Below are 51,874 nucleotides of genomic sequence, written 5' to 3'. Positions count from 1 at the left end.
GCCGACAAGCTCCTCGTTTACCGCAAGGACGGCGTGAATTACATTCCTGCGCTCCTGCTGGCGGACGGCGAAATGTCAAAGTTCATCAGCGGTGCAATCACCGTGCTTGCGGACGGCGGCTTTTCCCCCGAAGAGTCGCTCCAGTACCTATTCACCCCCGATGAATCACTGAGCGGCCGTCCAATCGACGCGCTGCACGGCCATGGTGCCCGCGAAGTTATTCGCCGAGCACAGGCGATGGCGTTTTAGCCTGCTTAAACGGCCACACCGCAAGCACTGCAGCAAAGGCCACGAACGGTGCCGCGACGAGGAACCAGGCATCGTAAAAGCGGTGGTTACCGCCGCCTGTAAACGCCAGCACGATGATCACGCTCGCACCCACGGCGACCTGTTGCACCCACCGCGGTGCCCGGAAAGTTCCCACGAGTGCCAAAATCGACGCGTAGTACCAGGGGAGCGTGACCGCATTCGTGATGAACGCGGCGACGTACGCGGCGGTCGTGCCCTGGACAGCGCGCACGTCGTTCGCTGCACCCGGTTTCGGGCGGAACCACCACCACACAACGGCTAACGCCACCAACATCAGGATGGAAGCGGCCGCGCGCACGACAACGAGCAGGCTGTTGTAGTAGAAGTGGTCGTCGAAAAGCTGGAACCCGGGAGTGAGTATCTCGGTGACCAGCGTGGGCCCTGCCAACGGGTTGATCACCTTCGAGTTGCCGGAGATCTCGGCCAGCCAGCCCCACGACGCGCCAGACGCCGCGGTGACAACATAAAGCACCCCGCCTGTCAGCGCGATAGACCAAGCCGTGGCAAGGATGAACACGCCGCACTTCTTAAGCACAGATGCTGATGCACCCGCGAAATGGGCAACCATCAGCCACACGATGAAAGGCATCGCCACGGCAGCCGTGGCCTTGAGCGAGACCGCAACAGCCACCACAGCGATGGCGCCACTAAAAGTGGCGAAGGTTGCTGGGCGGCGCAGTGCCCACACGATGCCAACGCTGACGAGCCCCACCATCACGGCCTCGTTGTGCATGCCGCCAACCATATGCAGCAGCATCAAGGGGTTCGTCGCGCCAATCCAGAGCGCAAATGCACTGTCGCCGCCGAGCTGCTGCGCAATCTTCGGGACCGTGATGATAATCAGCGCGAAACCCGCCAGCGCCAGGAGCCGATATGCAACAATGCCGGCGCCTACACTATCGCCAGTTACCAGTGTGATCAGCTTGCCTAACCCCAGGTGCAGCGGACCGTACGGGGTGGTGGTGTTGCGCCAGTCGTGCGAGACTTCCCACAGCAGCGGGCCGGGGTTGACGGCCGCACCTTCTGAGTATGGGTCGAAGCCGTCGCGAAGCATGGCGCCTTGCATCAGATAGGAGTACACGTCGCGCGAGAGCATCGGTGCGCTCAGCGCGAGTGGTGCGGTCCACAGCCAGGTGGTGCGCCGTACCGTATCGAAGGTGGGACGCGTACGCCACAGCCACAGCCAGGCAAGCAACAACAAAACGATGCCGACGCTCATCGTGATGTCCATGAGCGCACGCCCGTGCCCGTACGTCAAATTGTCGACGCCCAACATACGCATCACGCCGCCACGGTTGCGGGTGGCGCCGGCCCCAAAGGAGCCAAGGGCCACCAAGATACTTGCCAGCAGCCCTAGTCGTGTCGGCGAAAGGGACTTCATTGCTACATACGCCTAGCCGTGGCTTTGATAGCTAAGTCACGCATGAACTGCGCAACTGCATCATCAATCCCTGCGTCCGAAAGGTGCTGCAGGCCTGATTCAGTGAGGCGACCGATGCGCGCCTCTACTGCCTCGACGGCGCCACTTTCTTGAATAAGCTCTGCGAGTTCGGAAAGCTCCTCTGGCGATGCTGCGACACCAATCCCGTCGCGAAGGCGTTGCGCTGCGGCAGGATCGGACGCGTCCAAGTTTGCCAGCGCAGTGGCGAACAAGACGGTACGCTTGCCCTCACGGATATCGTCGCCAGCCGGCTTGCCGGTCACCTCAGGTTCACCGAAGACCCCAAGGATGTCATCGCGGAGCTGGTACGCAATGCCAATATCACGTCCGTAACCACGGAACGCGGCGATCGTTGCATCCGGCGCGCCGGCAATCGCGGCGCCAAGGTGGAGCGGCCGTTCAATCGTGTACGCAGCGGTCTTGTACCGATTCACCTTGTCTGCGAGCTCAACAGATTCGCTGCCCTTAGCCTCTAACATGATGTCCAGCAGCTGGCCGCCGATCACCTCAGTGCGCATCCCCACCCACGGCTTCGCCGCGCGGTCGAGGGCATCATTCGTGAGCCCCGAGTATCGCCACATGTCTTCTGCCCACACCAGCGCAAGATCGCCAATCAAAATGGCCGAGTGCTCGCCGAACGAAGCGGCGTCACCACGGTAGCCTTCGTTGCGGTGCGTAGCCTCAACCGCGCGGTGCACTGTTGGGTTGCCGCGCCGGGTGTCGGAGGCGTCGATAATGTCGTCGTGGATGAGCGCACATGCCTGAATGAACTCGAGCGAGCTCACTGCGCGCAGCACTGCGTCGGGGTTCTCCTGGCTGTGGTCGAGCCCTCCTGCGCCGATGAAGCCAGCCCAGCCGTAGAGTGGCCGTATCCGCTTGCCTCCACCGAGGACAAACTTGCGCAGGTAAGACACTGCGTCCTCCACCGGGGCACCAATTTCCGCGACTACCGATTCCTGGCCGTCGAAGAACACGCGAAGCTGTTCCTCAACAAGTGCGGGGATGGCCTCGAGCGTTGGCCCTTGTGAGGATACTTCAGACACGTTGTGCTCCATTCCAGAATCTGTCGTAGACGTATGCACCTAGAGACTACCGAGTTACCACGACAAACCTACAACATTGGTGAGGTGCTGAGTGGCAGCGATCGCCCGAGAATCGCAAATGGCCGCGGATCAGCGGGGTAGAGGTAGTTACGTGCGACGTCGGAGAACCCAAATTTGCGGTAGAGCTTGAACGCGCCGTTGTCCTCGTGCTCGACCTCAGGGGTAGACAGTAGGGCAAATTTTGCCGGCGCAAGGCGCAGGAGCTCCCGGAGCAACCTCGCGCCGATACCTATCCCTTGATAGCTAGGGAGCACATGGATTTCAGCGACCTCAAAGTAGCTTTGGAGTAACTCCTTTTCGCTTTTCGACGGCCCCCCTTGCATGGCAAGCGCCCGCCTGAGCTGCTGATCCCACCATCGTTCACGCTGTCCCAACATTCCGTATGCAATGCCGATGATCGTGTCGTCAGCAACTGCCGCGATTGCAGTGAAGCCTGGGGAGAGAGCCTCTTGGCGCCAGGAGGAGATGCGTTGCGCCCGAACATTGACCGGGTAGTCCATGGCCTCTATATAGAGGTCGACGAGTGCAGGCGTTGCAAGAAGGTACTCGGCCGATGTGAGTCGGCGGATTTCGGTCTTCATGCCTTTATCGAACCATGAGTCCGGGAAGTTTCGCCATATTCGAACAAATGAGCGAAGTTCTGGGGGATTTGTCGGACCCATTTTCTATATTCATCTCAAATGCGAAAGGGAAATGAAGGAGAAATCAACATGAACAGCGTTATCTCTGCGACAACGAACGAAGTTTACGGTGCTCGCGTCCGTCAATCGAAGCGTGACCAGTTTCTTGAAACCGCCGATGGTTGCCTCACGTATGCCTATGAGCGATTTGAGGAGGGGGCGTGCGACGAGGCTATGGAATATGCCTACCGTGCAGCGCTGCGGACTGCGGGTGCGGTGTGTTCTGATAGTCCGGTAATTCAGAAGCGAAAGCGGCTGCCAAGTAGTGCGTGGAAGAAGCTTGCGCTCACGGGGAAGGGTGGTGAGCGGTGGGCGAATGTGTTTGAGTCGTTCTCGCGGGAACGCGGCCGCGTTGCCTCGGGGATTGAGCATATGCCGCCAGCTGACCGGGTTGCGCAGTTGCTTGAGCAGGCGGAACAGTTCTACCTCGAGGCACTTCCTGCCGGAAATGGTGTTGCGGCTTAGCCCGGGCAATCTTGCCCTCGTCTCCCGGGGAACAAAGGCGCTAGGATGGCCGTTGTATGGATAGCAACGTCCGCTTTGGAGCTTGGGAGTAGAGCAGTGTCACTTTCTGAACAGGAGCAGCAAGCACTCCGCGCAATTGAGCAGTCACTCATGGCAGATGACCCTTCATTTGTGCAAAGCGTCGGCCGAAACGCCGACTATGCGGCTCCATCGTCCACAGGCCGGATTACGATGCGCAGCGTTGCGTTAATGGTGCTTGGAGTGGTGTTGTTGCTCGGCGGTGTTGCGCTTGCCTCGCTTTCCATTTGGACAGTAATCATTAGCGTTATCGGGTTCGGTGTCATGATGGCTGGTGGAATCATGGCGTTGCGCACCCCAGCGCATGGCCCATCTGTATCGCAGTTGCGGAATGTTTCCCGGAACCAGCAGAAGTCTCCTCGAGTGAGCTCGATGGAGCAGAACTTTAAGCGCCGGTTCGAGGATCGGCCTTAATCCTAAAAAGGACCACGCCCCCTTTACTGGGGGCGTTTTTTATTGTGTGGGCGAAGCGCCCCACTTTCACCCACAGTCTCCACTTTTGCCCACACGTGTATGCGGAGATGGACTTTTGTGGGTATTTCTTTGTGTATCTAGTCGACTAGTGGGGTGATTGTGGCTATTGTGAAGCGCGAAGGGGGGAGGGAGCCCCACCGTTTTCTTACTCGTTGACCTGCGGTTATGTTGAATTCGGTGATCTTTTTTGTGTGTGGTGTGGCATTTGTGGGGCACAGTGGGTTAAAGTGGGGCGTAGCGGAAGGCGCGGTGGTGTGCTGACTACACACCTTTGTCGCACGAAGCAGAGAAAACTACATACATCACGTGTCTGACGGCGTAGAGGAAGGTGGGTCGCCCGATGTTTCTGGGAACCTACACTCCCAAGCTTGATGACAAAGGGCGCTTGACGCTGCCTGCGAAGTTCCGAGAGGACCTCGCGGACGGGCTGATGGTGACCAAGGGGCAAGATCACTCTTTGGCGGTCTACCCCCGTGCGGAGTTCGCAGCGCGAGCCAAAAAGGCTGCTGCAGCATCCCGCACGAACCCGAAGGCTCGTGCGTTCATTCGTAATCTGGCTGCCAGTGCGGATGAGCAAACGCTTGACGGTTCTGGTCGTATCACGTTGTCGGCGTCGCACCGGGAATACGCAAACCTTTCAAAGGAGTGCGTGGTTATCGGTTCTGTAGATTTTCTCGAGATCTGGGATGCACAATCCTGGGCTCAATATCAAGAAGAGACTGAAGCTGCCTTCTCGGCGGCGGATGACGACGACATACTCTCCGGTCTGCTGTAAGGCTGACTACCTGACAGCGGACATCGACTACTGACGGAGAGCGTGTACGGACTCTATCCCGGGCGTGAAGCGTTCTGGTGTACTTCCCCGACATCAGAGCAGCCGCCCGGGGTAGGGCTCTATACGCTCCCCAAACATGGGTGTAGGTAATTTTCAGAACAACGCAGTGAAGGGAGTGTGCCCGACAATGGTAGAAGCCGCGATGGACTTTGATCCGGTGGCAAACCGTGGCCACGTTCCCGTGATGCGTAACCGGATGGCGGAATTGCTCGCACCAGCAGTTGAGCAATTCGGCGATCGCGCAGTGATTGTCGACGGCACCCTCGGGGCAGGCGGCCACACTGAGTACTTTCTTTCTACATTTCCAAACGCGTACGTTATTGGAATCGACCGCGACCCAAACGCGTTAGCTGCGGCAACGGAGCGTCTGGCTCCATTCGGCGACCGTTTTGTTCCGGTGCAAGCCCGTTTTGACGCAATTGGCGAAGTTGCGGCTTCTGACGAGCGGGTGCCTTTCGGCATCGTCCGCGAAAATGGAGTTGCCGGGGCGCTGTTTGACCTTGGCGTTTCTTCGATGCAGCTCGATCAGGAAGAACGCGGTTTCGCGTACAAGGTCGATGCCCCGCTAGATATGCGGATGGATACGACGCAATCGCTCACTGCAGCTGACGTGCTGAATACCTACTCGCACGGTGACTTGGCACGCATTTTGAAGACGTACGGAGACGAGCGTTTTGCGGGAAAGATTGCTCGGGCGATTGTTCAGCAGCGTGAACAGGAGCCATTCACAACGAGTGCGCGTCTGGTGGAGCTGCTGTACGACACGATTCCGGCAGCCACACGTAGGTCGGGCGGGCACCCGGCAAAGCGAACGTTTCAGGCGCTGCGGGTCGAAGTGAACCGCGAGCTCGAAGCGGTCGAGCAAGTCCTCCCCGTCATTACTGACCTCCTCGGAGTTGGTGGACGTGCGGTCTTCATGAGCTATCAATCGCTGGAAGACAAAATCGTCAAGGCGGCGTTTCGGGAACTCACGGAGTCGAAAACCCCACCGGGGCTCCCGATGGACTTACCCGGTACGCAGCCGCTGTTTCGATCCATCACAAATGGGTCGGAGAAGGCGTCGAAAACTGAAATTGAACATAACCCTAGAGCGGCGTCCGTACGGGTACGTGGTGTCGAGAAACTAGCACAAGGCAACTAAGGAACTGATCAATCATGGCAGCACGAGAGCACAGCGGATCGAACATGACGCTGACGCGCGGTGATCAGGCGCGCCCGCAGACGCGGCGCTCCGGCCAGCAGCGTAGCGCGAACACTCGGCTGCTCAACCCGGGAATTCGGCCACACGTCCCACACCCGCGTACTCACGGGCGGTTGGGGTCGAAGCAGATTGTGTCCTACCGCGGCAGGAGGATTGCGCAGCCGGCTGTCGCTAAGAAACAGTTGTCGCTGACGTTCACAGTGACGGTGGTACTGCTGGTATTCGGGGTTGTTGCTGCGATGGGGCTCAGCGCTTTGTCGACGACGCAAACGTTTACCATTCAGCGCCTTCAGGCGCAGGAACGAGAGCTGACCAACCGTGTCGAATCGCTGACCCGCGACCTTGAGGACCGCAAATCATCCGCAGAGATTGCACAACGTGCAGGTGACGCAGGCCTGTTGGTTCCATCGGCTCCAGGGATCGTTGCGGTGCATGAAGATGGCAGTGTGCATGAGCAGCGTCCGTTCGACCCGAACGCAACTGTCGGTGTGGTGGACGTGAATGAGTCTCACGCACGATCTGGGCGCGCGTCGAGTGACCAGCAAGCAACTCGCGAAATCGGTGATTCTTTGACGCAGCTTCCTGGCAATAACGTGCTTGGCAGCACTTCTCGTTTGGACAACGTGGCGCCGTATGCGCCGAATGTCCCACCTACGCTCTAAGCTCTAAGGGCACGAATCGTTTCTTACCCGTTGAATGCAATTGAGTGAGGTGAATATAGGGCAGTGGTCGAATCGCACCCGGACCGGAGAAAACGAACTGCTCGGCCACGTGCCCTGCAAGCACCTCAAGCGCCTAAGACACGGCGAAGTGTGTTGCACCAGCGGTCCCAATGGGCAGTAATTCTGTTTCTTGTAGTCAGCGTATTTTTGGTCGGCAGGCTGTTTCTTGTGCAGGTGGTGTGGGGCCCACAGCTGCGCGAGCAGGCGCAGTCGCAGCGCGCCAGGATTTACACTGACCCCGCGCGGCGCGGTGAGATCGTGGACCGCGAAGGTAACCACCTGGCGTACACGATGCAGGCGCGGTCGTTGACTGTGTCGCCGGTGACGCTTCGTAAGGAATTGCGTGAGCAGGTCATGCTCAATGAAAACATTCCGAATCTCGACGATGACGCGACGCGAGCCATGGTTGACGCGAGAGTCGAGGATATTCTGCGCACGATGGCCAACGAGATTCCCGTCATGATTGGCGAGGCAATGGGCGAAGAGGACGTCGATAGGCGACGAGACAATGACGATATGCGCAGTGTGGGCAAGGTTGACGCACGCGACATCCTCGAGAAGCTGCACGCGGATTCGAACTACGAGGTACTTGTCCGGAACGTGGACCCTGACGTGGCGTCGAACATTGCTGCTGAGTTCCACGGCGTGGCCTCGGACCACCAGGACATCCGGCAGTACCCGAACGGGGCGATTGCTGAAAACATCCTCGGCAAGGTGTCGATGGACGGGCAGGGACAGTTTGGGCTTGAAGCATCGAGTGATGCGGTGCTCACCGGGATCAACGGGCGCAAGACAGAGGACGTGTCGAACGACGGGCAGTCCATACCCGGTACGCTGCGCGACGTTGTACCCGCGGTGGATGGCGCGAAGATCACCTTGACGATCGACCTGGACCTGCAGTCGTTTGTGCAGCAGACTCTGGAGAACGCGAAACGGAACTCGTTGGCAAAGGACGCCGAGGCAGTAGTGCTCGATGCCCGCAGTGGTGAAGTGCTAGCAATGGCGAATACCTCTACTATTGACCCGAACGGGGACATCGAACGGCAGCTGCGCGAAGGGAAGGACTTCAGCAATAACGCGATCTCGCACCCGTTTGAGCCGGGTTCCGTGGCGAAGATTATCGCAGCGACTGCGGCAATTGAGGAGAAAGTGACTACTCCGGAAGAAGTACACCAAGTGCCGGGCTCTATCGACATGGCTGGTATTACTGTGCGCGACGCGTGGGAGCATGGCGTGATGCCGTACACCACAGCGGGCATCTTCGGGAAGTCCTCGAATGTGGGCACCTTGCAGATTGCGCAGAAGCTGGGCGAGGAGCGCTATTGGGATTACCTGCAGCGCTTCGGAATCGGAAACACAACCGGCATTGAGCTGCCCAACGAGTCCGCCGGTCTGTTGCCAGTGCTAGAGCAGTGGTCCGGAGGAACGTTTGCGAACCTACCAATTGGGCAGGGAATGAGCTGGACAGCGCTTCAGATGGCCAGCGTCTACCAAACGCTTGCCAACGGTGGCGAGCGGATTACGCCTCGCATTATCCGCAGCATTGAAAGTGCAGAGGGCACACCGCTGGAACAGCCCGAACCTGAGCGGCATCGTGTGGTGTCGGAGGCGACGGCACGCACAGTCGTGGACATGTTCCGTTCCACGTTCCAAAACGACCCGGCAGGGATCAACAACGGTACCGCCCAGAACAGCCAACTTCCTGGCTATCAGCTTTCGGGCAAGACTGGTACCGCGCAAAAGGTGAATCCTGAGACTGGCGCCTACTCGCAAAACCAGTTCTGGATTACGTTTGCTGGCATCGCGCCTGCGAACGATCCGCGATTTGTCGTGGCCGTCATGCTTGATGAGCCGCAGCGAGGTACACGAGAAGGCGGAGCCGGTGGACAGTCGGCAGGTCCGGTGTTTACTGAAATCGCCAGCTGGTTGATCAATAGGGAGAACTTGCCACCTAGCCCAGAAGCGGACCAGTACGTTTTGCAAGCCCAGTAGGGAAGTTTCACAATGAATGACATGACGCAGACAACACCGAACGCGCCTACCCTGGAGGCGCTCGCAGCGCTGTCTGGTGGGACGCTCCACAACGCCCCAGATCAGCCGCTGCACATTGAAGAGATTGCACTCGATTCGTCAAAGATTGCCCCAGGCGGACTGTTCGCAGCTTTGCCCGGCACCCGCGTGCATGGTGCAACGTTTGCAAAGCAGTGCCCAGCAGGCGCCATCTTTACTGACAATGCAGGCGCGAAGATCCTCGAGGACCAAGGGGAAACGCGGCCGGTGCTGGTCGTCGAAGACGTTCGCGAAGTTCTCGGCGATGTGTCAGCCGAGGTGTATGGTCACCCATCCGAGCACATGACGCTGCTCGGGGTTACCGGCACGTCTGGCAAGACTACCGTGACGTACATGCTGGAGAAGGGGCTTGAGGCAGCTGGAGCGAAGGTTGGTCTGATTGGCACCACCGGCACGAAGATTCTCGGCGAATACGTTCCAACGTCCCTGACTACCCCGGAAGCTCCGACGCTGCAGTCTCTGTTCCGCCGCATGCTGCAGGCTGGAGTGACGCACGTAGTGATGGAGGTTTCTTCCCACGCGCTCATGCTTGGCAGGGTGAGTGGCACGTCTTTCGATGTCGCTGGGTTTACAAACCTGAGCCAGGATCACCTGGACTTCCATAAAACAATGGAGGAGTACTTTGAGGCGAAGGCGCTCTTCTTTGACCCGACGTCGCGCAGTGCCGCGAAACGCGCGGTAGTTTGCGTCGATGACGAGTGGGGCGAGCGCATGGCTGACCGGGCACAGGACCCGGTTCGCGTTGGCACCCACGGCCAGGTTGGGGTCGACGTGAGCGCGAAGCAGCTGTCCGCAGACAAGACTGGCGCGCAAGAGATTTCCTTATCGACGCCCACTTCGACTCACACGTTGACGCTGCAAATGCCGGGTGCGTTCAACGTGGCTAACGCTGCCTTGGCAACCGCCATGGCGTACACCGCCGACGTTGATGTAGATGCATTCATGAAGGGCCTATCAAAAGCGCAGGTCCCTGGACGTATGGAACGCATCGACTGCGGGCAACCGTTTGTTGCAGTCGTGGACTACGCGCATAAGCCTGCGGCCATCGCAGCCGTGCTGGATACGCTCCGAAAGCAAGTGGCTGGACGCGTCGGCATTGCTGTTGGCGCCGGCGGGGACAGGGATGCGTCGAAACGCGTCATCATGGGCCGCGAATCTGCGCAGCGTGCTGACTTTGTGGTGGTGACTGATGATAACCCGCGTACAGAGGACCCAGCATCGATCCGCGCGGAGGTGCTGCGTGGTGCATTGGAACTCGCGGATGCTCCCCACCACCCGGAGGTGCGTGAAATCGGCGACCGCGCTGCGGCGATTGACGCTTTGGTGCAGTGGGCACAGCCGGGAGATGCGGTCATTGTCGTTGGCAAGGGGCATGAAGTCGGCCAGATTGTTGGCACTACGACGCACCACTTCGATGATCGGGAAGAGATGCGTCGCGCCCTAGAAACTTTCGCGAGGTAACAGTAGATAATGATTGCATGTTCGTTGGGTGAGATCGCCGAGATCGTCGGGGGAACGCTGTCGAAGGAGGCGGACCCCGAGGCGAAAGTATCGGGTGGCGTCGAGTTTGATTCGCGGAAGGTGTCTGAGGGCGACCTTTTCCTTGCGCTGAAAGGCGCGAGGGTTGATGGACACGACTTCGTCGGCACGGCATTGGAGCAGGGCGCGGTAGCCGCCATAACCACGCGCGACGTGGGTGCTCCTGCGGTGATCGTTCCGTGCGCCGAGATTCGGCCAGATGACAACTCTGACTTGGCTGCGAGCGACCCAACGGGCAGTGCACTCGGTGTTGTCGCGGGCTTTTCGAAGCTCGCAGCGCACGTGGCTCGCCGCCTAGTTCGCGAACACGGACTCACAATTGTCGGCGTGACAGGATCGGCGGGGAAGACCTCGACGAAAGACCTGATCGCTGCGGTGCTTCGCCACAAAGGCGAGACCGTGGCTCCTCCGGGTTCCTTTAATAACGAGATTGGTCACCCGTACACGGTGCTGCGCTGCACACAGGAGACGGCGTTTTTGGTGGCGGAGATGTCCGCGAGGGGCATTGGGCACATCGCGCATCTTGCAAAGATTGCCCCGCCATCAATCGGCGTGGTGCTCAACGTTGGCTCCGCACACCTTGGGGAGTTTGGCTCGCGCGAGGCGATTGCTCAGGCGAAGGGCGAGTTAGTCGAATCACTCCCTGATGCGGATCACGGTGGAATCGCCATCTTGAACGCCGATGACCCATTTGTTGCAGGTATGCGCCCCCGCACAACTGCGAAGGTGTGGATGTTTTCGGCTGAGGGATCGCCCGAAGCAGACTTTTTTGCTACGGACATCTCATTGGACGAGGTTGCCCGAGCATCGTTTGTGATGCACACGCCAGACGGGCAACAGCACCGAGTTCGCCTGGGCGTGCACGGCGCCCACCAGGTTGGCAACGCGCTTGCTGCGGCGGCAGTCGGTTTCGGCGCGGGCATGCAGCCTGAAGCGATCGCGGCAGCGCTGAGCCAGGCACGGACCGTATCCGTGAACCGCATGGATGTGCGCACCCGCGAGGATGGCGTGACTGTCATTAACGACGCGTACAACGCAAACCCTGAATCAATGCGTGCCGGTATCGCAGCGCTTGCGTCGACGGCTGCCGCACACCCAGGGGCGCGCTCGATAGCGGTGCTCGGTGAGATGGGCGAGCTCGGCGAGGAGTCCGCGTCAGCCCACGCCGAGCTCGCCGCAGAACTGGTAAAGCACAACATCACGGACCTTGTAGCAGTGGGGCAAAGTGACGCGATGGAATCGCTGGCGCAAGCGGCACAGCAGCGGGGCATCGCCACGCAGTCTGTTGCCGATAGTGCCGAGGCAAGCAACGCTGTCGAAGCTACGATTGTCACTGCCACACCCCCGCCAGCAGTGGTGCTGGTCAAAGCGTCGAACGCCCAAAAGTTGTGGGTGGTGGCTGAACAACTCATGCGCACCCGTACGCTTGACAGTCAAAGTAAGTCAACCAATGAGAATGAAGCAAGGTAGCAGTCTCACATGATTCAAGTAATTGTCGCAGGAGTTATTAGCTTCCTCGTTTCCATTTTTGTCACACCTTTGTTGATTCGGTATTTCCACCGCCGCGAGATCGGCCAGGAAATTCGGGAGGACGGGCCGCAGTCGCACGCGCGGAAACGTGGCACTCCGACGATGGGCGGTATCGCGATTCTGCTCGCTATCACGCTGGGCTACCTCGCAAGTTCGATTGTCGCTTTGGCCACCAATCACGCGGCGTTTACCGCGAGTGGCGTTATCGTGCTGGGCTTGACGTTGTCACTCGGTCTCGTCGGGCTTGCCGACGACGGCATCAAGCTTTTCATGAAACGCAACCTCGGGCTCAACAAGACCGCGAAGCTTGTTTCCCAGTTCGCAATCGCGATCGTTTTTGGCCTGCTGATTACACGTTTCCCCGACGAGAACGGATTGACGCCAGGGTCGACGCTGCTGAGCTTTGTCCGCGATATTGAAACGATTGACATCGCGGTCGGCGGCGGAATCCTTGGCGCAATCCTGTTCCTGATCTTTATTTACATTCTGCTGGCTGCTTGGTCGAACGCGGTAAACCTCACCGACGGGCTCGACGGGTTGGCCGCTGGTACGACTGCTCTGGTGATGGCCGCGTACACCATGATCACGTTCTGGCAGTTCCGGAATTCTTGCGAGGCAGCGCTGGCAGCGGGTTGCTACAACGTCCGCGACCCGCTTGACTTGGCGGTGCTTGCGGCTGCAGGCTTCGGTGCCTGCGTTGGATTCCTGTGGTGGAACGCGTCCCCGGCCAAGATTTTCATGGGTGATACGGGTTCGCTGGCGCTCGGTGGTCTCGTTGCGGGCCTGTCAGTGGCATCCAAGACCGAGCTTCTGATGATCATCATCGGCGCACTCTTCGTACTCGAGGCAGCCTCGGTGGTCATCCAGGTGGCATCGTTTAAGTCCACCGGCAAGCGCGTGTTCCGGATGGCGCCGTTCCACCACCACTTTGAGCAAGGAGGCTGGGCGGAGACAACCGTGGTTGTGCGCTTCTGGCTCATCGCTGCGATGGCGGTCGCGCTCGGCACCGCAATTTTCTACGGTGAATGGCTCACACAGAACGGAGTGACGCTGTCATGATCGATACGAGTGTGATACCCGCAGAGATTTCCCGCGGCGTGCTGCTGGCCGGTGCGGGCGTTTCGGGCCGAGGGGTGCTCGGCATGCTCCAGCAAGTCGGCGTTACATGCATCGTCGCGGACGACAGCGAGGAAAACCGCGAGTTCGCTGAGCGCACGTGGGGAGTGCGGGCCGTCGATACGCAGCTGGCACACGAGTACTTCGGTGAGGTCGGGGTAGTAGTGACGTCTCCAGGGTGGAGGCCCGACACGCCGCTGCTTGTCGACGCCGCCTCGGCCCAACTCGATGTCATCGGTGATGTCGAGCTGTGCTACCGGTTGGATCGCGCGGGCGTGTTCGGGCCACCGCGCGAGTGGCTCGTTGTGACAGGCACGAACGGTAAAACCACCACCACTGGCATGCTCGCAGCTATGATGCAGGAGGCATCTGCCCGCACTGGTAAGCGTGCGTTGGCGTGCGGCAACATCGGTACCGCCGTGGCTGACGCGGTGGTGGATCCCCAGCGTGTCGATGTGCTCGTGGCCGAGCTGTCCAGTTTCCAGTTGCATTGGTCGAGCCAGCTCGTTCCCAACGCGGCAGTTCTACTCAACCTTGCAGACGACCACATTGACTGGCACGGCTCATTCGAGGCGTACGCGGCTGCGAAGGCGAAGGTGCTCAAAGCTCCCAACGCCGTGGTCGGCATCGATGACGAGCACGTGCAAGCGATCGTGGCACAGAATGACCGCAAGCAATTCTTCGGTTTTACGCTCGGCCAGCCCGAAGAGCGCCAGGTCGGTGTTATCGACGGCAAGCTCGTTGCGCGCCGCGACGGCTCGGTCCTTGAACTGGCAGATACGAATGGCATTGAACCCGCGGGTGCTGCAGGCGTGCTGGACGCAGGCGCCGCCGCTGCCGTGGCGTTGCTGTGTGGTGCGACACCCTCTGAGATTCGTGAAGCACTCGCAGGCTTCCACGTTGCGGGGCATCGCGGAGCCGTGGTCCACGAGGCGAACGGCGTTCGGTGGATCGACAACTCGAAGGCGACGAACCCGCACGCGGCTGATTCGGCGTTGACCGGGGCGGGCACCGTCGTGTGGGTTGCAGGTGGTCAGCTGAAGGGCGCTGCGATTGATGAGGTCGTCGAAAAACATGTGGGGCACATGCGTGCCGTAGCGCTGCTTGGGGTCGACCGCATGGAAATTTACGACGCCGTCAAGCGGCTGGCACCTGACCTGCCTATCTTTGCGACTGACTCGACTGACCCCGAGGTGGCAATGGATGCCGTGGCTCGCTTTGCTGGAGAGCATGCGCAGCCTGGCGATAGCGTTGTGCTGGCACCGGCTGCCGCGAGCCTGGACATGTATCCGGGTATGTCTGCGCGCGGCGACGCGTTTCGTGCGGCCGCCAGGCGACACTTTTCACTACAGTAACTTGAGACACAGCAGTGTTCGAAGCGAAGGGTAATGAGGTGCCATGAAGCGAAATCGTCGACAGCAACCGCCGGCGCGTGCGCCAAAGACTGGCACCCGCGACGTGCCTCAAAGCGCACTGGGCCGGGCACATACGTCGTTCATTGCGGCGCTTGAGCAGCGGCCCCTCATTGACTACACCGTGATTCGGACCGTGGTGCTGGTGCTGGCTGCGTTGGGCATCGTGATGGTGATGAGCTCGTCGATGGCGTCATCGTTCGCTGCTTCGAGCAGCGTGTGGTCGACTGCGCTTCGGCAATCCCTGATGGTGCTGGCGGGCCTTGTCTTGTTTTGGGTTTCGCTGATGATCCCGCCCGAGCGCATCCGGAAGCTGGCCACGCCACTATTCCTATTCGCGGTGTTCCTGCTGGTACTGGTGCTGCTAATCGGTACCGGACGTGAGGAAGTCGGTTCGCAATCGTGGCTGATGTTCGGCTCGTTGACGATGCAGCCTTCTGAGTTCGCCCGTGTGGCTATTGCAATTTGGGGTGCTGCGGTGCTGTCGAAGAAGCAGCCGCCAGCATCGGCGCCTGCGTGGCAGTCGCCGACCGCACAGTTCTTGCTTGGAGCGGGCGTGTGCATCCTCCTGATTGCGAAGCAGGGTGACGCCGGCATGACCATGTCGTTTGCCGCCATCGTGATCTTTGTGCTGTGGTTCGCAGGCTTCCCGCTCAAGGCCATCGGCATCCTCTGCGGGCTCATCGGTGCTGCAGCGGTCATGTTGTTCCTGCTTGGCGGCTTCCGCTCGCAACGCTTCCACGTCTACTTCGAGGCGCTGTTCGGAAACTTCAGCGATACTCGCGGTGCTGCGTTCCAGACGCACCAAGGATTCCTTTCTCTTGCCGACGGCTCCCTCTTCGGCGTCGGCCTCGGACAGTCCCGCGCGAAGTGGTTCTACCTCCCAGAGGCACGAAACGACTTCATCTTCGCCGTCATCGGCGAAGAGCTCGGTATGTGGGGCGGCATTATGGTGATCGCCCTGTTTGCTGCCCTTGGCTACTTCGGTTTGCGCACTGCGCAACGCGCACAGACATCGTTCCAGGGACTCGCCGCTGCCTCGTTAACAGCAGGCGTAGTTTCGCAGGCGTTCATTAACATCGGGTACGTCGTCGGCCTTGTGCCGGTGACGGGTATTCAGCTGCCGATGTTGTCCGCCGGTGGTACCTCGGCAGTGATTACCTTGTGGTCGATGGGCATGCTGGCCTCCATTGCCCGCCACGAGCCCGACGCAGTCTCGGCCATGCAGAACTACGGGCGCCCACGCTTCGACAGAATGCTGTTCGTCCCGGAGCCGAAGGCGACGGCACAGCTGCGCGCGACTCGCGCGGAGCGAACTCGTACACATGAGCAGTCACGCCGAGAGCAACGGTACGGAGTGCCTGTTGCTCACCGAGTTGCCCCAGACGACCGTGCTCAGCGACACTCGCCCCGGCCCACCAGGAATGTCGAGGTAACGCAACGGAGACCACGACCGAACCAATCAGAGCGACGCCGGTACCGTTAGGTGGCCGTCGAAAAGGAAAGGACGGGATCCATCATGGACAAGACCCAGCACACAGTGGTGCTCGCAGGGGGAGGCACCGCGGGCCATATTGAACCGGCACTCGCGGTAGGCGAGGTGCTTCGCGAACAGTACGGCGCAAATGTGGTTGCGCTCGGAACTGAGCGTGGCCTGGAAACCACTATCGTCCCCGCGCGCGGCTTTAACCTTCAACTCATTGACCCTGTGCCGATCCCGCGCAAGAAGCCATGGAAGCTTCTTGGCGTACCGTTCAAACTTGCGCGTTCCGTGCACCAAACACGGAAGGTGATGAAGGATTCAAAGGCTGAGGCAGTCTTTGGTACGGGTGGCTATGTGTCGGCGTCTGCGTACCTTGCCGCGGCATCGTTGCGCCTACCATTTTTCGTCTTGGAAACGAACGCGTTGGCGGGCATGGCCAATAAGCTTGGCGTCAAGCTAGGTGGTGTCGGGATTAACGCCGTGGCGAACTCGGGGATGCCGGGTGATGTCGTGGGGATCCCGGTGCGTCCGGGAGTGGGCGTCGATACGGATGGAGCGAAAGCGCTGCGTGGGTACAAGATGTGGGACCTTGATCCGGACAAGCCGGTGGTTCTGATTACCGGTGGGTCCCAGGGTGCGGTGAGCATCAACCGGGCTGTTGCCGGGGCCATCGAGGACATCACGGCGCGCGGGTACCAGGTGCTGCACGCCTACGGCAGAAAGAACGACGCCCCGAAGCCACACGAAGGCTACACGGCGGTGCCGTACATCGACGACATGGAAGCTGCGTATGCCGTGGCGGACATGGTTGTGTGTCGCTCCGGCGCCATGACCGTGGCGGAAAACTCAGCCGCTGGCCTGCCAGCCGTTTACATCCCACTGCCGCACGGCAACGGCGAACAGGGCCTTAACTCGGCGCACCTGGTAGCTACCGGGGCGGCAATGCGTATCGATGACGCCGAGCTCACCCCAGACGCGCTTGCCCGCAGCGTCAACGAGATTTTGGGTCGGCCAGAGCAAATGCAGCGCATGCGAGAAGCGCTCGAGCACTCTGGCGCGGGTAGTGTGGCAGAAGATCTCGCTGCACGGATCATTGCGACTATCACAAAGGAGTAACACCGTCATGTCTTCCGAACACACCACCGCGCCTGGTTCTGTGGATCTTTCCCGCGTACATCTGGTTGGTATCGGTGGCGCTGGCATGAGCGGTGTCGCCCACATCCTGCTTGACCGCGGGGCAGTAGTGACCGGGTCCGATGTGAAAGACTCCCGTCCAGTGCGTGCGTTGCGCTCGCAAGGTGCACAGGTCGCAGTTGGACACGACGCCGCAAACCTCGAGCTGACGGGGCAACTTCCGACCGTCGTGGTCACCAGCTTTGCTGCGATTCCGAAAGATAATCCGGAGTTGGTGCGTGCGAAGGAGGAGGGGATTCCTGTGATTCGCCGCTCAGATCTGCTCGGCGAGTTGATGGACGGTTACACGCAGCTCCTGCTAGCAGGCACGCATGGCAAGACGTCCACGACGTCCATGACCGTGGTGGCGTTGCAGGCTGCGGGGGAGGACCCTTCCTTTGCAATTGGCGGCCAGCTCAACAAGGCCGGCACCAATGCCCACCACGGTGCGGGCGATATTTTCGTGGCGGAGGCGGACGAGTCCGATGCTTCGTTGCTTCGCTACAAACCAAATATCGCCGTTATCACCAACATTGAGCCTGACCACCTGGACTACTTCGGCACGCGCGAGGCATACTTCAAGGTGTTCGACGACTTCGCCGATCGCGTGCAGCCCGGCGGTTTCCTCGTCGTTTGTATGGATGACGAGCACGCTGCAAGCTGTGGTGAGCGCGCATTGCAGCGCGGCATCAACGTCGTCGGCTACGGCACTGAAGCAGCGGCTGCAGCGCACCCAGACATTCCGGCAGGTGCAGTAGTTATAGAAGAGCGTATCGACGGCTCCTACGTCGACGTGCGTGCTCGACTCAACACCGGCGGCGCATCTGCTGAGTACTCCTACCGCCTGTCGATCCCCGGCCGGCACATGGTGCTCAACTCCCTGGCCGCGCTGTTGTCCTCGACGCTGGCGGGTGCGGAACCTGAACGGATTGCAGCGGGGCTGAGCGGGTTCTCCGGTGTCCGGCGCCGCTTCGAGTTTAAGGGCCTCGTAGAGGACGGGCCGTTCGCAGGTACCCGTGTCTACGACGACTACGCGCACCACCCAACCGAGGTCACCGCTGTGTTGACGGCGGCGCGGGAGAAAGTCGAGTCTGAGGGCAAGGGTGCGCGCGTCGTGGTGTGCTTCCAACCGCACCTGTACTCGCGCACACAGAACTTTGCCCAAGAGTTTGCTGACGCCCTCTCACTCGCGGATGTCGTCATGGTGCTGGACATCTTCGGCGCACGCGAAGCGCCCGTTGAAGATGTGACCAGCAGGCTCATTACTGACAAGATGGATAGCTCGGTGCCGGTAGTGCTTGAGCCCAATTTCCTCGCAGTACCGGTGACACTGGTATCAATGGTTCGTCCTGGGGACGTCATCCTAACGATGGGCGCTGGGTCGGTGACAATGCTCGCCGATGAGATCCTCGCGCAACTTCGGCAGACGGAGGTTTAGCGTGACAGAGCAGACAGAGCAGGAAGCCTTCGAGTCGGACCACCTCGACGAGTTTGGTGATGAGGACGCTCAAACGCGCAGCAAGAGCAAGCGCAAGCGTCGCTTCGCTATCGCGGGAGCTGTCATCGCTGGTCTCGCTGTGTGCGGAATTGCGTTGCCGTTTACACCGTTGATGCCGGTGAAGGGTGTGGTTGTTGATGGCAACGACGTGCTCACGCCCGAGGCGGTGCAAGCCCAGTCCGACATTGAGCTGGGCACGCCTATGGGGCTGGTCAAGGTGCGCCGTGCTGCTGAGAACATCGTGCAGGACCCGTGGGTGGACGTTGTTACGGTGCACCGCGACTGGCCAAGCACTGTGAGAGTTGACCTCAAAGAGCGTGTCGCAGTGGCGTACTTGCAGCAGCCGGACGGGGCGCATCTGATCGATACTGAGGGCAAGGATTTTCTGATCGCTGAACCGCCGGTTGGGGCGATGGAGCTCGTGGGGGTCGACGTCGAGAACAAGGAGCAGATGCGGGACGCTGTGGCGATCGCGGCGTCGATAAGCAGTGGTGCGCGTGCGCAAGTTGCCGCTTTGGAGGCGAATGGCCGGTACTCATTCGTGCTGCGGTTACACGACAACCGCCGCGTGGTGTGGGGCGCCTCAGAAGACAATGCGAATAAATCACTGGCCTTTGAAACCGTTTTGCAACGCGAGGGCGCCGAGTTCAATATTTCTAATCCGGAGCTGATTACCGCGCGGTAGCGGTGTAAAACCCCAGGTCAAAACCCTAAAGTAAAGGTTTAGGGTCGAGACACGCCGAGGGAAACAATAAATTTTTTCGTGTTTTCGCCCATGATGGGATGCGTTACCGCAATTGTTGAAGTTCTAAGAAGTTTTGAAAGGCGAGACACTACCCATGACCTCTCCCGCAAACTACCTCGCCATGATCCGCGTCGTCGGTGTCGGTGGCGGTGGCGTTAACGCTGTCAACCGCATGATCGAAGAGGGCCTGAAAGGTGTGGAGTTCGTTGCGATCAACACGGACTCGCAGGCACTGCTCTTTACGGATGCAGACACCAAGCTCGACATCGGGCGTGAGGCGACTCGCGGACTTGGCGCCGGTGCAAACCCTGAGGTTGGCCGGACCTCTGCTGAGGACCACAAGCAGGAAATCGAAGAGTCGCTGAAGGGCTCGGACATGGTCTTCGTGACCGCTGGCGAGGGCGGCGGTACGGGTACTGGCGCTGCACCAGTTGTCGCGGGTATCGCGAAGAAGATGGGTGCGCTGACCATTGGCGTTGTCACCCGTCCGTTCACGTTCGAGGGTAAGCGGCGCACCCGTCAGGCGCTCGAGGGCATCGCGAACCTGAAGGAAGTGTGCGACACCGTCATTGTCATTCCGAACGACCGACTGTTGCAGCTGGGTGATTCGGACCTGTCCATGATGGATGCATTCCGCGCTGCGGATGAGGTGCTCTACAACGGTGTTCAGGGTATTACGAACCTGATCACCATTCCGGGCATGATTAACGTCGACTTCGCAGACGTGCGCTCGGTGATGGCCGACGCCGGCTCCGCCCTGATGGGCGTCGGCTCCTCCCGCGGTGAAAACCGCGTGATGAATGCGATGGAGCAGGCGATCAACTCGCCACTGCTGGAAACCACGATGGAGGGCGCGAAGGGCGTGCTCATTTCCGTTGCTGGTGGTTCCGATCTCGGCCTGAACGAGACGAGTGCCGCAGCGTCCATCGTCGAAGAGAAGGCAGACGACGACGCGAACATCATCTTCGGCACGATCATCGACGACAACCTCGGTGATGAGGTGCGCGTCACGATTATCGCAACTGGCTTCGACGAGAAGGCCAACGCTCGCCCGGATGCCCAGCAGCCGGTCGATGCTGCAGCCGCATCGGCGGAAGAAGGCGCGGCGCCGTCTCCATCGCGTGGTTCGCTGTTTGAGGATCGCGCTCCGGAGACGGAACGTGACGACTCCTACCAGGCGCGTCACCGCTACGAGCCGCACCGCTCGGGCCTCTTCACCGGCGGGGAGTCCGAATCCTCCTATGAACGTCGTGGACGCGAGGAGCGCGGCGGCGATGATTTTGACGTCGATGTCCCTGATTTCTTGCGTTAGTCTGGGAGCATGACTGACTCTCTTCTCGACGTAGAACAACGCCCCGTCCGCATGGTGTTTACAAGCCGTGCGGGCGGGGCGTCGTCGTCCCCATATGACTCTTTCAATCTTGCGCTGCACGTCGGGGATGACCCGGAGGCCGTACGCGCGAACCGCGCGCGGTTGGCGTCGCTGCTCGGGGTAGATGCGGGGCGCTTCGTGTGGATGGAGCAGCTCCACACGCCGAACGTGACGGTCGTGGACGGGCCGCAGTCTGAGCCTGTCGAGGCTTCTGATGCCATCGTAACCACGACCCCGAACCTCGCCCTGTGCGTGCTGGTCGCTGACTGTACGCCGGTGCTGTTGGCAGACCCCGTCGCTGGAGTGATTGCCGCGGTGCACGCTGGGCGTCTTGGGGCGCGAAACGGCATCGTGAAGAAGACCGTTGAAACAATGCGTGACCTGGGTGCTCAGCCTTCACAGATGCAGGCGCTGCTCGGCCCTGCAGCTGCGGGAGCGTCATACGAAGTGCCCGCTGATATGGCAGCGGATGTTGAGCGCAAGCTGCCAGGCTCCCGGACCACTACGCATGCAGGGACCACTGGGCTTGACATCCGTGCCGGTATCCGGCGCCAGCTCACGGAGCTCGGTGTGCAGCGAATTGACGTAGATCCGCGCGATACCATCGCGGACGAGGACTTCTTCTCGTACCGGAGAGAATCCACAACTGGGCGCCAGGCAGGCGTTATTTGGCTAACTGGAGTGAAATAAATGAGCACAACTGATATTGCAAGCAACCTTGCCAAGGTGCAGGAACGTATCCGCTCCGCGGAGCATGCCGCGGGGCGCGAGCCGGGAAGCGTGGAATTGCTGCCAGTGACGAAGTTTCACCCGTGCTCGTCGATTGAGGTGCTTGCCGCGGAAGGTATTCGCTTGGTGGGGGAGAACCGAGAGCAGGAAGCGAGCGCCAAGGTTGCGACTCTGCGCGAGCACGGGGTCGACTGTGGTATCGCGATGATCGGGCAGATCCAGTCGAAGAAGGCGAACGCAGTGGCACGATGGGCGAGTGAGGTCCACTCGGTGGACTCCTTGAAGCTGGCGAAGGGACTCGAGCGTGGCATGGCGCTCGCCCTTGAGCGGGGTGATCGGACGTCCGAAATCCTGCCGTGCCTTGTTCAGGTTTCTGCAGACGGCGACGAAAGCCGTGGCGGTGTCGCGGTGGAGAAGATCGCCGAGTTGGTTGAAGCGCTCGAGGGGGCTGAGCACCTCCAGTTCGACGGGTTTATGGTTGTGCCACCGCTAGATGCAAACGCCAGCGAGGTATTCGACCAGGTCCGCGAGCTGCGAGACACCTACGCGGCCAAGCTTGGGCGGCCCCTGCGTTTCTCGGCGGGGATGTCCGCGGACTTTGAAGAAGCCATCGCGCATGGCTCGGATGTCGTGCGTGTCGGAACGGCGGTGATGGGGCCGAGGCCCGTAGTCTAAAAACCTAATCCGGAATTACATAGAGGTAATTTCTGCCCCGTCAGCACAGGCAACAAACGAGGAGCACCCAGATGTCTATTATCGGCAGCGCGAAAGAATTTTTCGGTCTTGGCCCGTTCAACGAAGATGACCCCTACTTCGATGAAGTGCAGTACGACGAGCGCGAGAACACTCGCGAGGAATCGACGAGACCTTCGCGCACATCTGAGTACGGCAGCGAGGACCGCTACCGCTCCTCAGCTACCCGTGACTACGCGGATCGCGCACCGAAGTCCTACACTCCCCAGGTCGTGTCCACTGCTCCGCGCAATTACAACGATGCGAAGGATATCGGCGAGCCGTTCCGTGATGGCGATGCCGTGATTATGGAGCTGACGGATCTCGACCCCCACGATGCAAAGCGCATCGTCGACTTTGCCGCTGGTCTGTGCTTCGCACTTCGTGGCAACATGTACAACCTGAGCAGGGGCGTTGAGACCCGCCGACGAGTCTTCGCGATCGTTCCGGAAAACGCCCGTTTGACCGAAGTTGAGCTGCAGCACACAGCGCGTCTTCGCTAATCGACGTCCAGCTCTGCGAAACATCAAGAAGAACAGGTAGTGTTTGACCCGTGTCTTTATTAGGAGTAATTCTTTACGCCGCGCTTGGGTTGTACTCCCTGATTGTGGTCATCCGCATCATTGTCGAGATGGTGCAATCCTTCTCGAAGCAGTTTGATCCACCAAGTTGGTTTATGGTCGTTGCGGAAGGCATGTTCGTGGTCACGGACCCGCCTGTGAAGTTCTTCCGCAAACTCATTCCGCCCATGCGTATGAGTGGCGGCGTTGGGATAGACGTCAGTGTGATCGTACTGTTCGTGGCGATTATGCTGCTCCAGATGCTGGTACGGGTCACCATGTTGTAATAGTGAGCTTGGATTGAGGCACCTACATTGGTAGGTGCCTTTTTTGCTTAATTTTCCCGTAATTTATGCCCGGATCGACATCAATTATTGGGCATCGGGGGCAGAAAAGGGGTATAACTGGCGGTGATGCCTGGTGCGTGTGAACCTATGCGTTACTATGGATCGATAAAAGAATGACGAACTATTAGATTTTAGGGTTCGCTTCCCGTAGCGTGGGAGGCAATCTGTGTTCGCGACATTGCGGACACAATATCGACATCGAAGGGAACGCCAATGCCGCTGACACCAGCAGACGTGCACAATGTCGCTTTCAGCAAACCACCAATTGGTAAGCGGGGCTACAACGAGGACGAGGTTGACCAGTTCCTGGACCTCGTGGAAGACACGCTTGCGCAACTGCAAGATGAGAACGATGACCTTCGGGCCCGTGTCGAAGAGCTCGGTGCTGGTGGGTCTGCTGCCCCGGTTGCTCCTGCGGCCGCGTCCAGCGATGTCGACGAAGCTGAGATTGAAAAGCGAGTTGAGAAGAAGGTTCGTGCTGAGTACGAGCAGAAGCTCCGTGCTGCGCAGGAGGCAAAGGTAGCGGCTGAGAAGGATGCTCAGGCTGCGAAGCAGGAAGCGGCAAAGGCTCGCCAGGACGCGGAGCAGGCTGCAAAGCAGGCTAAGCAGGCGCCAAAGGCTGCCGCCGCACCGCAGCAGGCTGCGGCTGTCGACCAGAATGCAGCATCCGCCGATACGCACATGCAGGCGGCGAAGGTGCTTGGGCTCGCGCAGGAGATGGCAGACCGCCTCACCAACGACGCGCAGGCAGAGGCCCGCTCGATGCTCGACGAGGCCCGTGGTTCCGCAGAGCGTCAGCTGGCAGATGCCGAGGCACGCTCGAAGAAGCAGCTGTCTGAGGCAGAGACGCATTCCCGCGAGCAGATCCAGGCAGCTGAGCGTAAGGCTGCTGAGACGAAGCAGTCGGCTGAGGCTCGTGCACAGCAGCTCGTTGCAGACGCCGAGAAGAAGGCTGAGGAAACCACCAACGAAGCTAACTCGCGCGCTGAGGCGCAGATTCGCCAGGCTGAGGAGCAGGCAACGAAGCTGCGCACCGAGGCTGAGCGTAAGCACACCGAGATCATGAACACGGTGAAGCAGCAGCAGACCGCCCTCGAGAACCGCATCGCTGAGCTGCGCACCTTCCAGCAGCACCGTCCGACCCTTGCGCACTGCGCGAGCCATCAAGCCGACAGCCTCCGCAGCCGCCGAAGCCTCATCCAGCAGGGAAGCGTTCGCAATGTCCAGGCCGGTCAGGTCCTGCACCATAGTTTGGAAGTTCAGCAGTGCCTCAAGACGACCCTGCGAAATCTCAGGCTGATACGGCGTATACGCCGTGTACCACCCAGCATCCTCGACCACACCGCGCCGAATTACCGGCGGCGTCAACGTCGACGAGTACCCCTGGCCGTAGAACGCCTTGAGCACCTCATTTTTCGACGCCAACTCCCGCAACCGATCCTGCGCCTGGTATTCCGTGAGCGGGGCAGGAAGGTCGAGCGGCCGTTGAAGTAGCAGATCGGCGGGGATCGCGGCAGTGGTCAGCGCCTCGAGTGAGTCGTAGCCGACTTTCGCGAGCATCGCCTCCGTTTCCTGCGTGTCCGGACCGATATGGCGGGTGATGTAATCCAAGATCTACTCCTTTGGTAGTTCTGAACCTGATGTCGTGAATAGTCTACGGGGCAAAACTGGCCTGGGTCGGCCAGTCAGCTGAAAATATGCGGAGGTGAAAACAGCGGTGGCCCCAACACCGTATTGGCATTGGGGCCACCGCTAAGATTCCTCATCTTGACCTGTTTTAGAGGTCCAGATCGTCTTCAAAGTCGCCGGTTTCGATGCGGTCCTTGATCGTGGTGACGAAGCGGCCTGCATCTGCGCCGTCGATCAGCTGGTGATCGTAGGTGAATGGCAGGTAGCACATCTGGCGGATCGCGATCGAGTCACTACCTTCCTCTGTAACGATGACCGGGCGCTTCTCAATCGCCGCGGTACCCAGGATGCCTGCCTGTGGCGGGGTGAGCACCGGCGTATCCAGCAGTGCACCTTCGGAACCGATGTTGGTCACCGTGAACGTTGCACCAGACAGGTCGTCCGGGCGCAGCTTCTTGTTGCGTGCGCGGGTCGCCAGGTCGTTGATAGCTTGCGCGATCTGCGCCAGGTTCAGGTCCTGTGCACGCTTGATCACCGGCACGAGCAGGCCCTGTGGCGTATCCACTGCGACACCAATATTGACGTCCTCGTGGTAGGTGATCTCCTTCTTCTCCGCATCGTAGGACGCGTTGACGTTCGGGTGGGAGACCAGGGCCTCGGCCGTCGCCTTGATGAAGAACGCGAGGTAGGTGATGTTGGCGTCGTGCTTCTTGATGAACTCCGGCTTCACGCGCTTGCGCAGCTCTGCGATGCGGGTGACATCGACTTCCTGAACGTGCGTGAGCTGAGCCGTGGTCTGCAGCGACTCGACCATCTTCGCAGCGGTGATCTCGCGGATGCGATTGACCTTCTGGGTGGTGCCGATCAGCGACTGCTTCTCCGGATCCACGGACTTGGTGGACCAGTTGGAGCGTGCGCCCTTCTTTTCCTCGGACTTCGGAGCCGATGCCTCGGTCTTGTCGTCGGATCCACCCTTCGCCGCAGCGATCACGTCCTGCTTGCGGATTCGGCCACCAACGCCAGTGCCCTCGACCGTGGAAAGATCAACGCCGTGCTTTTCTGCCAGCTTGCGCACGAGCGGGGTGACGTACGGGAGGGAACCGTCGGACTTGTTCACCTTGGTCGAAGCCTGCGATGCAGGCTTCTCGTCCTTCGGCTTCTCCTCCTTAGGCTCTTCAGCCTTCGGGGCTTCCTTCTTTTCTTCCTTGGGTTCTTCCTTTGTCTCTTCGGCCTTTGGAGCTTCCTTTTCAGCTGGCTTGGCGTCAGCGTCGCCGATGCGGGCGATGACTTCGCCGACCTCGACGGTGTCGTCTTCCTCAGCGAGGATCTCTACGAGGGTGCCTGCGACAGGGGAAGGAATCTCGGTATCGACCTTGTCGGTGGAGACCTCGAGCAGTGGCTCGTCGACCTCGACGGTGTCGCCGACTTCCTTCAGCCAGGTGGTGATGGTGCCTTCGGTGACGGATTCGCCGAGCTCAGGCATGGAGACGTCGGTAGCGTCGCCGGAGGCTGGCTTGTCAGCCTTCTCTTCCTCCGGAGCTTCCTTCTTTTCTTCCTTTGGCTCTTCGGCCTTTGGAGCTTCCTTTTCAGCTGGCTTGGCGTCAGCGTCGCCGATGCGGGCGATGACTTCGCCGACCTCGACGGTGTCGTCTTCCTCAGCGAGGATCTCTACGAGGGTGCCTGCGACAGGGGAAGGAATCTCGGTATCGACCTTGTCGGTGGAGACCTCGAGCAGTGGCTCGTCGACCTCGACGGTGTCGCCGACTTCCTTCAGCCAGGTGGTGATAGTGCCTTCCGTGACGGATTCGCCCAGCTCAGGCATGGAGACATCGGTGGCGTCGCCGGAGGCTGGCTTGTCAGCCTTCTCTTCCTCCGGAGCTTCCTTTGGCTCCTCTTCTTCCTGAGGCTCCTCGTCCTTTGCCGAGTCCGATGCCGGGGCTTCGCCTTCTTCGCCGATAATCACAATCACGTCACCGACATCAACGGTGTCGTCTTCCTCGGCCTTAATCTCGAGGATTACACCGGCGACAGGGGAAGGAATCTCCGTGTCGACCTTATCGGTGGAAACCTCCAGCAATGGTTCGTCGACCTCTACCTTGTCGCCGACTTCCTTCAGCCAGGTGGTGATAGTGCCTTCCGTGACGGATTCGCCCAGCTCAGGCATCTCGACAGAGTGCGCCATAATTTAGTCTCCTCGCAGATACATTTTCGTAGAAGCTATACAGGTCAATAGCGTACCTGTCACCGAAGACTTTCGTGCCTTTCGGGGGCAACTAATTTGTTGAAGGCCACCAAACGCAGAATTGGGGCGTCGAGAAATATCCGTATGATGAGAGAAGTGTTTAACCTGTTCGGCAAGCGGAAGAAGCAGACCACCTTCAAACCCCCACGCGCACCCGGCGAAACCATCCGGCCGGAAGACGCTGCCTACCTCCAGGAATGGGTTGCGAAGCGTGCCTTCGTTGAGGGGTTTGTTGAGCCGGAAACGATGGTCAACGAGATGTCCGTCGTGCTTGTCGATGAAGAGGGCAACTACACCCGCCGACGCATCGGAGGTCCCAAAGGTATCGACGCCGTCGCTACGCTGCTGAATATATCTCTTTATGACGTCGAAGAGACCGGGTACCCAGACCGGATGCGTCGCAAAATGGAGCAAGAACGCATCCTGCGAAAGCGGGCGGAACAGAAAGAACGCCGCGCCAAGTTTGAGCGCGGCGAACATCCCTTTTCCTAAGTCCTTTTCCTAAGTCCGGGGACTAGTTGGCCTCGGCGATGCTGCGAAGCGTTGCAACGATCGTGCGCAGCGGGGCACCCGTCGCGCGCTTCGGCGTGTAGCCGCGTGGCGAGCCACCGTTCCACGCCGGGCCGGCAACATCGATGTGCACCCACTCGGTGTCCTCGCCGACGAAGCGGGACAGGTACAGGCCAGCGAACAGCATGCCGCCGGTACGGGCATTGTGGACGTTGCGGATATCGGCGACTGGGGACTTCAGCTCTTCTTCCTGTTCCTCCAGCAGCGGCATCGCCCAGGCCTGCTCGCCGACCTCGCGGCCCAGCGCAGCGACGCGGTCGCGGAACTCATCAGAGCCCATGACGCCGGCAGTGCGGTTGCCGAGGGCGACGAGCTGAGCGCCGGTCAGCGTGGACGTCTCAATCATGAAGTCAGGGTTATCTTCAGCTGCGCGTGCCATCGCGTCCGCCAGCACGAGGCGGCCTTCAGCGTCGGTGTTGAGTACCTCGCTGGTGATGCCGCCGTAGTGGCGAATCACGTCGCCCGGGCGGGTAGCGGTGCCGGACGGCATGTTCTCCGCGAGTGGCAGCCAGGCGTCGACCGCAACATCCAGGTTGAGGCGGGCAGCTGCAACAATTGCGCCGAACTGAGCAGCAGAGCCGCCCATGTCGGAAATCATGTCCTCCATCTTTGCACCCGGCTTGAGGGAGATGCCGCCGGTATCGAAGGTGATGCCCTTGCCAACCAACGCGACAGAGGACTTCGACGCGGAAGGCGTCCACTTCAGGTGCACCAGGCGCGGCGCGCGGGCGGAGCCTTTGCCGACCGCGAGGATGCCGCCGAAGCCCTGCTCCTCAAGCTGCTTCTCGTCGAACACCTCGACCTCGAGTCCAACCTGCTTGCCGACGTTCTCGATGAGCTCCGCGTACACAGCAGGGTAGAGGTGGTTCGACGGCGTGTTCACGAGATCGCGCGCCAGCATGACCGACTCGGCGAGGATCACTGCCTGGTCGAATGCTTCCTTTTCGTCTTCCTTGCCTACAACGGTGACGTCGGTAAGCCCGTGCTCGCCGTCGCAGCCACACTGGCACGGGGCTTTGAAGCCCTTGTACTTGTACGCGCCGAGCAGCAGGCCTTCCACGACGGGGGTGACACCGAACTCAGTCGAAATCACCGCAGACTCCGTGCCATACAGTGTGCGAGCCAGGGAACCGACAGCGCGACGGACAGTCTCGTCATCAATCTCATCGGCGTTGCCCAGGCCAAAGGCGATGACCAACTTCCCATCAACGACCACGCGGGTGATCTCGCCGGCGGTGCCCTTCGCGCCGACTGTCTCCAGCGCCTCGAGTGCACCCTTCGGTGCCAGAGAAGTCACTGGGACCTCAACCTTCGAGTCATCCGAGGTCACGGGTAGCAAGAGGGCAGCGGTGTCGCTCGGAGCGGACGTCGAAAAGTTGAGGGAGACGGAGTCGCCCCGGACCGGGAGCAGCGATTCAGGAACCGAAAAAGTCATGAGTACATGCGCCTTTCTTAAGATTATTGAACATCGCCAAGGGTACCTGGAATAAGGGACGCGTGGCGCGGGGCAAGCTATTTGTGCGTGGAAGAAAATATGGAATTCCGGTTCCAAAGAGTGGAATCGGGGAGTAGGGTGGTCTGCATGACTCAAGGCACACCATTTGAAATTATCCCGAATCCGAACAAGGCAACTGACGAAGAGCGCAATGCAGTGCTCGCAAACCCAGCCTTCGGGCAAGAGTTTACTGACCACATGGTCTCCATCGACTGGGACGAGGCCAACGGCTGGCATAACGCGCAGGTCCGCCCGTACGGGCCGATCTCGCTGGACCCGGCGACCAACGTCTTCCACTACGGGCAGGCGATCTTCGAAGGCCTGAAGGCATACCGCCACCACGACGGCTCGATCACGACGTTCCGCCCCGAGCAGAATGCGACGCGTTTTGCCCATTCCGCGCATCGCCTGGCAATGCCTGAGCTGCCGGAGGATCTGTTCATCGAGTCGCTGCAGCAGCTGGTGGCGATTGATAAGGACTGGGTCCCCGAAGCTGGCGGGGAAGCGGCGCTGTACCTGCGTCCATTTATGATTGGCACCGAGAAGACGCTCGGGGTGAAGCCCTCGAGCACCTACACCTATTACCTCATTGCATCCCCAGCTGGCGCCTACTTCTCCGGCGGCGTCAAGCCCGTCAGCGTGTGGATCTCCGAGGAATACGTCCGCGCGGCGCCCGGCGGCACCGGTGACGCCAAGTTCGCCGGCAACTACGCGGGTTCCCTGCTCGCGCAAGCCGAGGCAGAAGAAAAGGGCTGCGACCAGGTTGTCTGGCTCGACGCCATTGAGCGCAAGTACATCGAAGAGATGGGCGGCATGAACCTCATGTTCGTCGAGGGCAGCGGGAAGGACGCGAAGTTGATCACCCCAGCACTGTCCGGTTCCCTCCTGGCTGGCATCACCCGCAAATCGCTGCTGCAGGTTGCGGAAGACCTCGGCTACAGCACCGAGGAGCGCAAGATCACGGTGGAGCAGTGGCACAAGGGCGCTGAAAACGGCACCATCAGTGAGACGCTTGCATGCGGTACCGCAGCGGTGATCACTCCGGTCGGGCGCGTGCTGGGCCGCCACGGTGAGTTCACCGTAAACAACAATGAGGCCGGCACCATCACCATGCAGCTGCGCGAGCGCCTGCGCGGTATCCAGGACGGCTCGGTCGAAGACGTCCACGGCTGGAACCACACGCTCGTCCCAGCCGAGAACTAGAGGGATCTCAGGCCGGGGCGCCCTCTGGGGCCTCCGGCCCGAGCACTGTAGTAACGAGCTCAGAAGCCAGGTTGATTTGCGGCAGCGCTGCGAGCGCGCCCACTCCCTGGTTGAGCGACAAGTCCAGTGCCAGCACCGGAATGATATCGAGGGCCTGGAGCACCAGCATCTGGGCGGGTTCCGGACTGAGCTGGCCCGCCATGATCCACTGCTTCGTGCCGGGTGCGAGGCGCTCGGCGGCGTAGGCGGCGACGGTGGCGTAGAGGCCGTCGAAAAGTACGGGGGTTCGACGAACCGCGGCCTGCGCGAACATACCGACAAGGAACGCGAAATCTGGCCCCGAAAGCTCGGCAAGGACGCGGGGGACGTCGTCACTAAAGGTGCGCACCCGGAACATGGCGTCCCGAATTGCCGCAACTTTCACTTTCCAGACGTTGTCGTCGATGCCCGAGCCGCGCCCGATGACCTTGACCGGCTCGGTGCGCGACAGCGCGCCATAGACGGCGGCGGCGACCGTCGAATTGCCGACGCCAATGTCTCCAGGAATGAACAGGTCAACTCCACTGTCTACGCCCTGGTCAACGACGCGAGCACCGTGCGCGACTGCCTGCTCGAACGCCTCGGGCGTCATGGCGGCTTGCCGGTCTATCGCGCCTGTCGGCAGCGTTAAGTAGTCATTAATCTGAATAATCGACGCGCCCGCGGCCTCCGCTGCAACGCGAGCGACACCGCCACCTGCCGCAATCTGCTTTACAGTGGTCCAGGCGGCGTCGTGTGGCTGCGCGGAAATATCGCGTGCTGCGACACCGTGGTTACCGGCGACAAGCACGCACTGCGGCTGACGGAACGCAACCGGGCGCGTACGGTTTTGCACCGAAGCGGTCCACTCCGCGATCGTTCCCACGCGACCGAGACCGCGCCCCTCCGGGCTGCGCAGTAGTTCGCGGGAAAGCTCGCGGCGCAGGGTTTCGCTTGGATGCTCAATCGGGTCGAATGCAACAGCCATGAAACGTCCTTTACCCAGTTAGTTCACGGTCTCGCCGATGCGCACCTGTGGCTTCGGCGAGCGCCACTTCCGCGGCTGCGACGCGCGGGAGAACGCGTACATACCAAGGCCGAAGCCGGTATCAGCCGTACCAGGGAACTTCGCGCGCACAGCGTTGTTCGCACGCTTGCCGATCAGGAATGCCTCACCAAGAATCAGCACGATAAACACCATCGGCAAAATAGCGATGGCGCCGGCGATCTCCGGGTACCAGGAGCCGATGAAGAGGATGAGGAACAGCAGGATCGCTAACGGCATCGCGTAGTTGTTCATGAAGCGGCGCGAATCTACCCAGTCGCGGACGAAGCGGCGGGTTTCGCCACGGTCGCGGTCCATGAGGTAGCGCTCGTCGCCAGCGTCCATCTTGGCTTGGACCTCGCGATTGTGCTTCTTCGCCTCTTCGCGCTGCTGCTTCTTGTATGCCTTCCACTCCTCCTTCGACATCGACTTCTTCAGCTCTTTATTCTTCTGGTACTGCTGAGCGGGAGTTGTCGCGTTGGGGTCGCGGACCACGCCGCGCTTAATCTCCTGATCAAGGCGCTTCGGCGTCGGCCGACCCTTCGGAGGGGTGTAGCCCTTCGGGTACTTCTTCGCGGGTTCCGCGTCGGTTTCGGGAGTCTCCGCTCGATTCGCTGCGGCAGCAGCGGCGGCTGGAGCCTCATCAGATTTCTGCCAAGGAAGTTTCACGCTATACAGGCTACAAGGCCGTCCCCGAAAGTGGGGAATAAGCGCCCGCTCCCATACGCTGTAGACGATGACGGTGTGATGCGAGTACGCTAGTGCCACACTCCGAAGCACGCATCTTGCGTGAAGATATTCGCTAAGCAAGGAGAAAGAATGACTGCACCTACCTCTGCCACGGGCGTGACCCTTACTGAAGCAGCGGCTGCAAAGGCGAAGGCTCTGCTCGACCAGGAAGGCCGCGACGACCTTTCGCTTCGCATCGCTGTTCAGCCAGGCGGCTGCGCTGGCCTGCGCTACCAGCTGTACTTTGACGACCGCGAGCTCGACGGCGACAAGGCTGACGTTGTCGGGGGTGTGCGCCTCGTCGTGGACAAGATGAGCGTGCCGTACCTCACCGGTGCAACGATCGATTTCGCTGACACCATCGAGCAGCAGGGCTTCACCATCGATAACCCGAACGCTGGCTCGGCCTGCGCGTGCGGCGATAGCTTCAACTAAGCAGTAGCTTTTCGACGCCAACACCCCGCGCCCACCTCATGATTGAGGGGAGCGCGGGGTGTTTCGTCTGCGTGGACTAGTTGCAACCGTGCTCGGTCGCAAGCCATTGCATCGCTTGCTCGAACGGCACATCGGTTTCGACGTCGGGCTGCACCGGATCTTCGGCGAACTCCTCGCCAGTGCGTGCCTTGTCCTTCGCGATAGTCAGCATTAGCAGGCTGCCGTCCGGGAAGTCGTACACCATATTGGCCGAGGCGTAGCCTGCGGTAGGGGAGCCGAAACTTTGTGAGCGCTCAAGTCCCCGGAACGACAGCATCGTGGCCTCGCCCGACGAAGCAGTGTCGCCATCGACTAAGACCGCCACCGGCGCATCCCACTTCCCGCCAGAAGTCGTGATCGGGGTGCCGCCGCCGGTCACCGAGTTCCCCTCAACCGTGACCTGCGTGGTGTTCGTCCGCGATACGAACTCGAGTGCCGTGCCGTCCGGCAACAGTGAGGAGAGGCCTGCGACCATTGGGCCCATGTCGCCACCGTCGTTGCCACGCAGGTCAACGACCGCCCCGCATGCCCCGGTATCACGTGCGGAAGCCAGGCCAGTCGCGAGCGTGTCTGCGTAGCCCTGCACATCATCGTGCCGATCGACGCCAGGCACGGTTGCCACCGCAACGCGGCCCTCGACGCTGACTGCGGCTTCCGACTTCTCTTCCATAGTCCAGCCGAGGTTAGGGTTACCAGGTTCAATCAGACGGGAGTGCTTCCCGCCAGCAGCTTTGACTGCGTCCTCGAGGGCGGGGTAAACGTCGTGAAGCGTATCAGCCTGCTTTGCGGCCTCCTTTGCGCGGGCCTTCGCCTCCTCGAACTCTGTTGAGTCGGCGTAGATGCCCTGCTCGGCGAGCGCGAGCACCGTCGCGCTATACCGCTTCGGCGTCTGTGTCCCCGCGAAACGAGCGGTGCCCGTCAGCATCGCGGTGAGCGTCGGACCGTAGACGAACGCCACGGCGCCAACTGCAAGCAGTAACGCGCTGAGCATCGCAACGATGGTGGTCAGTACTCGTTTCTTGGTCCACATGAGCAGGTCCTCCTTAAAGCTGAACCGGGTATTCCTTGTGCTCGATGCCCGGATCAATGCGATGCTCGACAAAAATGCCGTGCCAGATCATAAACGCAAGCACCGTCCAAAGGCGACGCGAATGATCGGAAACACCGTCACGGTGCTCCTTGAGCATCTCCAGCACCTGGTCCTTGGCGAAGATATGGTCGGTCTGCGAATCACGGATCGTGTCCTGCGCCCAACCAAAGAGCTCATCGCCGGCCAGCCAGTGGCGCATCGGAACAGGGAATCCCAGCTTCTTGCGGTGGAGAACATGCGGCGGAACGATCTGCTCCATCGCCTTACACAACGCGTACTTGGTGGTGCCGTGCGCGATCTTCTGGTCGTACGGAATCGTCTGTGCGACCTCAAAGACCTCCTTATCCAGGAACGGCACGCGCAACTCCAGCGAGTTCGCCATGTTCATCTTGTCCGCCTTGACCAAGATATCGCCGCGCATCCAGGTAAACAGGTCCAAGTTTTGCATCCGGGCAACTGGATCCATCTCTGTCGATGTGGCGTAAATCGGCGCGGTGACCTCGCGGTGGTCCCACTCGCGCTTCGCCCAAGGCAGCACACGCTGTAGTTGCTCGAAGTTAAAGGAACGAGCGTTACCGTAGTAACGGTCCTCCATTGGGGTCGTACCGCGTTCGAGTAAGCTCTTGCCCTTCATGCCTTCCGGCAGCACACGGCTTAGCCTGTTCAGTCCCCGTAGAAGAGGCGTCGGCAACTTCTCGAACGGCGCGAGCGACAGCGGTTCCTTATAGATGGTGTACCCACCGAACAGCTCGTCGGCACCCTCACCCGAGAGCACCACCTTGACGTGCTTGCGGGCCTCCTGTGCGACGAAGAACAGCGGGACAAGCGAAGGGTCCGCGACCGGATCATCGAGGTACCACATGATCTTCGGCACCGCGTCCGCGTACTCTTCAGGCGAGACAATCTTCACGATGTGCTCAACACCAATCGCCTCAGCGGACTCCGCAGCCACGTCTACCTCGGAGTAGCCCTCGCGCTCGAAGCCGGTGGTGAACGTCAGCAAGTTTGGATTGTGCCTCTTCGCCAGGGCCGCAATCGCTGTCGAATCAATGCCGCCCGAGAGGAAAGAACCGACGGTGACGTCCGCTCGCATATGCTTCTCGACGGAGTCTTCGAGCGCCTGAGCGATCCTGTCGTAAAGCTTCTGCTCTTGACCTTGTGGGATTTGCTGGGGCTTGAAGTGTGGTTTGAAGTAGCGCTCCGATGTGACTTCACCGCCAGGCGTCAGTGACACCGTGCAGCCAGACTCCACGCGTCGAATGCTCTCGTGCAACGTTTCTGGTTCGGGAACATACTGCAGGTCAACGTAGTGCTCGATAGCTCGCCGATCTAACTCGAGACCAATCTCCAGCTCTGGAGCCATTTCTAGGATGGACTTCTTCTCGGAGGCGAACACGGTACCGACCGGGGTAGTGGCGTAAAACAAGGGCTTAATGCCGAATTGATCACGTGCCGCGAACATACGCTGTGTCTCGGTATCCCAAATGACAAACGCGAACATGCCACGCAGGTGTTCGACAACCTTCTCTCCCCAGTGGTGGAAGCCAACAACGATTGGCTCACCGTCGCCCGAGGTATTGAAATCGTAGCCTGCCTCCTGCAGTTCCTCGCGAAGCTCGATGTAGTTATAAATCTCGCCGTTGAACGTCAGCGCGTAGCGCTCCGGATTCTCCTTCGGGCCCCAGCGTAGGGGTTGGTGAGAATGCTCGAGATCGATAATGGCAAGGCGGTTGAAACCAAAAACGGCGTGGTCGTCGTTCCAGGTGCCGGCGGCATCAGGGCCACGGTGATACATGCAGGGCAACGCACGTTCCGCGGCTTCCACGAAGCTTGCGGCATTGCTGTTTGTGGTGAGTAGAGCCAACAGGCCACACATAGACTTGAAAACCTCTCCTATATATAAGGTGTACGCAGCCGTGCGGAGTGCTGGGCCACGAAGCATTTCTTCCAATCAACAATAGGGTTTTCTGTAGGAGATGCGCGAACCAACGAAACCAGCGCCAAAATGCGGAAATTCTTCATCCTTTATTCGGTCCCCAAAAGGGGGCCAACTTATGGTTGAGCAATTTGAGTGAAAAATAAAGCTCTTACCAGGACGTTTGTACCGTTTTATGCAAAACCCGTTGAGTGCACGGCTTTTGCATACACGGTAAAAGACGTCAGCTGACTACGAATGCTTACCTCGACTCAAAATCTAAAGAATTCAGAGGCGCTGCGCCTTATCCACTATTCTGACGGAGTAACAATGCTTGGGCGCACCTGTTTGTGCGTCCTGCCGTAAACAGCGAGTGTGGACAGGAAGGCAGACACACGTGGAAAAGGTAAAGGACCGCAACTTCGCGAAGAAAATCGCAGTTGCCGGATCGCTCCTGCTGGGCGGTCTCGCGCTGACGGGCTGTGAGGTTGCACCGCCAGAGGCGCTCTCGAAGGTGCTGGATATGGGTTGGCCAGATCCTGTTACCCCTGAGGGTGAGCAGATGTACAACTTCTGGGTATGGACCTGGGTTGCAGCATGGATTATCGGCATCATCATGTGGGGCTTGTTCCTCACTGCGATCTTCAAGTGGAACGCGAAGAGCCAGGAGAAGCGCGGCAAGTCTGAGTTCCCGAAGCAGCTCCAGTACAACGTGCCGCTGGAACTTGTGCTGACGATCATTCCGATCGTCATTGTTATGGTGCTCTTCTTCTTCACCGTCCAGGCGCAGACGAAGACTACAGCCCTCGGCAAGGACCCGAAGGTGACGGTTGACGTAACCGCATACCAGTGGAACTGGAAGTTTGGCTACGCAAACGTTGACGGCGAGTTCACCTCTAACGGTCAGGCATATGACGGTGTTGACACCGAGCGTCAGGCCAAGGCCGAGGCAACGAAGTACGACGACGAGAATATTAAGAACCCGAACCCGATCCACGGCACTTCTACCGGTGACCTCTCGTACCTCAATTTCAATGAGATTGAGACTCTCGGTACTACCGAAGAGGTTCCGGTGCTCGTCCTGCCAACCGATCGTGCGATTGAGTTCCGCCTTGCGTCCGGTGACGTGAACCACGCATTCTGGGTTCCTGAATTCCTCTTCAAGCGTGATACCTACGCTCACCCAGAGGTGAACCAGCAGCAGCGTGCATTCCAGATTGAGAAGATCGATAAGACTGGCGCATTCGTTGGTCGCTGTGCCGAGATGTGCGGTACTTACCACTCGATGATGAACTTCGAGGTTCGTGCCGTGACCCCAGAAAAGTTTGCTCAGTACATTCAGTTCCGTATTGACAACCCTGAGGCGCCAAACTCCGATGCGCTCGCATCCATCGGCGAAGCGCCGTACGCCACCTCCACACGTCCGTTCGTGTCTGACCGCCACGGCACCCGCGACGGCAACAACACCAACGACCCTAACGCGACGGTATAGAAAGAGAAGGCAGAGAAATGGCAACTGGTTCAAAAGTTTTCTACGCAATCGGTACCTTCCTGGCGCTGATGGCAGTCTTCTACATGATCAGCACAGCGTGGATTGGCGAAGATGCTTACCTCTACGGGCTCGAATGGGTCGGTGGCGTTGGCTTAGTTCTCGCTACTGCGCTCTGCTTCATGCTCGCCGTCTACCTCGACATCACCGAGCGTCGCATGGACGTTGTTCCGGAAGACTGGGAAGAGGCAGAGGTTGAAGATGGCGCAGGCGTGCTCGGCTTCTTCTCGCCAAGCTCCATCTGGCCGTTCGCAATGTCTGGTGCGGTTATGTTCCTCGGACTCGGAATTGCATTCTGGCAGCTGTGGCTCGTCGTGTTTGGCGCAGTATTCCTCGTGTGGACCACTACGCAGCTGAATCTCCAGTACGGTATCCCGCGCGAGAAGCACTAAAGATTCGCTGACCTCCCCGCCTTCGGGAGGTGTCGGCGAAAACTGATCCCCTTCAGCTAAGGCTGAAGGGGATTTTTGCTTGCTATTTTCATCCTTTCGGTTGAACTCATTCGTAACACTTGGGGGTCATACGAAAGTAGGTCTGCAGTCGGAAACGGCAGCGGTGGAATGTGAGTCCCATCACTATTGGGAACTTTTGAAACACCGCAAAGAGTCGATGAAAAAGAATCCTGGATTGCCTAAAAATCAGCCGAAAGTGAGCTGAATGAAGTCGAGAAAGTTGTGACCTGCATTGATGTAGTCGGATGAGTGGCTAGAAAAGTTCCCGGTATCGCAGAAAGTTATTTCCTTCGAGCGCTATTAGGCCAGAAAAGGCAGGTTAGCGCGAAATCTGCCGAAAAGTTTGTGGGTGAAAGGAGATGACTTTGACCCAAAAACAGGGGATAATCACATGCGTGACGACCGCAATTTCTAACCAAGGTATGGCGACACCGCAGAATCGTGTCCCGGCGCTGAACCGACCAAACATGGTCAGCGTTGGCACGATCGCGTTCCTCGCCCAAGAGTTGATGTTCTTTGCCGGTTTGTTCGCGATGTATTTCACCTCGCGTGCAAACGGTATGACCGCAGGCGACTGGGATAACCAGACGGCACACCTGAACGTGATGTTCGGCTTGATCATCACGATCGTGCTTGTGTCTTCTTCCGTGACTTCTCAGTTCGGCGTATTTGCAGCAGAAAGGGGTGACGTTTTTGGGCTCCGCAAATGGTTCACGGTAACTATCGCGCTTGGCGTTGTCTTCCTCGGACTCGTGGCTTTCGAGTGGGGAGAAATGATCATGCACGGCGTGACCATTCAGGCGAGTGTCTTCGGGTCAGTGTTCTTCATCATCACTGGCTTCCACATGGCGCACGTGACCGCCGGCATCATTGCCTTCGTGGTTGTGCTGCTCCGCGTATCTAAGTCGAAGTTCACTCCGGCACAAGCTACTGCAGCAATGGTGACCTCTTACTACTGGCACTTTGTTGACGTAATTTGGGTCGGCGTCTTCATTACTCTGTATATCGTTCAATAGGTATCTGATACGTAGAGTCGCCGTCGAAATGACGGAAGGCCATTTATCTGTATTAGACACTGACGCTCAAAGGGAACAAGATGGAAAAATCACCTAAGAAAAAGCGCAGTCGGCGCAAGGCGCAGCGCACCTTTGCTGGTGCAGCAGCCTTGACGCTCGGCCTCACGGGTGCGGGTTTCCTCGCATCGGCGCTTGCCCCGAACGCGCAGGTCGCTACTGCGCAAAAAGATGACCAGGCAATGATTCAAGAAGGCAAGGACATTTACGACGTCGCTTGCATCACTTGCCATGGCGCAAACCTCCAGGGTGTTGAAGGCCGCGGCCCGTCCCTGATCGGCACCGGCGAAGGTGCTGTGTACTTCCAGGTCAACTCCGGACGTATGCCGATGATGTCGAATGACGCTCAGGCTGAACGCAAGCGTCCTCGTTACACCGAGTCCCAAGCACTGGCACTGGCTGCCTATGTTGCTGCCAACGGTGGGGGACCGGAGCTGGTGTACAACCCAGACGGTTCACTCGCGAAGGAAGAGCTTCGCGGTAAGAACTACGATGGCCAGATTCAGGCTGGCGACGTCGCACGTGGCGGCGAGCTCTTCCGCTTGAACTGCGCGTCTTGCCACAACTTCACCGGCCGCGGTGGCGCACTATCTTCTGGTAAGTATGCGCCGGAGTTGGACCCTGCGAATGAGCAGGAGATCTACCAGGCGATGCTGACTGGCCCGCAGAACATGCCAAAGTTCTCGGATCGCCAGCTCAGCGCCGACGAGAAGCGCGACATCATTGCGTTTATTAAGTCCTCGAAGGAAACCCCAAGCCCTGGCGGTTACGCCCTTGGTGGCCTTGGCCCAGTTTCTGAAGGTATGGCTATGTGGATGATCGGCGTAACGCTCGTTGCTGCCGCAGCTATCTGGATTGGATCGCGCTCATGAGTGAAGTAAACAAGAACTACACATCCCAAGATTTGGACCGCATGAATAATGCGGAGCTCGCTGCTCTGGGCACGGAACTCGACGACGTCACCGTTGCGTACCGCAAGGAGCGGTTCCCAGTTGATGGCGACCCACGCGAGAAGTCTTCCGAGCTCGGAATCAACATTTGGTTGATTATTTCGGTGCTCTGCGGAATCGCGTTCCTCGGTGTCTATCTCTTCTGGCCATGGGAGCCACGCTTCCATGGCGATGAAGGACTCTGGGTTTACACGCTTTACACGCCACTGCTCGGCCTTACTTCTGGTGTCGGTTTTGCCGCCCTGGGTATCGCGATCGTCCAGTACGTGAAGAAGTTCATCCCTGAGGAGATCTCCGTACAGCGTCGTCACGACGGCCGCTCTTCCGAATTGGACCGTCGCACGACGACCGCTCTTCTGAATGATGCCTGGGAGACTTCCACCCTTGGTCGTCGTAAGGCAATGAAGGGTCTGCTTGGCACCGCTGGTGTTCTCGCCGGCCTCATGGTCGTTGCACCCCTCGGTGGCATGATCAAAAACCCGTGGAAGAAGCGCCACGACCTTAACTACTTAGGTGATGGCACGCTTTGGACACACGGGTGGACCATGCAGGAGAAGGGCGTCAAGGTTTACCTCGGTCGCGACACTGGCGCGATCGCCGAGCTGCACGAAGGCGTAGCTGGCTCGCACTACTCCACGGCAGGTGTTTCCCGCCTGGTGCGTATGCGTCCAGAAGACCTCGCTGCTGCTTCCATGGAGACGGTATTCCCGCTCTACCCGGAGGATGTCAACGATGGTGACATTTACGACCCAGAGCGAGACGTATACGAACATCACATGCACTCGCTGCATGGCCCTCGTAATGCAGTTATGCTGATCCGCCTCCGCTCGGAAGACGCACGCCGCGTCGTTGAGCGTGAAGGTCAGGAAGATTTCCACTACGGGGATTACTACGCATACTCCAAGATTTGTACGCACATTGGTTGCCCGACCTCGCTTTACGAAGCGCAGACGAACCGCATCCTTTGTCCGTGCCACCAGTCGCAGTTCGACGCACTGCAGTACGGCAAACCGATCTTCGGACCGGCTGCCCGTGCTCTGCCTCAGCTTCCTGTGACTGTTGACGAAGACGGTTACCTCATCGCCAACGGAAACTTCATCGAGCCCGTCGGCCCGGCATTCTGGGAGCGTAAATCCTAATGAGTACTAAACTTGCACAAGCCGCGGACAACGTTGATTCGCGGTACACGGTAGCCGGTTTCCTCCGGCCACAGTTGAATAAGGTCTTCCCGAGCCACTGGTCTTTCATGCTCGGTGAGATGGCGCTGTACAGCTTCATTATCTTGCTGCTGACAGGTATTTACCTCGCGCTGTTCTTTGACCCTTCCATTACGAAGGTGATCTACGACGGCGGGTACCTACCGCTCAACGGCGTGGAAATGTCACGCGCGTACGCCACGGCTCTGAATATTTCATTCGAGGTCCGCGGTGGCCTGTTCGTTCGTCAGATGCACCACTGGGCTGCGCTGATGTTCATGATGGCGATGTTCGCCCACATGATGCGTATCTTCTTCACCGGTGCGTTCCGCCGCCCACGTGAGGCTAACTGGGTCATCGGCGTTACCCTGATTCTCATCGGCATGGCCGAAGGCTTCATGGGTTACTCCCTGCCAGACGACCTGCTCTCTGGTGTTGGCCTCCGTATTATGTCCGCCATCATTGTTGGTATCCCGATCATCGGTACCTGGATGCACTGGGCAATCTTCGGCGGCGACTTCCCGTCTGACCTTATGCTGGACCGCTTCTACATCTTGCACGTTCTGATCCTCCCGGGCGTGATCCTGGCTCTGATCGCAGCGCACCTGCTGCTCGTCTGGTTCCAGAAGCATACCCAGTTCCCAGGCCCCGGCCGTACGGAGAACAACGTTGTTGGCATCCGCATTATGCCGGTCTTCGCAGTCAAGGCGATCGGCTTCATGATGGTTGTCTTCGGTGTCCTCGCTGCTATGGCTGGTCTGACCACCATCAACGGCATTTGGAACATCGGCCCATACAACCCGTCGCAGGTCTCTGCCGGTTCGCAGCCTGACGTTTACATGCTGTGGACTGACGGCGCAGCTCGTGTCATGCCAGCGTGGGAGCTCTACCTCGGCCCGTACACCATTCCGGGTGCCTTCTGGGTTGCCCTCATGTGTGGCGTCATGGTCGTCCTGCTGATCAGCTACCCGTTCATCGAAGCGAAGGTGACCGGTGACACGGCGCACCACAACCTGCTGCAGCGCCCACGTGACGTTCCAGTGCGTACCGGCCTCGGTGTGATGGCACTCGTGTTCTTCCTGTTGCTGACGATTTCCGGTGGCAACGACCACGTTGCTCACTTCTTCCAGATCTCGCTGAACGCGATGACCTGGTTCGGTCGCATCGGTCTCATTGTCTTGCCGCCGTTCGCATACTGGCTGACCTACCGTATCTGTGTTGGTCTGCAGCGTTCCGACCGTGAGGTTCTGGAGCACGGTATCGAAACGGGCATCATCAAGAAGCTGCCTAACGGTGCGTTTGTGGAGATCCACCAGCCGCTTGGCCCAGTCGACGAGCATGGACACCCAGTGCCACTCGATTACGCTGGTGCTCCGGTTCCGAAGCGCCTCAACCAGCTCGGCTTCGCTGACTCCGAGACCATCGGTAAGTTCAAACCTGCTGAGCTTGGCGTTTCCGAGCGCGTCCGGGACGCGCAGCGCGAGAACCACCATGAGGAGATCGAGACGTTGCGCAAGCTCGAGGAAACCAAACACCTCGATGACCGCAATGCTTCTGAATAGGCTCTAACACACTAGCGGTCGCTCAAGGCGCCCTGGTTGGTTGTACGAGAGTACAGCTGGCCAGGGCGTTTTTGTATGTCTGGTCAGTTCACTTTTGGAACCCAGCACCTTTATCTCACTCGTGCTATGACACAAGCCCACTTCAGGCTTCGTTCTGTTACGGCACTTGGTATAAATGCGGAGCAATGGCTCACCGCTTCACGTCTGAAGGCGGAGGAATTTGAAGCCATTTCGAAGCGTTATGGAAGCGTTACACAATATTAGTGAGTAATGTCACATAAGAGTGATTTAGTGCATTCTTACCAAATCGGCTCTCTGTGTACAGGTGAGGAAGGTTCGCAAAAGCGCAGGTAGAAGGTCATTCGTCAGGTTCGGTACATTGTGGCGCTCTGCTTGTAGTTCTCAGGAAAATTCGCGCGGAATGAGGGGAGGGAAAAATAACGGAACGATAACGGCCGTGTCGTTGGACAAAGATGTTTCCGTTTCGTAACCTAATCGAGACATTGCAGCAACAGCCGTTGAAAGCAAACAGTAAGTACATATAACGCCTAATTCCCTGAGCCTTAGTGGCTTCGGGAAGCCGGGGACCCAAGCAGGATTTTCTCTCTGGGGTGAATGCGAACGAGAGCGGAGTTTTCCGTGGAAGTCGTAAGGCTGGTTCTCTAGCCCAACCCGTCAGCTAACTCGGTCGGCAAAAGAGAAGATATGGAGTTTTACAATTATGGCTAAGCACCGTCGTCAGGCACACAGCACTGCACGTAACGTCGCGGTAGTGACCGCAGCAGCTGCAGGTGCCTCGCTGCTCTCGCCAATCTCTGCAGAGGCGGCTGAGGTTCGCGTCCCGAACTCGCCGGTAGCTGTTCAGGTCCCAGGTATTGAGAACGTGCCGGGCATCGCTGCGATTCCTGGCATCGAGGCTTGGATCCCATCCCTGGCAGGTCAGAAGTCCAATGCTGATGTCCCTACGGCAATTGCGCAGGTTCGAGCGGTTCCTGGCGTCAACAACGTACCTTCGTTTGGTGCATGGCTGGCAAACGTCGAGGCTCAGTTCAAGGCGCCAGTCGCGAAGGCATACTCCGCAAACGTTGCTGCGCCGGCAGTTGCTCCAGCGCCGCAGGTCTCCGCAGGTCAGCGCCTGGTCGATATTGCACGTACAAAGATTGGTGCTGCATACGTATACGGCGCTGCGGGCCCGAACGTGTTCGACTGCTCCGGTTTCACCTCCTGGGTATATGCGCAGGCTGGTAAGTCCATCCCTCGTACCTCGCAGGCGCAGGCGGCTGCGGGTACTCCGGTTCCGCTTGATCAGCTTCAGCCTGGTGACATCGTGGCTTACTACGGTGGCGCTTCCCACGTTGGTATCTACACCGGCAACGGCACCATCATTGATGCACTGAACACCAACGCACCGGTCGCTGAGCGTCCGCTGCACATGATGCCAGTGCACTCCGCTGTGCGCTTCTAAGCACGGTATTTATCGGCCGATCCAAACGATTGTGGTGGGGGTCGGCAGAAGAATTACAAGATTGTAACTTTAAGCCCCTCTCGCTATATTGGTGATAGTTTTTCTTGCCAGCGAAGGGGCTTTAAGTGGCTAAACACTCTTTACATGCGCGTCATGTTGCAAATGGGCGTTCCTGGGGGAAGCGCGTGGCGCTGGGTGCATCGCTCTCTGTCGTTGTGGGCAGTAGCGTTGCTGCTCCGTCCGCAGTAGCGGATGATGTCGAGGAACTGATTCATCAGGTTGATGAGCTTTCGCATGAGGTCACCGCAAAGGTAGAAGAGCTCAAGGGCGTCGAGGATGATATTGCCGCGAAGTCGGAGGAACTTGAGCGCTTGCAGTCTGACGCGGCGGATGCGCGTACCCAAGTCCAAGCTGCGAAAATCGCTCGTGATGATCTCCAAAGGGAAGTAGACCGCCTCGCTGCTTCCCGGTACCGCAACGTCCAGGCCGATGTGATCCTTACAACGCTGGACTCTGGTAGTCCCCAGACTGCTATTGACCGTGCTGCGTACCTGGATTCGCTGTCCCGCAAGCAGCAAAGCGTGCTCCGCGAGTACGAAGGCGCTGCCCAGGACGCGGCAACGAAGGCGAATGCTGCAAACGTAGCCCTTGCGGAAGCGCAGTATCTCCGAAATGACCTTGATTCAAAGCGTTCGAAGCTCGAGCGTGAGCGCGAGGCGCTGCAGGGACAGATTGAGGAGATTGAGGCGCGCGTCGATAATTTGTCGCCGGAAGCGCGTTCGTTGTGGGAGGGACGTCTGCACCCCGTTGATGCTGGCTCGTTGCCTCCGGTGGGGGATGGGGTTGTCGGTGCCGCGCTCGCGCAGGTTGGCAAGCCTTATGGCTGGGGCGCGACGGGGCCGTCGGCGTTCGACTGCTCTGGGCTCATGGTGTGGGCTTACGGGCAGAACGGTAAGGCGATCCCGCGTACCTCGCAGGCTCAGCTTGCTGGTGGCATGCCGGTGAGCATGGGGGATCTGCAGCCAGGTGACATTGTCGGTTATTACCCGGGAGTGACGCACGTTGGCATGTATATCGGCGACGGCATGGTTGTGCATGCCTCTGACTACGGTATTCCGGTTCAGGTTGTCCCGTTGAATTCGATGCCGGTCCAGGGCGCTGTCCGTTACTAGGCACCATGACTGTTTTATTGGTGACGAATGATTTCCCACCGACTGTCGGTGGGATTCAGTCGTACTTGCGGGATTATGTGCAGGAGGTCGTTCACCGTCGTGGGGCGCAGAGCATCATTGTGTTTGCCTCGATGCAGGATAAGGCGGCTGCTCTCGCATGGGATGCGGAACAGCCGTACACGATTATTCGTTGGCCTTTTCCGGTGATGTTGCCTACTCCTGCTGTCCGGAGGATGATGCAGCGAATTATCAGGGAACAGCACGTCGATACGGTGTGGTTTGGTGCTGCAGCTCCTCTTGGAGTGATGGGGGGTGCTGCGAAGCGTGCGGGTGCTTCGCGGGTTGTGGCAACGACGCATGGCCATGAGGTCGGGTGGTCAATGTTTCGCGTTGGTCGTCGACTGCTGCGAACGATTGGCGGTAGTGCCGATGTAATCACGTACATTTCGGAGTACACACTGGGGCGATTCAAGGAAGCGTTTGGTCCGAATCCTCAGTTCGTTGCGCTTCCCTCAGGCGTATCGACGTCCCGCTACGCGCCCGCAACGCAGCAGGAGAAGTTGGAGACCAGAGCTTCGTTCCGAATCGGCGCGGAGTCTCCGCTGATTGTGTGTGCGTCGCGTCTGGTGAAACGCAAAGGGCAAGACCGGTTGATCCGCGTCCTGCCGCGAGTGCGCCAGCGGGTGCCGGGTGCACAGTTGGTGATTGTTGGGGAGGGGCCGTATGCCCGTCGGCTTCACGCGATGGCGGAGGGCGTCGACGGTGTCAGGTTCACCGGGCGGGTCAGCGACGATGACCTGTGTCGAATCGTTGCGGCTGCAGACGTGTTCGCGATGCCGGTTCGTACCCGCGGCGGAGGCCTCGACGTTGAGGGTCTCGGGATTGTGTTTCTCGAGGCCCAGGCGTGTGAGGTGCCGGTGGTCGCTGGTGATTCGGGCGGTGCGCCGGAAACGGTGACGGACCACAGCGGAGTGGTCGTCGATAAGAATGATGATGCACTTGTCGAGGCGTTGGTGCGTCTGCTGCGTGATCCCCTGCTGCGGGAATCGATGGGGGAGGCGGGTCGACGCCATGTGCAGCGGGAGTTTTCGTGGCAGGTGTTGGGGGAGCGGTGTGAGAAATTATTATTTTCTCAGGCTCTCGGCGACTAGCATGGTCATGTATGTCTACTGAATCCAAGCTGACTGTCGGTTTTGATATCGGCGGGACGAATACTCGCGCAGCAGTGGTTGATGACTCTGGGCGCATCGTTGCATCGATATCTACTGGTACTCCGCAGACTGGTGATGAGCTTATCGACGTCATCGTCGATATGGTGCGGCAGCTGCAGCGGGAGTACGTGGTTGATGCTGTCGGCTTGGCTATCGCCGGTTTTCTTGACCCGGACTGCGAGATCGTGCGGTTCGCCCCGCATTTGCCGTGGCGCAACGACCAGCCGGTTCGGGCGCAGCTTGAGGAGGCTCTGGGGCTACCAGTCCGCCTTGAGCACGACGCGAACGCGGCAGCCTGGGGTGAATACCGATTTGGCGCAGCAAAGGATGCGGATATCTGGGTGTTCTTTGCCGTCGGTACCGGTATCGGCGCAACGCTGATGATTGATGGCAAGATTTACCGCGGATCGTTCGGCACTGCCCCCGAGTTCGGGCACTTGACTGTTGTGCCAGATGGGCGCGTGTGTTCCTGCGGTAAGCAGGGCTGCTTGGAGCGGTACGCCTCGGGCACGTCGTTGGTAGACTGTGCTTTGGAGGTCGCAGCGCACGGCGGTTTTAAGAAGTGCGGTTTGTACCGGAAAGTCGTCGATAAGCGGGCGACGGGCCATGACGTGATGGAGGCTGCACGCGAGGGCGATGAGCTTGGCGTGAAGGCGCTTGCGAGTTTTGCGGAGTGGCTGGGCCGTGGTTTGTCGATAGTGGCTGACGTTATGGATCCGGGCCTAGTGGTCCTTGGCGGTGGCGTGAGCGCCGACGCAGATCTCTTTATGGAAGATGCCAAGGATTCGTTGCGTCGTAACATGGTTGGCTCCGGGTACCGCCCTGTTCCGGAGATTCTATGCGCAGAGCTGGGCCCGCAGGCAGGTATGATCGGTGTCGCAGACTTGGCTCGTGAGGATCTAGCAGGGAGACACCGTGCATAACAAGTGGTATTCGGCGTTTAAAGCGTTGCTAGGTCCAGCGCTGCTCGTGTGGAATCGTCCCACGATTGAAGGCGCGGAGCATGTGCCAGACGAAGGCGGCGTCATTCTTGTCTCGAACCACCAAGCGGTGATGGATTCGTTCTATCTGCCGCTGATGCTGCGTCGGCAAATCACGTTTCCGGCGAAGAGCGAGTACTTTACGCAACCTGGCTTGAGGGGCAGGTTCAAGCGGTTTTTCTTTACCGCTGTTGGTCAGATCCCTGTGCATCGCGGTGATTCGAATGCGGGCGCGAACCTGCAGCAGGCTGCGCGCGAGGTGATTGTTGATCGCAACGACGTGTTCGGTATCTACCCGGAAGGCACGCGTTCACCGGATGGTCGGATCTACAAGGGGCGCACCGGTATGGCTCGTGTCGCGATGGACACGGGAGCGCCGGTGATCTTGGTGGCCATGATTGGCACCCGCGAGGCGAACCCGATCGGGTCGGTGCTTCCGCGCCCGGCGAAGGTCCGCATCAAGCTCAGCGAACCTATTGACCCGCACGCTTGGGCGACGGAGCACGGATTTGATCCGCACTCGCGGGAGGTGATGCGTCCGTTTACGGACTTCGTGATGCATAAGATGTCTGCGTTGTCCGGGTACCCGTACGTGGATGTGTATGCTTCGGACGTCAAAAAGCATCTGGAAGAGACGGGGCGCTATCCTGAGGGCGCCGAGCCCGAAGAGGATTAAGTAAGGACGTTTGATGGACCGGGACCTCGTTACTCGTATTGTGCTCGTGTGCTGCGCGGTGGGAGCGTATCTCGTCACGAGTGAACTTGAGATAGCCAGGAATGTGATTTCGCCGCTACTCGTACTGTTCGTTGCAGCGGTGATGTTTTGGCCACGCAAACCTGAGGGGCCGGAGGGTGAGGCGAACTAGTGCGTTACTTTTACGACACAGAGTTCATCGAAGACGGCTCGACCATTGAGCTAGTCTCCATCGGCATCGTCGCGGAGGACGGCCGTGAATACTACGCGGTGTCCAATGAGTTTGACGCCGCGCGTGCGAACCAGTGGGTGCGCGACAATGTCTTGGATAAACTGCCCGGTGCTGGTCACCCCGCATGGAAGTCGCGGGAGCAGATCCGCAGTGAGGTCTACGAGTTCTTGACGACGCCCCGCTCCGCCCCGGAGCTTTGGGCATGGGTGGGGGCGTACGATCACGTTGTGCTGGCGCAGCTGTGGGGTGACATGACCGGGTTGCCGAAGAACCTTCCGCGCTTTACTCGAGAGCTGAAGCAGTACTGGGAAATGGCGGGGCGGCCGAGGCTGCCACAGGTGCCGCGCGGGAACCACGATGCATTGGTAGATGCGCGCCATAACCTGAAGAAGTACCGCGTATGCGCGGAATATTTGCCGCTTGACCGGCTTGGCCGCGCGTCTAGATCGTGAGACGCGCGTTTCACACTTTGAGTCTGTGCAGGTATTCGCGCCGCAAAGTTGTGGTATTCGTCGCAGCTTCGTGCTAAACATTAAGTGTGAGTTGGACAGTAGATATCCCCAAAGAAGTTCTCCCCGATTTGCCACCGCTCCCGGGAGACCTCAATGCACAGTTCCAGGACGCGTTGTCGCGTGACGCGAAGCAGCAGCCGAGCTGGGACCGTCATGAGGCTGAGTATGTGCGGAAGATTCTCGAATCTGTACCGCCGGTAGTTCTTGCCCCAGAGGTTGAAGAACTCAAGCAGAAAATGGCGAAGGTCGCTAACGGTGAAGCGTTTTTGCTTCAGGGTGGTGACTGCGCGGAGACATTTGAGTCCAACACAGAGCCTCATATCCGCGCGAACGTGCGTACACTCCTGCAGATGGCGGCAGTGTTGACGTACGGCGCGTCGATGCCCGTAGTGAAGCTCGGGCGTATCGCCGGGCAGTACGCAAAGCCACGTTCATCCGATCTCGACGGCAACGGCTTGCCGAATTACCGCGGTGACATCGTCAATGGCGTCGAACCGACTCCGGAGGCGCGTCGCCATGATCCCGCTCGCATGGTCCGCGCGTACGCAAATGCGTCTGCGGCTATGAACCTGGTTCGTGCACTTACTGCGTCCGGTACCGCGGACCTGCACAACATCAACACTTGGAACCGCGAGTTTGTGACCAACTCTCCGGCGGGTGCACGCTACGAGGCGCTCGGCCGTGAGATTTCGCGCTCGCTTGCCTTCATGGATGCTTGTGGCGTGAGCGACGAACACCTCCGGACCTCGGAGATTTACGCCTCCCACGAAGCTCTGCTTGTGGACTACGAGCGCGCAATGCTGCGCCTCGCCGAAGACGATCAGGGGGAGACGCGGCTGTATGACCTGTCCGCGCATCAGCTGTGGATCGGCGAGCGCACCCGCGATCTCGATGACTTCCATGTGAACTTCGCCGCGATGATCGATAACCCGATCGGCATCAAGTTGGGGCCGACGACCACTCCGGAAGAAGCCGTGGCGTACGCGGATAAGCTCGACCCGAATTTCGAGCCTGGCCGTTTGACGATGGTGATCCGGATGGGGCACGACAAGATTCGCGAAGTGTTGCCAGGCATCGTCAACGCCGTCGAGGCATCTCGCCATAAGGTGATTTGGCAAAGCGACCCGATGCACGGCAACACGTTTACGGCGTCAAATGGTTACAAGACCAGGCACTTTGACAAGATTCTGGATGAGGTCCAGGGCTTCTTCGAGGTGCACCGTCAGTTGGGCACGCACCCGGGTGGCATCCACATTGAGCTGACCGGCGAGGCGGTCACCGAGTGCCTCGGCGGTGCGCAGGACATCACTGACGTTGACCTGCCAGGCCGCTACGAATCTGCCTGCGACCCGCGCTTGAACACTGAGCAGGCACTCGAGTTGGCCTTCCTCGTAGCGGAGATGTTGCGCTACTAAGATTGCGCGCGGCGGTGGCGCCTTAGGGCATCGGTAGGAGGATCTGCGGAATCTCGCCGTACATGCCGGACCCGAGCCACCAGCCGCCCACCGCAACCAAGCCTGTGCAGATTGCGCTGAACACTAGGAAAACTGCCAGGCCGATTCCCGAGCGGTTGCTCACCGGCTTGCGAGGTCGCGCCGGGGAAAGCGGGGCTTGCGGTGGAGCCGGGGCTGGCACCTGTGGTGGTGGCGGTGCAGGCGCCGGGGGCTGGACTGTCGGCGCATCCACACGTGTTCTCGGGGAATCATCTGTTGAATTCGGCCGGAGGCGAAACTGCGTGGGGTGAGCTGCGGCACGATTCGCTGCGGAATGCCTTGGTACGGGTACCGCGTAGGGTGGTAGCTCAAGCGCGTCCGCTACGTCGTTGAGCGCAGCGAGGAACTCCGATGCGTCATGGAAGCGGTCGTGGGGGTCGGTCGCGGTGGCGGTGGCCACGAGTTCGTCGAAAAGCTTTGGTACGCCTCCGATCCGAGAGCTGGGCGCGGGCACCACATCATGTAGCCGTGCGAAGGCGTGCGCGATGGGGGTATCGCCGTTGAAGGGCTGCTGGCCGGTGAGTAGCTCAAAGAGCACGATGCCTGCGGAATAGACGTCGGAGGCCTGCGTGATTGGTGAACCGTCCACTTGCTCGGGGGAGAGGTAGGCGACCGTACCTACGATCTGGCCGGTGGAATGCGTGATGTCTGAGACCGCACGCACAAGGCCGAAGTCCGCAAGCTTGACACTGTGATCGCTGTTAATCAGGATATTGTCCGGTTTGATATCGCGGTGCACCATTCCTTTTTGGTGCGCGACCGCGAGGCCAGTGAGCACAGCCCGCATTACCTCGGCGGCGGCGTGCGGCGGCATGGGACCGCGCTCGGCGAGCAGCTCACGCAGTGTTCCACCGGTGATGAGCTCCATGATTAAAAATACTTGGTTCGTGGGTTCGCCTTGGGCAGCGAAGTCGTACACGTTGACCAGGTTGGGGTGGGAAAGCTGGGCCATCGCCCGAGCTTCTCGACGAAACCTCTCACGAAACACGCTGTCATGCACATAGGACTCGTGCATCACCTTGGCGGCAACTTCACGGCCTAAACGCGTATCGACGCAGCGGTATACCGTCGCCATGCCACCGCGTGCGATGGGGCGATCGATGATGTACCGGTTGTCCAGCGTGTCTCCAACTGCGAGCTGTGCCATGCGCTCCAGTATGGCCCAAACGTGCTCTCGACGCGTAAACTGTCGGTCGTGAGTGCTCAACAGACTATTGATTCTTTGCTCGAACACGATGAACTGCTGACCTTTCCCGAAGTTGCGGAAACACTCGGCGTTCCAGTCACAAAAATCCACGACTATGTTCAC

Annotated in this window: 45 protein-coding genes, 4 pseudogenes and 1 riboswitch; of the genes and pseudogenes, 38 read left to right on the top strand and 11 right to left on the bottom strand. The window is 59.5% G+C overall.

Annotated elements, in window-relative coordinates; translation table 11 throughout:
• Window positions 1-249: Rv2175c family DNA-binding protein (locus ACXIUA_RS01520; RefSeq protein ID WP_457975944.1), on the top strand; the 249-nt coding region annotated here is incomplete at its 5' end.
• Here ACXIUA_RS01520 and ACXIUA_RS01515 read toward each other — a convergent pair.
• The 3 genes from ACXIUA_RS01515 to ACXIUA_RS01505 are packed head-to-tail and all read right to left on the bottom strand — an operon-like array spanning window position 218 to window position 3,434.
• On the bottom strand, window positions 218-1,690 hold the full coding sequence (locus ACXIUA_RS01515; RefSeq protein ID WP_070976531.1) for an alpha-(1->6)-mannopyranosyltransferase A: 1,473 nt from the start codon (window positions 1,688-1,690) through the stop codon (window positions 218-220). The two genes, ACXIUA_RS01520 and ACXIUA_RS01515, sit on opposite strands and share 32 nt — an antisense overlap.
• 2 nt (window positions 1,691-1,692) lie before the next feature.
• Window positions 1,693-2,805 carry a polyprenyl synthetase family protein gene (locus tag ACXIUA_RS01510; RefSeq protein ID WP_457975943.1) on the bottom strand — a complete coding sequence of 371 codons (1,113 nt, stop codon included), beginning with the start codon at window positions 2,803-2,805 and terminating at the stop codon, window positions 1,693-1,695.
• 56 nt (window positions 2,806-2,861) lie between these two features.
• Window positions 2,862-3,434 carry a GNAT family N-acetyltransferase gene (locus tag ACXIUA_RS01505; protein WP_457975942.1) on the bottom strand — a complete coding sequence of 191 codons (573 nt, stop codon included), beginning with the start codon at window positions 3,432-3,434 and terminating at the stop codon, window positions 2,862-2,864.
• Between the two features lie 129 nt (window positions 3,435-3,563).
• Between ACXIUA_RS01505 and ACXIUA_RS01500 the strand changes: the two genes are divergently transcribed.
• The 20 genes and pseudogenes from ACXIUA_RS01500 to ACXIUA_RS01405 all read left to right on the top strand — a co-directional run.
• Window positions 3,564-3,998 carry an SAV_6107 family HEPN domain-containing protein gene (locus ACXIUA_RS01500; RefSeq protein WP_070478777.1) on the top strand — a complete coding sequence of 145 codons (435 nt, stop codon included), beginning with the start codon at window positions 3,564-3,566 and terminating at the stop codon, window positions 3,996-3,998.
• Window positions 3,999-4,094: 96 nt separating this feature from the next.
• On the top strand, window positions 4,095-4,490 hold the full coding sequence (locus ACXIUA_RS01495; protein WP_070478970.1) for a DUF3040 domain-containing protein: 396 nt from the start codon (window positions 4,095-4,097) through the stop codon (window positions 4,488-4,490).
• 400 nt (window positions 4,491-4,890) lie between these two features.
• Window positions 4,891-5,325 carry a division/cell wall cluster transcriptional repressor MraZ gene (mraZ, locus tag ACXIUA_RS01490; RefSeq protein ID WP_070362207.1) on the top strand — a complete coding sequence of 145 codons (435 nt, stop codon included), beginning with the start codon at window positions 4,891-4,893 and terminating at the stop codon, window positions 5,323-5,325.
• Window positions 5,326-5,527: 202 nt separating this feature from the next.
• Window positions 5,528-6,526, top strand: coding sequence for a 16S rRNA (cytosine(1402)-N(4))-methyltransferase RsmH (gene rsmH / locus ACXIUA_RS01485; protein ID WP_141742248.1), 999 nt, complete (start codon window positions 5,528-5,530; stop codon window positions 6,524-6,526).
• Between the two features lie 14 nt (window positions 6,527-6,540).
• Window positions 6,541-7,248, top strand: coding sequence for a hypothetical protein (locus ACXIUA_RS01480; protein ID WP_070362209.1), 708 nt, complete (start codon window positions 6,541-6,543; stop codon window positions 7,246-7,248).
• Window positions 7,249-7,362: 114 nt separating this feature from the next.
• On the top strand, window positions 7,363-9,300 hold the full coding sequence (locus ACXIUA_RS01475; protein WP_370295848.1) for a peptidoglycan D,D-transpeptidase FtsI family protein: 1,938 nt from the start codon (window positions 7,363-7,365) through the stop codon (window positions 9,298-9,300).
• A 21-nt stretch (window positions 9,301-9,321) separates the two neighbouring features.
• Complete coding sequence (locus tag ACXIUA_RS01470) at window positions 9,322-10,839, top strand: UDP-N-acetylmuramoyl-L-alanyl-D-glutamate--2,6-diaminopimelate ligase (RefSeq protein ID WP_256000323.1); 1,518 nt, start codon at window positions 9,322-9,324, stop codon at window positions 10,837-10,839.
• A gap of 9 nt (window positions 10,840-10,848) precedes the next feature.
• Entirely contained in the window at window positions 10,849-12,387 is a 1,539-nt protein-coding gene (locus tag ACXIUA_RS01465; RefSeq protein ID WP_457975941.1) for a UDP-N-acetylmuramoyl-tripeptide--D-alanyl-D-alanine ligase, read from the top strand.
• Window positions 12,388-12,396: 9 nt separating this feature from the next.
• Window positions 12,397-13,506, top strand: coding sequence for a phospho-N-acetylmuramoyl-pentapeptide-transferase (gene mraY, locus ACXIUA_RS01460; protein ID WP_457975940.1), 1,110 nt, complete (start codon window positions 12,397-12,399; stop codon window positions 13,504-13,506).
• On the top strand, window positions 13,503-14,918 hold the full coding sequence (gene murD / locus ACXIUA_RS01455; protein WP_457975939.1) for a UDP-N-acetylmuramoyl-L-alanine--D-glutamate ligase: 1,416 nt from the start codon (window positions 13,503-13,505) through the stop codon (window positions 14,916-14,918). Before mraY ends, murD begins: the two co-directional genes overlap by 4 nt.
• A gap of 43 nt (window positions 14,919-14,961) precedes the next feature.
• Window positions 14,962-16,461 (top strand): FtsW/RodA/SpoVE family cell cycle protein, encoded by a 1,500-nt coding sequence (locus tag ACXIUA_RS01450; RefSeq protein ID WP_311474967.1) that lies wholly within the window; start codon window positions 14,962-14,964, stop codon window positions 16,459-16,461.
• A 33-nt stretch (window positions 16,462-16,494) separates the two neighbouring features.
• Window positions 16,495-17,574, top strand: coding sequence for an undecaprenyldiphospho-muramoylpentapeptide beta-N-acetylglucosaminyltransferase (gene murG / locus ACXIUA_RS01445; protein ID WP_457975938.1), 1,080 nt, complete (start codon window positions 16,495-16,497; stop codon window positions 17,572-17,574).
• Window positions 17,552-19,069: a UDP-N-acetylmuramate--L-alanine ligase gene (gene murC, locus ACXIUA_RS01440; protein WP_457975945.1), complete on the top strand. Its 1,518-nt coding sequence runs from the start codon at window positions 17,552-17,554 to the stop codon at window positions 19,067-19,069. Before murG ends, murC begins: the two co-directional genes overlap by 23 nt.
• A gap of 1 nt (window position 19,070) precedes the next feature.
• Window positions 19,071-19,814, top strand: a complete 744-nt coding sequence (locus ACXIUA_RS01435; protein WP_168156177.1) for a cell division protein FtsQ/DivIB — start codon at window positions 19,071-19,073, stop codon at window positions 19,812-19,814.
• A gap of 154 nt (window positions 19,815-19,968) precedes the next feature.
• Entirely contained in the window at window positions 19,969-21,186 is a 1,218-nt protein-coding gene (gene ftsZ / locus ACXIUA_RS01430; RefSeq protein ID WP_070362217.1) for a cell division protein FtsZ, read from the top strand.
• 9 nt (window positions 21,187-21,195) lie between these two features.
• Window positions 21,196-21,936 (top strand): peptidoglycan editing factor PgeF, encoded by a 741-nt coding sequence (gene pgeF / locus ACXIUA_RS01425; protein WP_457975937.1) that lies wholly within the window; start codon window positions 21,196-21,198, stop codon window positions 21,934-21,936.
• On the top strand, window positions 21,937-22,650 hold the full coding sequence (locus tag ACXIUA_RS01420) for a YggS family pyridoxal phosphate-dependent enzyme (protein ID WP_071572463.1): 714 nt from the start codon (window positions 21,937-21,939) through the stop codon (window positions 22,648-22,650).
• 71 nt (window positions 22,651-22,721) lie between these two features.
• A complete protein-coding gene (locus ACXIUA_RS01415; protein WP_070362220.1) occupies window positions 22,722-23,210 on the top strand; it encodes a cell division protein SepF in 489 nt (162 codons plus the stop codon).
• A gap of 50 nt (window positions 23,211-23,260) precedes the next feature.
• Window positions 23,261-23,554 (top strand): YggT family protein, encoded by a 294-nt coding sequence (locus ACXIUA_RS01410; protein ID WP_457975936.1) that lies wholly within the window; start codon window positions 23,261-23,263, stop codon window positions 23,552-23,554.
• Window positions 23,555-23,827: 273 nt separating this feature from the next.
• Window positions 23,828-24,802, top strand: a pseudogene (locus tag ACXIUA_RS01405) (DivIVA domain-containing protein); the annotation flags it as partial.
• On the opposite strand, the pseudogene ACXIUA_RS01400 reads toward ACXIUA_RS01405, so the two are convergent.
• Together ACXIUA_RS01400 and sucB are read right to left on the bottom strand one after the other, a co-directional pair.
• Window positions 24,737-25,225 (bottom strand): annotated as a pseudogene (locus ACXIUA_RS01400) (glycine dehydrogenase (aminomethyl-transferring)); the annotation flags it as partial. The pseudogenes ACXIUA_RS01405 and ACXIUA_RS01400 sit on opposite strands and share 66 nt — an antisense overlap.
• A gap of 166 nt (window positions 25,226-25,391) precedes the next feature.
• Complete coding sequence (gene sucB, locus ACXIUA_RS01395) at window positions 25,392-27,425, bottom strand: 2-oxoglutarate dehydrogenase, E2 component, dihydrolipoamide succinyltransferase (protein WP_457975935.1); 2,034 nt, start codon at window positions 27,423-27,425, stop codon at window positions 25,392-25,394.
• A gap of 156 nt (window positions 27,426-27,581) precedes the next feature.
• Here sucB and ACXIUA_RS01390 point away from each other — a divergent pair, with 156 nt between their 5' ends.
• The gene (locus tag ACXIUA_RS01390; protein ID WP_070478965.1) at window positions 27,582-27,977 is read left to right on the top strand and encodes an oxidoreductase; all 396 of its coding nucleotides are present in this window, start codon (window positions 27,582-27,584) and stop codon (window positions 27,975-27,977) included.
• A 22-nt stretch (window positions 27,978-27,999) separates the two neighbouring features.
• Here ACXIUA_RS01390 and ACXIUA_RS01385 read toward each other — a convergent pair whose 3' ends face one another.
• Window positions 28,000-29,490: a leucyl aminopeptidase gene (locus ACXIUA_RS01385; protein WP_320072750.1), complete on the bottom strand. Its 1,491-nt coding sequence runs from the start codon at window positions 29,488-29,490 to the stop codon at window positions 28,000-28,002.
• Between the two features lie 147 nt (window positions 29,491-29,637).
• Between ACXIUA_RS01385 and ACXIUA_RS01380 the strand changes: the two genes are divergently transcribed.
• Window positions 29,638-30,753, top strand: a complete 1,116-nt coding sequence (locus ACXIUA_RS01380; protein ID WP_457975934.1) for a branched-chain amino acid aminotransferase — start codon at window positions 29,638-29,640, stop codon at window positions 30,751-30,753.
• 7 nt (window positions 30,754-30,760) lie between these two features.
• Here ACXIUA_RS01380 and ACXIUA_RS01375 read toward each other — a convergent pair whose 3' ends face one another.
• Together ACXIUA_RS01375 and ACXIUA_RS01370 are read right to left on the bottom strand one after the other, a co-directional pair.
• Window positions 30,761-31,759 carry a nicotinate-nucleotide--dimethylbenzimidazole phosphoribosyltransferase gene (locus ACXIUA_RS01375; protein ID WP_457975933.1) on the bottom strand — a complete coding sequence of 333 codons (999 nt, stop codon included), beginning with the start codon at window positions 31,757-31,759 and terminating at the stop codon, window positions 30,761-30,763.
• An 18-nt stretch (window positions 31,760-31,777) separates the two neighbouring features.
• Window positions 31,778-32,485: a DUF3043 domain-containing protein gene (locus ACXIUA_RS01370; RefSeq protein ID WP_070362186.1), complete on the bottom strand. Its 708-nt coding sequence runs from the start codon at window positions 32,483-32,485 to the stop codon at window positions 31,778-31,780.
• A 150-nt stretch (window positions 32,486-32,635) separates the two neighbouring features.
• On the opposite strand from ACXIUA_RS01370, the gene ACXIUA_RS01365 reads away from it, so the two are divergent.
• The gene (locus ACXIUA_RS01365; protein ID WP_070362187.1) at window positions 32,636-32,980 is read left to right on the top strand and encodes a HesB/IscA family protein; all 345 of its coding nucleotides are present in this window, start codon (window positions 32,636-32,638) and stop codon (window positions 32,978-32,980) included.
• 76 nt (window positions 32,981-33,056) lie between these two features.
• Here ACXIUA_RS01365 and ACXIUA_RS01360 read toward each other — a convergent pair whose 3' ends face one another.
• Together ACXIUA_RS01360 and asnB are read right to left on the bottom strand one after the other, a co-directional pair.
• Window positions 33,057-34,049, bottom strand: a complete 993-nt coding sequence (locus tag ACXIUA_RS01360; RefSeq protein ID WP_256000328.1) for a S41 family peptidase — start codon at window positions 34,047-34,049, stop codon at window positions 33,057-33,059.
• A 13-nt stretch (window positions 34,050-34,062) separates the two neighbouring features.
• Window positions 34,063-35,985, bottom strand: coding sequence for an asparagine synthase (glutamine-hydrolyzing) (gene asnB, locus ACXIUA_RS01355; RefSeq protein WP_457975932.1), 1,923 nt, complete (start codon window positions 35,983-35,985; stop codon window positions 34,063-34,065).
• A gap of 436 nt (window positions 35,986-36,421) precedes the next feature.
• On the opposite strand from asnB, the gene ctaC reads away from it, so the two are divergent.
• The 13 genes from ctaC to ACXIUA_RS01290 all read left to right on the top strand — a co-directional run bounded on the left by ctaC (window position 36,422) and on the right by ACXIUA_RS01290 (window position 50,487).
• Complete coding sequence (ctaC, locus tag ACXIUA_RS01350) at window positions 36,422-37,516, top strand: aa3-type cytochrome oxidase subunit II (RefSeq protein ID WP_070362189.1); 1,095 nt, start codon at window positions 36,422-36,424, stop codon at window positions 37,514-37,516.
• Window positions 37,517-37,533: 17 nt separating this feature from the next.
• Window positions 37,534-37,965, top strand: coding sequence for an aa3-type cytochrome oxidase subunit IV (ctaF, locus tag ACXIUA_RS01345; RefSeq protein ID WP_070362190.1), 432 nt, complete (start codon window positions 37,534-37,536; stop codon window positions 37,963-37,965).
• 455 nt (window positions 37,966-38,420) lie between these two features.
• Window positions 38,421-39,041, top strand: coding sequence for an aa3-type cytochrome oxidase subunit III (ctaE, locus tag ACXIUA_RS01340; protein WP_176754846.1), 621 nt, complete (start codon window positions 38,421-38,423; stop codon window positions 39,039-39,041).
• An 80-nt stretch (window positions 39,042-39,121) separates the two neighbouring features.
• Window positions 39,122-39,970, top strand: a complete 849-nt coding sequence (gene qcrC, locus ACXIUA_RS01335) for a cytochrome bc1 complex diheme cytochrome c subunit (RefSeq protein ID WP_070362191.1) — start codon at window positions 39,122-39,124, stop codon at window positions 39,968-39,970.
• The gene (gene qcrA, locus ACXIUA_RS01330) at window positions 39,967-41,187 is read left to right on the top strand and encodes a cytochrome bc1 complex Rieske iron-sulfur subunit (protein WP_070362192.1); all 1,221 of its coding nucleotides are present in this window, start codon (window positions 39,967-39,969) and stop codon (window positions 41,185-41,187) included. The genes qcrC and qcrA overlap by 4 nt, the downstream gene beginning before the upstream one ends.
• Window positions 41,187-42,806 carry a cytochrome bc1 complex cytochrome b subunit gene (gene qcrB / locus ACXIUA_RS01325; protein ID WP_070362193.1) on the top strand — a complete coding sequence of 540 codons (1,620 nt, stop codon included), beginning with the start codon at window positions 41,187-41,189 and terminating at the stop codon, window positions 42,804-42,806. Before qcrA ends, qcrB begins: the two co-directional genes overlap by 1 nt.
• A gap of 535 nt (window positions 42,807-43,341) precedes the next feature.
• Window positions 43,342-43,515, top strand: a riboswitch (cyclic di-AMP (ydaO/yuaA leader).
• 12 nt (window positions 43,516-43,527) lie between these two features.
• Window positions 43,528-44,271 (top strand): C40 family peptidase, encoded by a 744-nt coding sequence (locus ACXIUA_RS01320; RefSeq protein ID WP_070362194.1) that lies wholly within the window; start codon window positions 43,528-43,530, stop codon window positions 44,269-44,271.
• Between the two features lie 125 nt (window positions 44,272-44,396).
• Window positions 44,397-45,443, top strand: coding sequence for a C40 family peptidase (locus ACXIUA_RS01315; RefSeq protein ID WP_083433139.1), 1,047 nt, complete (start codon window positions 44,397-44,399; stop codon window positions 45,441-45,443).
• 5 nt (window positions 45,444-45,448) lie between these two features.
• Window positions 45,449-46,594 (top strand): glycosyltransferase family 4 protein, encoded by a 1,146-nt coding sequence (locus ACXIUA_RS01310; protein ID WP_457975931.1) that lies wholly within the window; start codon window positions 45,449-45,451, stop codon window positions 46,592-46,594.
• A gap of 11 nt (window positions 46,595-46,605) precedes the next feature.
• Window positions 46,606-47,577 (top strand): ROK family protein, encoded by a 972-nt coding sequence (locus ACXIUA_RS01305; RefSeq protein WP_070362197.1) that lies wholly within the window; start codon window positions 46,606-46,608, stop codon window positions 47,575-47,577.
• On the top strand, window positions 47,570-48,310 hold the full coding sequence (locus ACXIUA_RS01300; protein ID WP_070362198.1) for a lysophospholipid acyltransferase family protein: 741 nt from the start codon (window positions 47,570-47,572) through the stop codon (window positions 48,308-48,310). The genes ACXIUA_RS01305 and ACXIUA_RS01300 overlap by 8 nt, the downstream gene beginning before the upstream one ends.
• Before the next feature lie 189 nt (window positions 48,311-48,499).
• The gene (locus tag ACXIUA_RS01295; protein ID WP_070478769.1) at window positions 48,500-49,012 is read left to right on the top strand and encodes a polyadenylate-specific 3'-exoribonuclease AS; all 513 of its coding nucleotides are present in this window, start codon (window positions 48,500-48,502) and stop codon (window positions 49,010-49,012) included.
• Window positions 49,013-49,098: 86 nt separating this feature from the next.
• Complete coding sequence (locus ACXIUA_RS01290; protein ID WP_070362200.1) at window positions 49,099-50,487, top strand: class II 3-deoxy-7-phosphoheptulonate synthase; 1,389 nt, start codon at window positions 49,099-49,101, stop codon at window positions 50,485-50,487.
• A gap of 37 nt (window positions 50,488-50,524) precedes the next feature.
• Here the strand turns inward: ACXIUA_RS01290 and ACXIUA_RS01285 are convergent.
• Window positions 50,525-51,712, bottom strand: a pseudogene (locus ACXIUA_RS01285) (protein kinase domain-containing protein); the annotation flags it as partial.
• Window positions 51,713-51,733: 21 nt separating this feature from the next.
• On the opposite strand from ACXIUA_RS01285, the pseudogene ACXIUA_RS01280 reads away from it, so the two are divergent.
• Window positions 51,734-51,874: pseudogene (locus ACXIUA_RS01280) on the top strand (hypothetical protein); the annotation flags it as partial.

This window comes from Corynebacterium sp. UMB8791 (assembly GCF_054166365.1).
Note: the sequence above shows the minus strand (reverse complement) of the source record. Positions and strands in the feature narration are given on the sequence as shown.

Bases quoted from the DNA above. Each gene is read 5' to 3' on its own strand.
- ACXIUA_RS01515 (WP_070976531.1), bottom strand. From the start codon at position 1,690: ATGAAGTCCCTTTCGCCGACACGACTAGGGCTGCTGGCAAGTATCTTG.
- ACXIUA_RS01510 (WP_457975943.1), bottom strand. From the start codon at position 2,805: ATGGAGCACAACGTGTCTGAAGTATCCTCACAAGGGCCAACGCTCGAG.
- ACXIUA_RS01505 (WP_457975942.1), bottom strand. From the start codon at position 3,434: ATGAAGACCGAAATCCGCCGACTCACATCGGCCGAGTACCTTCTTGCA.
- ACXIUA_RS01500 (WP_070478777.1), top strand. From the start codon at position 3,564: ATGAACAGCGTTATCTCTGCGACAACGAACGAAGTTTACGGTGCTCGC.
- mraZ (WP_070362207.1), top strand. From the start codon at position 4,891: ATGTTTCTGGGAACCTACACTCCCAAGCTTGATGACAAAGGGCGCTTG.
- rsmH (WP_141742248.1), top strand. From the start codon at position 5,528: ATGGACTTTGATCCGGTGGCAAACCGTGGCCACGTTCCCGTGATGCGT.
- ACXIUA_RS01480 (WP_070362209.1), top strand. From the start codon at position 6,541: ATGGCAGCACGAGAGCACAGCGGATCGAACATGACGCTGACGCGCGGT.
- ACXIUA_RS01470 (WP_256000323.1), top strand. From the start codon at position 9,322: ATGACGCAGACAACACCGAACGCGCCTACCCTGGAGGCGCTCGCAGCG.
- ACXIUA_RS01465 (WP_457975941.1), top strand. From the start codon at position 10,849: ATGATTGCATGTTCGTTGGGTGAGATCGCCGAGATCGTCGGGGGAACG.
- mraY (WP_457975940.1), top strand. From the start codon at position 12,397: ATGATTCAAGTAATTGTCGCAGGAGTTATTAGCTTCCTCGTTTCCATT.
- murD (WP_457975939.1), top strand. From the start codon at position 13,503: ATGATCGATACGAGTGTGATACCCGCAGAGATTTCCCGCGGCGTGCTG.
- ACXIUA_RS01450 (WP_311474967.1), top strand. From the start codon at position 14,962: ATGAAGCGAAATCGTCGACAGCAACCGCCGGCGCGTGCGCCAAAGACT.
- murG (WP_457975938.1), top strand. From the start codon at position 16,495: ATGGACAAGACCCAGCACACAGTGGTGCTCGCAGGGGGAGGCACCGCG.
- ftsZ (WP_070362217.1), top strand. From the start codon at position 19,969: ATGACCTCTCCCGCAAACTACCTCGCCATGATCCGCGTCGTCGGTGTC.
- pgeF (WP_457975937.1), top strand. From the start codon at position 21,196: ATGACTGACTCTCTTCTCGACGTAGAACAACGCCCCGTCCGCATGGTG.
- ACXIUA_RS01420 (WP_071572463.1), top strand. From the start codon at position 21,937: ATGAGCACAACTGATATTGCAAGCAACCTTGCCAAGGTGCAGGAACGT.
- ACXIUA_RS01415 (WP_070362220.1), top strand. From the start codon at position 22,722: ATGTCTATTATCGGCAGCGCGAAAGAATTTTTCGGTCTTGGCCCGTTC.
- sucB (WP_457975935.1), bottom strand. From the start codon at position 27,425: ATGGCGCACTCTGTCGAGATGCCTGAGCTGGGCGAATCCGTCACGGAA.
- ACXIUA_RS01385 (WP_320072750.1), bottom strand. From the start codon at position 29,490: ATGACTTTTTCGGTTCCTGAATCGCTGCTCCCGGTCCGGGGCGACTCC.
- ACXIUA_RS01380 (WP_457975934.1), top strand. From the start codon at position 29,638: ATGACTCAAGGCACACCATTTGAAATTATCCCGAATCCGAACAAGGCA.
- ACXIUA_RS01375 (WP_457975933.1), bottom strand. From the start codon at position 31,759: ATGGCTGTTGCATTCGACCCGATTGAGCATCCAAGCGAAACCCTGCGC.
- ACXIUA_RS01365 (WP_070362187.1), top strand. From the start codon at position 32,636: ATGACTGCACCTACCTCTGCCACGGGCGTGACCCTTACTGAAGCAGCG.
- ACXIUA_RS01360 (WP_256000328.1), bottom strand. From the start codon at position 34,049: ATGTGGACCAAGAAACGAGTACTGACCACCATCGTTGCGATGCTCAGC.
- asnB (WP_457975932.1), bottom strand. From the start codon at position 35,985: ATGTGTGGCCTGTTGGCTCTACTCACCACAAACAGCAATGCCGCAAGC.
- ctaF (WP_070362190.1), top strand. From the start codon at position 37,534: ATGGCAACTGGTTCAAAAGTTTTCTACGCAATCGGTACCTTCCTGGCG.
- qcrC (WP_070362191.1), top strand. From the start codon at position 39,122: ATGGAAAAATCACCTAAGAAAAAGCGCAGTCGGCGCAAGGCGCAGCGC.
- qcrA (WP_070362192.1), top strand. From the start codon at position 39,967: ATGAGTGAAGTAAACAAGAACTACACATCCCAAGATTTGGACCGCATG.
- qcrB (WP_070362193.1), top strand. From the start codon at position 41,187: ATGAGTACTAAACTTGCACAAGCCGCGGACAACGTTGATTCGCGGTAC.
- ACXIUA_RS01320 (WP_070362194.1), top strand. From the start codon at position 43,528: ATGGCTAAGCACCGTCGTCAGGCACACAGCACTGCACGTAACGTCGCG.
- ACXIUA_RS01310 (WP_457975931.1), top strand. From the start codon at position 45,449: ATGACTGTTTTATTGGTGACGAATGATTTCCCACCGACTGTCGGTGGG.
- ACXIUA_RS01305 (WP_070362197.1), top strand. From the start codon at position 46,606: ATGTCTACTGAATCCAAGCTGACTGTCGGTTTTGATATCGGCGGGACG.